The following is a 57,671-nucleotide window of genomic DNA, read 5'->3' as shown; positions in this document are numbered from 1 at the left end:
TTGCTAAAAGACTCGGACTTAAATATATACCATGTATATTAGTTGATTTTAACTCTTCCCTCGTATCTGTAACCTCATGGAAAACAAGAGAAAAACTTTGTAAAAGTATGATCTTAGATAGAGCTTTCACAGGCGACTTATTTGACTATAAAACTACAAAAAATATTTTACATACTAATCTAGATCTTAGGAGTAATATACCTCTCGATATACTTTAAAATAAACGTTCAGCTTTATTTCATTTTGATAATCTCAAAATGAAATAAAAGTTTGAAAATTCATTATCAACTATATGAAATACCGGGACCGGAATTAATGTATATAGATAAAACGCTTATTTTATAATCACTTCAATCACAAGTATAATTTTGAGTATGTACTTTAATGAATGTGACCCCTATTTTTGATCTGTTTTATTATTACCGAGTAACTAGATTTGTCTTTTTTACAAACCACTACAAAGAGCTTTAATTACACTTATACTATAATGGCCTAAAACGTAAGTATAAATATCATGCGTTATTCAAATACGGGTTCACTTTTGTATAATATATATAAATGATCATGAATATCATTTCCAAAAACATATTCTATGTATTTAATATATCTAATACGTTCTTCCTTGTATTTTTCTTTTATTTGTCGTAATTTTTTCATAATATTTCTTATACTTGGAATTTCCTCAAAAATATAACATGGCTTATCTAACAACATACTTGATGTAAATAATTTAGATATGGATTGTGGAACCTGAATATTATTGATATTGACACTAGAATTAAATGTTTGCTTTCGTATTACTGCAAGATATTTTAAATATTTCATAGTTTGGTTACTTATTTCTAATTGCCATTTATGATTATCTAAGTTTTTTAGTTCTAAAATTGAGACAGCTATAGATTCTAATATTCGTTCTTTATAATTAGAATTAAATGTCAAGAAAGATATATTATTTTTTGCTCTATTCATAAATGCATAAAGTTCTTGTTGAATTATATATTTCTTAGCATGAGATACTTGAAGGTGTTCAGTTTTAAATATTCTATCTTTATTAACTGAACGAAAGTTTCTTTGTATAGAGAGTATACTTTTATAAAATTTATCACTATTAATTTCACCATATTTATGTATATATTCATCTTCTTTTTTATGAATGTTGTCAACATATCTAGCATATATATCAAATGATGGCGTTGGTAATTGATCTGCTATAAATCTTAACCCCATCCCCTCTCTCATTCCAATTCTCTCATAAAATGGCGCTGCTGCGAATGTTGCTTTTAACATAAAATGATCATGATGTTTCACTATAAGCATAGAATATGCTGTTAATAAAATACTTCCAATATGATTAGCAAAGGGTTCAAAGTTATATTTTTCTCTGTTTCTCTTATCAATAGAAGAGCAGCTTTCTAAGAATAGAACTTCATTGGCTTTAAATGTTAACTTTCCTAATAGGTACCCTGACTCTTTCTGAGAATCTTTATGTATTGCTATAATTACACTCTCACTATGACTTGCGTAACTATATGGACTATCTTTTAAGATCTTAATATCATTTTTTAGTAACTTCTGATATTGCTCTATTTGTCCATGCATTATATTAAAATTTTGCATTATTTTAGGTTGCTTACCATCATGGCATATATATAAAGATACATTTTTCATTTCTAAATATTTATAGAAATAAAAATCATTATTCATATGAGCAAGAATAGGATTGAGCCACATAATATAACTATGCTATAAATTGATTTGTTTGACCTATAATACCTTAAGGCAACAACAATTTAAAATCATCTACAGGTTTATGGTTACATTTAAAACTCTTATATTAATGGCGTTTTATTTCCCTTTATTATAAGCGGACAAAACCCTAGCCAAAACCTTAGTATGTTTTCCTTTTTTATGGAATCCTAGAAATCATGGTTAGAATTCTTTTACCCTTGTGTAAACCTTGATATTTTTCTTTTTATAGATACGACAAAACCTCAGAAAGTTATTATTATTTTGATTAATTCCCTTTGGAAAACCTTACTATAGTTGCTACCTACATAAAGTTAATAAGATTTCTATTAAACCTAAATATTAATGATCTAATAATAGGGGCGTAACTATCTACCCCATTCTGCTTACACTTGGATCTTAATAAATCTATCTCATGCTTAGGTACTCTTATATGGATAGTTTCTTTCTTCTCATCAAATATAATGTTTCTATTCTCTTCCATTATCTTACTATCCCTAAATGTTGTTCTATTAACTTACCATTAGCTACTTTATATCTAGCTCCAGTTTTTGAGTCTCCAAATACGTAAGTATTGTCATCTGTCTTTACTACATATTTAGACTTCTCAAACCAGTTATATGAAGCTATTCTTTGAGTCTCTGCATTAGTGGGTAATTGATAACCGTTCTCCCAAGCTATTTCTCTTATATTTCTCATGCTATAGCTCCATATAGTCAAATAACTTAATAAGCCTTTGCTTAAGGGCTAATATCTCTTGTGGTTTATCTTTATACTCTCTATCTGCTACATCTCCTAGCTCAAACATTAGAGATACTAACAAATCCAAATCTTTACTTAGTATAGCCAGCAGATGAATGCTTAACATTTCTTTCTGTTTGGTTGTACCATCAGTTGATATTAATTCTAGACCGTTACTATATAACGTTTCGTATATCTCATTTATTGACTCATCAATTAATGTAGTAGGCTTATTCTCAATTTGATCAAAATCTATTCTTTTATCTTCCATATATCCCTCATATTTGCATTACATATAGCTTTACACAACATACAAAATGAATGTTATGTAACTTTATTAGTAATTATATAACGAGGGGGATTGGTGGGATTTTTGGAAGTATTTTTAAGTGATAGTAATCAAAAAAGTGTATTATAATTGCTTTTTATATCTCTATAGAAATTTTCATGTGAGCCTATTTTTAGAAGAGTTAACGTAATAAGCCCTTCATTATAATTGTAGCCTAATAGTATAAGCTGTTTATTTAGTTTAAATTTGTAAACTCTTAAAAAATCTAAATCTCCTTTCTTTTGTTCTCCTATGTAAGGGTCTTTAGCTATTAGCTTGACAGCCTCATCTACTTCTTTTTTATCTATTATAGATAATCTTTTAATATATTTTTTAAATGTACTAGTTTGTTTAATCTTCAAACTCATAATCATCTACCATATTATTATCCATTTCAGCCTTAGCTATTAAACTACCTATAACAAAATCATAAGGTAGATCAGGGTTATCTTCCATAATCTTACCAATCATAGCCCAGTGTTCTATCTGACTGGCACATGAACGATGCATAACCTTAGATATTGCTTTAGCCTGTGTAACTAAATCATCTGATAATCTTACTGATAAAGCCATAATATATATATCCTTAACTTTATTATACTTATGACTTCATTATACCACCTAATGCGATTATTTGCGATTTTAATATATCTCATAGTAATTTTATTCACCAGCCATTAATTCCCTTAACCAACAATTAGCCTTAAACTCTCCAGCATTAGCTTTTTGATGATCGAGTAAGGTTTGGTTATAAGCTTCTAAATATATCTCCTTATATTGCCTTAAAATTGATTCTTGCTTATCTCTAGTTTTATATCTCAGTAAATACTTTATCCATGCTTTAGTACCATTTGATTTATTCCCTCCTGCTAAATTTAAGTCTTGTAAGTAGTCATCTATAGAGAATGGCTTTTGTGGTTGCTGCATGGAATTAACTGCAGCAATTTTATTATTCCTTTTTATAGGCAACTCTTCTATATTTGAGACTTCTATTTTCTCTTTTGGTTTATCTTGATACTTAGTTTTATATTTTTCTAATCTGCTTTCTAATGTGTACATATTAATGATATTCCTATGTGGTTATTAATATTTACCCTAAGCACAAGCAGCACAACAGCACAAACTTGAAACCCTTATGTAGCAACGGTTTAAGCCATATGTAAGCCATACTTGTGCTACTCATGTGCTATAGCTATGTGGCACTTGTAAGCCTTACGTATCAAAGCTTTCAGATAGTTTGCATTGGTTGTGCTGTTTGCACTAAGGATAATATTTATATATTCCATTTATAAACCTTATTCATATAAGTAGATTTATCAGTTAGGTAAATGTAATTATGTTCATCTAATAGTTTTAAACCATCAGATATTAATTCCTTACCTACATTCCTCCACTTAATTCCTGATCTATAAATATCACTAACAGTAAACCCTTTATCATTTGAAAACTTACTCTTCCTAGCTAATACCTCTTTAGCAGTATTAATGGATAAGTCATAAGTATCATCATAAAGATATTTGGCACAATCATTAAAATACAGCATCAACATAATAACCTGCTCTACAGTCTTTACAGATATATACTCTTGGTTACTAGTTTCTGCTAAATGAAAGATTAAAGCTAAAGCATGAAAAGTATTATCAGCCTTACCTAGATACTCAACCATTAGATCGCTTTGATCTCTTCTTTGGATATCACTTTGTAAATGGTTATACCATTCAATATAGTAAGTAAATTTTTATCAACTAATGCATCAAAATACTCTGTTTTATGGCTTTGTAGCTCTATAAGTTTATTAGCCTCTTTGTAATTTCTTGGTACACCTATATAATTTTCTAACTCTTCTATCTTCTCAATAACTTTATATCTAGTTTGTGGATCATATTTAAGAGCTAGTTGCATAGCTCTTTTTTGCCAAAGATATATTGTGGTTGTTCTTTATTTTGTAAACTTATGTATGAGGACAATCCAAATATGGATGGTCCTATTTCTTCTCCTAAAATATCAATTTCGCTTTTAATATCTCTTATAATATGAGAGTGTTGTTTACCAGTAAGCTCAGCTATATCTCTAGAAGTCATAATCACTTTATTATTTAAATTCATTAATTCCATGACTATACCCCCCATATCTCTTTGTATCTTAGAATCTAGCGATGCTTCTACTTCTGTGGCTAAGAAACCAATACTAGTAGCTGATAGCTTGATAGGTTTTATAAAACTGCCTTCTGATACCCATCTATAAATTGTTGACCTTGAAGTACCTGTAAGTTCAATTACTTCTTCGATTCTCATTACTTTTTTATTATCTATTTTTGTTTCCATCCTATTTACCTGTAATTGTATTAAGCTAGCTAGACTTAGTTATTAAATTAATTGTTAACAATCACATTTTAATGGAGTTTCAAGTACTAGGATTTAGCAGCCTGTACTATCTGTCTCGCTAAGGTAAATATAAGGGTGAAAAAAAGGAAAAGCTTATAACGTTTTTAAATTACTGCTTTTGTTTTGTCCTAAAAATAAAAAATACTTGTCTCATCTCTATGTATAAGCCTTTCATATTTGTAGTTTTATGAATAACTCTAAAGCTTTCTTTAAACTGTTTCATTTCTTGACCATCATGAACAACATCACCATTTAAATACAGCATTTTTCTACAAAAAGAATGAAATAAATATTCTTCTCCAGTTGTTGGATTATACGAAGAGTTTTTAACTAAACTTTCCAAACATACTCTTTAAAAAATGAGTGCAGGTCATTTATTGTGGCTCTTCTTTTACTGAGAATATGTTGTTTAGGTGTGGGACGATTTAAAGATGATTTTTCTACTTCATTTAGAATTTTTAAAATGTACTCTAGGCTGTAATCATCCGTAATATTATGTACCAGTTGGTACAAGCTCCTTTAATATTTTTTGGGAATCACTAAGATATTTAATTAATTGCTTTTGATTATTTTTTCTCTCGTTATTTCTTTTTAATCCGTAAATATTATCATCATCTAAACTTATTAGATCTGCATAGTTTGATATATCTGAAATGAAACCAAAATTTATTTTAAGTGAGCCGATCAAACTTTTCTTTTCACAAAGTGACAACCTACTAATAGACAAGATATAACTCAAATCTTTTCTTATTATTTCTGGAACTTTAGCTTTACATATATTTGAATAGAAACTTATTCTAAAAGTAGAATATCCTGACAAACTACGCCCCTCCACAGTGTTCCCAATAACTTAAACACAGCCAAACACTTGGGAATATGTCTTTCGGTAGCAAGCCTAGACTGTGCTTAATTATTTAAAATAAAACTATAGAGTTTTAATTTGTAGAAGAGGGTTTTATTGCTGTAATGAGGTTAAGATATACATTACTATATACGATATTGAACACTCTCCATGCTATTTGAATACGAGCAATAAATTTATATAGAATTGTAGCAATCCCTCTAGTTTTATCGTTCTCACCTGTACAAGTTTTGACAATATTCTCCCTAATTACGGCTAATGGTAGAATGGAAAAAAATAAAAAAGAAAAGAAGCAAAAAAACTCTAGAGTGAAGCTTACTTGATATATGCCGATAACTCTTGTTAATAGCATCATAGACATTGATATACATATAGATAGGAAAAAAGAACATGGACCTCTAGTTCTTAAAAAATTATTTTTGCTTAAATATGAGCTTATTTGAATTACAACCCATATCGTCAACAATACTAAAATAGATTGCTACCTAAATAACTAAAAAAACCTTCTATCAAACAAGGGATTCCTATACCCACTATCACCATATATATATCTTCATACTTAATGCTTCTTTTCATCTTATATCCTCCAGCTTTGTTACATTAGAATTAGCCTTAATATTATCTATATAGTCAGCCCAAGTCTGCATAATATTAATTCTCTCATCTATATACTCATAGCCATTATAAGCATTCTTAACTTTATTATCACTAACATGAGCTAAACAATATTCAGTAGCAAGCTCTCTCCAACCATGCTTACCAGCTAAATGTTCTACTCCTGTTGTAAATATATGTCTAAAGCCATGAGGTGTTTGTTTAGGCTTATTATTTAAACCATTATATCCTAATGTATCTTGAAGCCCTTGTCTTAAAGCATTGTGTGTTATAGGCTTTTTACCATCTATACTAAATATACAACCATCTTCTTTGTAAAACCTCTCTTTTAAATCCATTAAGATTTTATAAGCCTGTTTACTTAATGGTTGTATAAAATCAGGTCCTTTTCTTTTACTATGTTGTGAGCCTTTCATTTTAGCAGCAGGAATAACTAAATGCTTACCATGTTCATTATCATTAATTTCTTTCCACTCAAGACTTAGAACTATACCCGGTCTAAAAGCTAAATAAGGTAATATTTGTAAAGCTCCCTTGGTTATTATATCTCCAGGATAGCTATCAAAATCATTAAGCATTTGGCTAAACCAAGCTTTTTGCTTTATAGGGTCTATATATGCGTAATTATCTCCCCTTTCTCTAGACAATACTCCACTAATATCTTTAACTATATTATGCTCAACAAAGCCTCTAGCTACTGCATACTGATAAATATTTGAGAATAAATCTTTCTTTTTTCTTTGAGCTGATGGAACACTTCCGAATTTTTCAATAAATTTAGCAATTTCATAAGTTTTAATAGTATCAATATATCTACTACCAAATATTGGCTTTATATCTTTATCTAATATTCTTAGCTTCCTTTTCTTACTATCATCACCAATATCTAGTTTATCTATAGCTTTAATAGCTATATTCATAAATAAACGCTCATCTTTAGTTTTAGTAAGCTCTCTATGTATCTTAGGATTTTTATTATTGGCTAATATACTATTATATTTAAATGCTTTCTCTCTTGCTTGTTTTAAAGATACGTCAGGATAAGCCCCCTAAACCCATAGTTTTACGAGCTTTATTTATTTTATATATAAATATCCATCATTTAGTATTAGACTGTATAATCTTTAAATAAAGCCTATTCCCGTCTCCATGAGTAGGTCCATCCTTAAATGTAAGACTTTTAATTTTTGTATCTGTTAAATTTCCAGCCATAATTTAAATTAATAAGCTAGTTTATTAACAGTATATCTCAGTATGTACTCTAGTATGTACTTTTTTATAGGCTTCATTGATACAACTTGATACAAGATAGTACATATAATATTGTGAAAGTATTGATTTCATTAGGTTTGCGATACGAGATGATACGCTATGAAATACCAATATGGTGCCCGGGGCCGGACTCGAACCGGCACGGAGGTTAAGCTCCGAGGGATTTTAAGTCCCTTGTGTCTACCAATTTCACCACCCGGGCATTAAGTGGAGGCTGAGGCCGGAATCGAACCGGCGTCCAAGGCTTTGCAGGCCTCTGCATAACCATTTTGCTACTCAGCCACTCATGCAAGAGTATGGAGCGGGAAACGAGGCTCGAACTCGCGACCCCAACCTTGGCAAGGTTGTGCTCTACCACTGAGCTATTCCCGCTTTATGAGAAGATATCTTACCTTATTTTTATTTATTGTCAATATAATTTAGTAGAAAAATCCCAATTAAACGTTAGTCTTCGAACCGTTCACAAGAAAATTAATATCAAAAATTTTATCCACATTTCCAAAAAACTTTAAAGAAGGTTGCTTCTCACTAACTTTCACACCTTTATCTGAAATATTATTTGCTTCTTGAAGCTTATTTGCATCTTCAAGCATCATTTTAATAGCCACATTTTGGTTAACTGGTTTTTTAGCAGTTGCTTCTATACTAATACTTTGAGGATTTTGCAAAAATATTGCTACAGAAGATAGAACCTTTCTGACAAACTGATCTTTTTGTTGAACGGCTAACAACTGAGCTAAAGCTCCATAAGAAGCTAAAGCTTGACTAGCCGGAGTATTAGGATCTGGATTTAAAAGCTTAGCAACTTCTTGTAAAAGACCTTTATTCTCAAATTTGATTTTAAATGATTTAATACAAAGTCTGTTTTTACAGTTATATAAACTATTCTTCTCTGTCTCTGATATTAATCCCAAATATGGAAGCAGCTCAAGATTACCATCAACAACTCCTACTGAGTTTCCACTCAAACTAGCTAAGCCTTGTCCACTAAAACTTGCGTTTGAATTAAACTTAGAAGAACTATACTCTTGATCACTATGAAGTTTAAATTGAATATTATCTTTTTTAGTAAAATCAAATACTGATTGAACCTTAGAATCTTTTGGAAAATCTTTTCTAGAGAATTCAAAGTTAACATCCACTAATGAGCTTGATTTATCAATATATGCTACTTTTAAAGCATCTACATAATCATCAGGTATCTCTTTTACACTAACATCAGGAAGATTTACGTCTTTTGCAAGAAAATAATATTTTAAGAAATCTTTTCCCGCTAGTTTGCCATTTGCATAAATTTTAAGATCTCTTGAATCTTTATCAAAACTAGCATTAAAAACAAATGACGGATAATTTTTATATTTTCCTAATAACTGTTCTGTAGATCTTTTTATAACATCAGAAAAATCGGCTGTTATTTTAAAATCACCAAGATTTGATTCGCTTATTGCTTTTGGTAATTCATCTCCAAGATCTTTAACCTTAACACCATACAAATCAACATTATCAAAATCAATTTTTGCAGAAATAAATTTATGCTTATTATTAGTAGAATTAATATCTAATGATAAATGTTTCTTATCATAATCATACTTAATAGAAATATTATAAATTCCCTCTCCAAGTATATTCAACAGTGTCCCATTTAGATCATCATTATTTGCAGCTCCAGCGATTGCTTCATCTTTATCATCTACAGGCACTATTTCACTTTCTGCAACTGCTGTTGGTAAATTTGTAATACTTAACCCCTCTATACTAGCCTTGAAATCCCCATCTACTGTGCCATTTGCATCTAAACCTTGGATCTCAAGTTGATTTATAGACATATTTAGCTTTTGTTTATCTTTAGAAATTATCAATAAATTTGAAGCACTAATATTTCTAGAATTATCTACTTTAACGTTCCCTACTGTAACTTGGTTTTGATATGACAAAAGTGAGCTTATATCACTAACAATCAAATCTTTAACATCATCAGCTGCAATATTCTTTTCTACTGCCTGCTTTTGGATGTCATTTTCTTTAATATCATCTGCATAAGCTGTAAATGTTAATGCTGATGATGCCATTAAAAGAGCCAAAGCTTTTCTTTTGAAATTCATTTTAAAATAATCCTTCACTACTCGTTCTAATTTAATTATTACAGTCTCTTTCTTTAAAGAAGTTATTCTTCACCATTTTTGCCGATATATCTTAATTATGAGACTGTTTTAGTATAACATTAATAAATTACTGTGTATCTTCATACAATCAAAATTATAACACTAAAATGAGAGATCTTTCAAAACTAGATATTCCTAAGAAAAAACAGGAAGAAGAAGTACAACAGAAACAAGAAGTTAAAAATACTAAGAAAAAAAAATTAGTAATAGTTATTGTTGTTTTATTATTAGCAGTGGCTGTTGGATCAAAAATAATAAACAAACATCTAAAAAACAAAAAGGCTGAAGAAGCTAAAACAATAGCTGAATCTACAGAAAGTAGTCAACCATCTAAAGAAGTCTCTCAAAAAACAGATGAACAAAATACCGAAAATAGTGATGATAAAGCTAATTTCAATAAAGATCTTGATATTAAAAATGCTGATAAAATGACATTTACTTTTTACAACAAACTAAAAAATGAGACTGTTGAAGTAGATGCTGTTCCTTCTAGTGAAAGAGCCCAATATAAGTATACATATATTTTCCAAGTAGCTTCTTTCAGAAATATGAATGAAACAAAATATTATACTCAAAAAATGGAAAGTGTTGGCTTAAAACCAAAATTTGAAGAAGTTGGCAACTGGATAAGAATGTATATAGGACCATATGACAGTCAAAGAGCTATGGCTCCAGATATTATAAAACTACAAAAAGTTGGCATTAACATGGGCTTCACTAGAGAAATAAACAAGGTCAAAATAGAGCCTGAAGATCAGAAAAAAAATGATGACTCAAAAGAGAATGCCAATAATAAAAAAGACAACAAAGATAAAGCTAACTAAAAATTATTCTTCAAATCTCTCAATTTAATAAACATTTCTTGACCCAACTTATAATTAGGTAAAGCATCACTTAGCTTATTGTCACTTAAAGACCTAATAAATATATTAAATTTACTTTCCTCAGAAAGAGTTACTATGGGTTTGTGGTCTGCCACAAGAGGAACTACTGTTTCTTTGTAATGCAAAAAAGCTTCATCATTAGGCAGAATACTTAATGCAAAGGCTAAGTTTCCTTCCCAATAATCATGTGCTGGATATAGCCTTATATCTCGATCAAGCTTAACTAATTTGGATATGGAGTGATAAAGATCTTTAACATTTGCTGTCGCCGCTTGAACTCCGCCAACTCCAGCATTAAACAATGTGTCTCCACAAAATAAAGCCTTCTCATCATCGAACAAATAACAAACATGATCTGCTATATGTCCAGGTGTATAGAAAACCTTAATTTTACAAAATCCTAAATCAAGATTATCACCTTCTTTCACATAAACATCTGGCTTAAATCTATCATTTTCCTCAAAAGCATAAACCTTAGCTGAAGGAAATTCTTCTAGAAGTTTATTTACTCCAGCTATATGATCACCATGTTTATGAGTTACTAAAATAGCTTTTAATTGTAATTTTTTACTATTTAAAAAATCACTATATATATCAGCTCTTAATGGGTCTACAACAATAGCATTTACATCATCATAAATAACATACTGATAATTTCTTAAACTATTATCTAAGAACCATCTTTTAATTTGCATCATGCTCTTCCTGATCACTATAAACTAATTTTGAAACAGATAAATCTATACCCGATGCGCCACCATTCTTTATAAAGAACTTACATAAGATATGATTATACTTTTCTCTTTGCTGAACGCTCATTTTTTCAGCAAAGTTTTTTTCTATATACTCGTTTGTATCTTTAAAAATATCTTTCTCAGACTTAATCATTGCTAACTCTAACAATACTAACATACTATCTATATTAGTATTTTCATCATTACAAACCTTACTAAATACTCTAGATAAATTAGTACTAAACGCTGTTACATAAATATACAAAGCTGATGGATTAACATTTTCAGATCGTATAAGTTTTTTCAAAACTTTTTCTGCACTTTTAAGTTCATCAAACTTTAATAATTTACTAGCATATGCTATTTCAACATCATCACTTAACTGATCAAAATCATTATATGTTTTTTTAAGATCACTTAAATTTGTAGCCCCAGTTAATGTAAGAATAGCTAAGTCTTTTCTCACTTCATCTTGGATGATATCTGAATATCTATCTAATAGTTTAAAAGCAAATTCCGAATCTTGTTTAGCTATAGCAATTTTCACAGCAAGTGAAACAATCTCTTTTTTAAACTCTTTTCTTTTCTCATTTAAAAGAAGACCATTTATACCCAGTGTTGCTTCGTGATACTGATGTCTTAAAGCTTGCGTATAAATTAAAAAGTACCTATATATAAAACTTTTAGGATCTAATTTAACTACCTCTTTTTCTAAGTCCTCTGCCTTCTCAGCTTCTGCTATTAACTTTAATTTAGCAAAAGTTATATACTCTTGTAGATCTTTAGGAACAGTCTTCTTTAATTTTGAAAGATTTATATTTAAGATCTTATCTTTATTACCTAAAGATACTCCAGAAATTATATCAGCAAACTTTTGCTCCTTATTCGCTGAAAAGAGACCTAAAAACCACTTCCCTAAAGCTATAGGAATATTTACTAAAACACATACCAATCTATATGCAAAGAAAAGTAAAAATATTAAGACCAATATTGATAAGCTGAAAAACACAAGATTCAATTTAATCACTTTTCCAGCAACCACTATCATTACATAGCCATCATATTTTGAAACCAATAAGCCCAAAACAGTCGCTAAAGCTATTATTACTATAAATTTAAAAATCTTTAGCATCTTAATTTTCCTTAATACTATTAGAATTTTGCTTAGCTTCTGATATTAACTGATTTTGTTGTTTTGTTAATTTATCTATCAACTTATCAATTTCATCACTTAAGCTTCCAGACTGTTGAGTATGCAATTTTTCAATCTCAGATATTACCTGCTTTGCTTTATCATCTTGAACAAAATAGGTTTTTAGAATATTTAATAAATTATCTTTTGCCTGTTTAATAAATGTTTCATCATTTATGTATAATGCATTCTGTAAATTTATAAGAGTCATATATAAAGTATCTGATATATATTGCTGAGATTCTTTCGTTGCTATTAATTTCTGATCCTTTGATATATCTTGAATTTCAACCATTGAGCCTAAATAGCCAAGCAATTTACTCTTATCATCACTACTATTCTGAGTTTTAGGTTGAGTTGCATTTTCAGGAGTAACTAAGGTTAAACCTGCAATTTGTCCTTCAATAACTATAAAATTTCTGATCACATCTGTCGATGTAGTATGATTTTTTAAAGCATTTCTCACACTTACTTGCTCTGATGCACTTATTTCTACTGTTGGTACAGATTGAAGCTTTTGAAAAGCTACATTAATTAAACTATTAGCCTTAACTGTATCATTTGAAAATAAAGCTACATCTTTTGCTAAAGTTAAATAATCTATAGCAGATTGTATATTTATTATAGATAAATCTGTATAAACATCTCTAGTCGGTGAAGTTACTTGCGCATTTAAATATTCTATTTGCTTTTGTAATGCTGCAATGCTTTGTGATTGAGCTTGATTTTGATCATTAAGACTAGCTAAAACTTGACCTCTTGAAGACTCTATATCTTCCAAGTTTTTTTGAAAACTCTCAATTTTAGAGCTATTAATCTTAATTTCTTGGCCAACTCCTTGATCTTGAGTTAAGTTAGTATTTTTAAAACTCAAATATGTAAACCCACTCCCAGCCAAAGCCGCTAATGAAATAATTAATGATAAGCTAGGAATAGCTTTACTTCTTTTCTGTTTTATATCTTTATTTGGATTATTAATTTCATTACCTGACATATATTAATTCCTTTCAAAAAACTTCTTAATAACATCACAAATGCTTTGATTATCAACTTTTTCTAAAAATAAAGTCTTTTTAAAGCCCTCTGCTGTTACACATTCTAGCATTTTTGTGCTTGTTATTGTAACTATAGAATTTATAGGTTTTGAATTTATAGGAAAAATTGTATTTAAAGCATTAAACACATCTAGACTTGTCGTAACTATTATTTTAGGAGATTTATTATGAAAATAATGATTATATTTTTCTAATAATTGTTCTGGATTTTGAAAATCTCGCTTATATGTTTTAATTTTTTTGCACTCGACATTTTTTGAAAGAGTTTTCTCTAAAAAGTCATTTCCACCTTCTCCACTAACTAAAGCTATCTTTTTACCATCAAACCCATTTATTGATAAAAGATCATACAGCGCTTCAGAATTATATTTTTCTGGATAGTTAACTAAGAGATTTTTTCCTAAAAGAACTTTTGCTGTACTCTCTCCTATCGCCCATATTTTAATATTATTAAGAACAACTTCATCATATACGTCAAAAAAACCTTGTACCGCATACTTACTAGTAAAAATAATATCCGTAAAGACTCTTTTATCAAAAGAAAAATCTAAATAATCAATTGAAACTGTGGGTAATATTACAGAAGTAATATTATGCTCAATTAAAATATCTCTTAAAACTTTTGCATCTTTTTCTGGACGACAAATCAGTATATCTGCCACTTTGACCATTTTAATTATATTTATTAGCTGTTATATATATAAAGTCTAACATTGATTTAAGTCCATTAGCTCTTGTAGCACTTAAATTATTACTAAAACCTATTTCTGATATAAAGCTAATATTAGACTCTACTATATCTTTAGGCCTAGCATCATTATAGACCCTTAACAAAAGTCCTATAAGTCCTGATACAATCAGAGCATCACTAGTTGCTATAAAATGAAGCCTTCCTTCACTATATTCATAATCAAACCAAACTTGTGATTGGCAACCTTTTACTATATTTTCAGGAATTTTTTTATCTTCTGGAAAAATAGGCAGCTGTTTACCTAAAGAAATAACATAATCATACTTATCTTCCCAGTCTTCAAAAAAAAACAATTCCTCAACAACTTCTTGCTGTCTTATCTCAACGTCATTAGCCATTTTGAAGCACCTAACTTTAGAATTTAATTAATTTAAAATGATAACATAATTAGCTAGAAGTGGAAAATGCTAAAAAATATATTGACTTCATATTTTTGCATAGTTATTATAGCAAATAGAAGTTCCCCGATAGCTCAGTCGGTAGAGCAGTTGACTGTTAATCAATTGGTCGGCGGTTCAAGTCCGTCTCGGGGAGCCAGATAGAAATTTGATATGCATTTATTGATTTCATAAGGGTTTATAACCCTTACAAGTTACACTTAGGACTGCCTTGCAGTTTCACATTTTCTCCTCATTTCTTATCTCATATTGTGGATTGTCAGGTAGCCCTAAGTGTATCTATAGTATTTATAAATTTTTCTTATAAGCCTTATTATTTATTTAAATATTCTTTTAATATTTATTGCTGTAAAATTTTTCTATAAAAAATTCTGGGAGTTAACTTATGATTTTATTAATATTTCTCTTTTCACTTATATGCTTGATTTCTGCTACAACTAAAAAGTATAAATTAGCATTAACATTTTTCATTATTTCACTAACTCTTCTACTTATAGTCTTTATTCCTCACACTATAAGATATATAAACATACAGCTATAAGGAATGAACTCATGGAAGTCAGGAGAAAAATTTTAAATACTTTAGATTCTATAGCAATAATAGGATTAACTATCGTTCTTTGCATGGCCTTTTATTATCAACTTTTTTTAAATGAGTTACCATGTGCTTTATGTGTATTTCAAAGAATTGCTCTTTGTTTATTAACATTTGGACTTACTCTAAATCTTATCCATGGCAATCAATCAAAGCATTATTTTTTTGTAGTACTAGTTGCTGTATTAAATGCGAGTATGGCTCTTACTCAAATACTACTTCATATTGTTCCAGGCACGGGCAATTATGGAGATGCTTTTCTATCTCTACATATGTATACATGGAATTTCATAATAAGCGCTGTATTTATAATATATTCAGCAGTTGCAGGATTATTTAGCCCAAATGAAAAAATAGATATTAAAGTTCCTCTTATATGTAAAATAGCAGTTACCTTAATAATTATATTAACCTTAGCCAATACAATTAGTGTTTTTATTGAGTGCGGACCTCATCTTTGCCCTTCTGATCCTGAAAATTATTGGCTTTTAACAAAAAAATTATAAAAATAACAATATTTATCTCATAAGGTGTTGACTCAATGTCATAATTTGCTACAATACCCGTCACCAGTTCCCCGATAGCTCAGTCGGTAGAGCAGTTGACTGTTAATCAATTGGTCGGCGGTTCAAGTCCGTCTCGGGGAGCCAAAAAATTCTTTCTCATATTTATTCGACTTAAAGAATATGATTCTAGACAGTTTTATACTGAATAACTCCTTAGTTTTTCATAATCTCCTCAACTTCACTGTCTGGAATCATTTTTGTTATTTGATAATATTTTTTTTTGCTATAATTTAGCAACATTAAGAACTATTAGAAATAATTTGATGAAAGCCTCTCAAGCACTTATCGCTACAACCAAAGAACTTCCAAAAGAAGCTGTTCTTATTAGTCATCAATATATGCTAAAAGCTGGTTTAATTAAAAAGCTAGCTTCAGGAGTTTATACGTGGCTGCCTATGGGATTAAAAGTACTACAAAAAGTACAAAATATTGTTCGCGAAGAGATGAATAAATCTGGAGCAAGTGAACTTCTTTTACCAAGTATACTTCCGTCAGAGCTTTTGCAAGAAACTCATAGATGGGATAAATTTGGACCAGAACTACTAAAACTGAAAGATAGACATGATAGAGACTTCTGTTATGGCCCAACTCATGAAGAACCTATTGTTGATATGGCTAGAAGCGTTATAAAGAGCTATAAGCAACTTCCATTAAACCTTTATCAAATACAAACTAAATTTAGAGATGAGATTCGCCCAAGGTTTGGTGTTATGAGAGCAAGAGAATTTATTATGAAGGACTCATACTCTTTCCATGAGAATTCTGAATGTTTGCATAACACATATCAAACAATGTATGAAACTTATTCAAATATCCTTAATAAAATAGGCTTAAAATACCGTCCAGTTAAAGCAGATACTGGTGCTATCGGTGGAGATAATAGCCATGAGTTTCAAGTATTAGCAAATGCTGGTGAAGATATCATATGCTATAGTAATGGAAGTGAGTATGCAGCAAATATTGAGCTTGCTACTTATGCTAGACCAAATTTAAACTCAAGAACCAATTCTAATAATATTATTGAGAAAATTTACACTCCAAATATGAAGACTATCGAAAAGCTTTGTAATGAGATGAAGCTTGATGTCAAAAAATCAATAAAAACGATGGTTATAAAAGATAAGGATAATAATTTCTTTGCTCTAGTCATTCGTGGAGATCATGAATTAAATGAAACAAAGATAAATAAACTTCCACAAATATCTGCCCCATATACAATGGCAACTCGTGAAGAAATTTTTTCACTTTTTAATGCTAATCCAGGTTCACTAGGAATAGTTAACTGCCCTATCCAAATCATAGCTGATTATAGCGCTATGATGATTACTGATATTTGCTGTGGTGCTAATGAAGATGACTATCACTATATGAATGTAAATTGGGATAGGGATGTTAAGGATTATGAAACTTCTGATATTAGAAATGTAGTTGAAGGCGATGTTTCTCCTGATAATAAAGGCTCCTTACAATTAACTAATGGAATAGAAGTTGGACACATCTTTGAACTTGAAGACATATATTCAAAACCTATGAAAGCTGAAATTATAGGACCTGATGGAAAAAGCAAACCAATACTAATGGGATGTTATGGTTTTGGTGTAAGCCGTGTAGTTGCTGCTGCTATTGAACAATCTTATGATGAGAATGGGATAATCTGGCCAGAAGCTATAGCCCCATATCAAGTTGCTATACTACCTATAAACTATACAAAATCTGATGAAGTAAAAAAAGTAGCTGATGAACTGTATGCTGACTTAATATCACAAGGTATAGAAGTGCTATTGGATGATAGAGGTGCTAGACCAGGAGTGATGTTTGCTGATGCAGATTTGATAGGCATATCTCATCACGTGATAATTGGTGACAGATTATTAGAGCAAGGTTTAATTGAATATAAGAACCGCAAGACTCAAGAAAAACAAGAAATAACTATTCAAGAACTTAATAAAATACTAAAATAATCAATTTTTCTTACATAATAAATCTCTGTTTATATTGTCATTAAAAGCAACTGTAATATATAATCAAAATTACCTAATTTTTGAATTATTTTAAAATGATAAAAGCAAAACCATATTTAGATACTACCCCATTTGTATATGGAAAAATGGCTACAATGGCCGCTCAACATAATGCTGTTAGTTTTACTCAAGGTGCTCCTGATTTTGATACTCCTGAATGGTTTATTGATAAAACAACTTATTATATGAAAAAAGGGTTTAACCAATATGCCCCTATTCCTGGCGCTCCTAAGTTACGTCAAGCTATAAAAGAAAAAGTCAAAATCTGTTATGACACTAATGTAGATGTTGACAATATTATAATAACCTCAGGTGCTGGAGAAGCTATATACGCTGTTTTAACTTCATATATTGAAAAAGGAGATGAAGTTATATTCTTTGATCCAACTTATGATCCATATAATAGCGTTACTCTCATGAACCAAGGTATTCCTGTAAGATTAAAACTTCAAGAAAGTGGTAAAATAGATGTAAAAGCTATTGCCAATGCTATTACAGATAAAACTAAGGTAATTATTCTAAACTCGCCTCATAACCCTATGGGTACTGTTATTTCTAAAGAGGAATATCAAGAGATAGCTAAAATTATAAAAGGCAAAGATATCCTACTGTTTGCTGATGAGGTATATGAACATATATATGCTGGTGATGAATTCACTAGTGCTTTAGAAATTCCTGAATTACGTGATCAACTTGTAGTATTCCAGTCTCTTGGTAAAACATTCAATCTGACAGGATGGCGCATTGGAATCTGCATTGCTCCTAAAGCTGTTATTGAATATATTATAGTAGTAAAGCAAGTCAGCTCATTTTCCCCATCACATCCAATGCAGCTAGCTTTAGCTGATGGTATTGTAGAACATCCTGAATACTATTTAAATTTAAATAAAATTTATAAAAAGCAAAATGCTTTACTTAGAGAAAAATTAAAAAACTCTCAATTTAAATTATTGGCGTGGGAAGGCTCTCCTTTCCAGATACTAGATTATAGAGGCATATCAGATGAGAATGATATGGAGTTTTGTACTCGCTTAATTAAAGAGTATGGAGTTGGACTAATTCCTTGCTCTTCTTTTTATGAAAAACCTGAACATGGACTGTTAAGGTTATGCTTTGCTAAAAAGGATGACGCTATCATTAAAGGAGCTGAGATATTATGCAAAATTTAAAAGTAGCCGTAATTCAAAGCGATATCGTTTGGGAAAATAAGCAACAAAACTATAAAAATTTTGCTGAAAAGATTAATTCTTTGGAAAATGATGTTGATTTAATAGTATTACCAGAAATGTTCAGCACTGGATTCATTATGAATCCAACAACATCTCCAAGTAATGAAGAAGATGTAATAGAGTGGATGTACTCTCAAGTTAAAGGTAAAAATACTGCTATCGTTGGTAGTGCTGCTACATTTACCAATTCTTCTAAAATAGCAAATCGCTTATATTTTGTAACTTCAAATAAGGAAGTATTCACTTATGACAAAAACCATTTATTTGTCCATGCTGGAGAAGATAAAAAATATATCGGAGGAAATAAGCGAGAAATCATAGAATATAAAGGTTTTAAAATACTTTTAACTGTATGTTTTGATTTAAGATTTCCCGTATTCAACTGCAATAAAAATGAATACGACATATTAATAAATGTGGCTTGTTGGCCAGAATCCCGTCGTAAGCATTGGCAAGCTCTTTTAACAGCTAGAGCAATAGAAAACCAAACATTTGTTATCGCTTGTAATAGAGTTGGAGAAGACCCAAATCTTAAGTATTCTGGAGATAGTATGATTATTGACTTTAACGGAGATATCTTACGTCACGAAGAGTATAAAGAGTCTATATTAAAATCTACACTAGATAAGGATGCTCAAAAAGAACATAGACAAAAATTCAACTTTTTAGCATCTCAAGATAACTTTACTCTTCACCTCTGATAACTTGAGAAAGCTTCTGTAAAACAGCATTAACAAATAGATACCCTTTCTCAGTTCCCATATTATATGCTAGCTGAACATATTCTTTTATAATAATCTGATATGGATTCTCTAAGCACTCCATAAGTTCTGCAACTCCAACTTTTAAAACAGCTAAATCGACATAATTTATTGAATCAATACCTTCATTCGCACTTTCCTCAATATATTTATCGATATCTAACTCATAATTATTCACTGCATCAATCAATCTATAAAAAAAGTCCCAATCAGTCTCGTGCCTATCTGCATTATCTGAATAAAATTGAACCTTTAACTCATCATATGATGTTTCTGCTATTTTTCTTTGATAAAGTGCTTGAACTGCATATAGTCTCGCATTATTTCTAGCTCTTGCTGTAGTTTTCATTTTGCACCTTTAGATTTTCTACTGAAGTGGCTTTTCCCACTTATTTATTATACTATTAAAATGTTTAGGCTAACATTATACATATAAAAGCTAATTATGCACAGATGGTGGAAAGAAATTGATCTAAAAGACATGAATAATACTCAATGGGAATCTATATGTGATCGTTGTGGATTATGCTGTCTAAATAAACTACAAGATGAAGAAACTGATGAAGTTCATTACACACGTGTTAGCTGCAAATTATTAGATATTTCTAAATGCCAATGCGCTATGTATAGTGAAAGAAAAAAACTAGTAAAAGATTGTATACAACTAACATATAAGCAGCTAAAAAATCACGCTCATAAATGGCTTCCTGAAACTTGTGGATATAAAAGGCTTTTTGAAGGAAAAGATTTACCAGAATGGCACCATTTAATAACTGGCTCTACTGAAAAAATGCATGAATTAAAAAAATCAGCTAAGCATATTGCAATTTCAGAATATGAAGTCGGTGAGGATGAGTATTTGGATGATTTTATTATAAAAATTTAATAACCTATATTTAATATCTAATATATAATCCTATCACTATAACATCACATATATTTTTGATGTATCAGCAGATCAATACTCCTTTAAATCCTTTTTATGAAAAAATGATATCTGAATACTTAGGCAATGGATATTCGATTGTTGAAAACTGGCTAGAAAATGATGAAACAGATTTGTTAAGAAAAGAACTAGCCACCTTAAATAAAGAAGATAAATTTAGAAAATCTGCAGTGGGTAATAGACTTACTGAAACTATAGAAAAGAATATCAGAGGAGACTTTATTTATTGGTTAGATGAAACTAAACATGCCCATGCTTTTTTTCTTAAAATAAATGATTTTGTTAATTATTTAAACAAAACATGCTTTGCTGGAATTATTTCAAAAGAGTTTCATTATGCTATCTACCCTACAGGAACTTTTTATAAAAAACATATAGATACTTTCCAAAATGATGATCGAAGAGTTATATCTATTGTTTGTTATTTAAATAAAACCTGGACAATAAATAATGGTGGCGAACTTAAACTTTATTTAAAAGATGGAACTAAAGAAATTTCTCCTACCAATGGAAAAATAATTATATTTGATAGTAAAACAATAGAACATGAAGTTCTTCCCATATTATCGGGTAAGCGCTTAAGCATTACAGGATGGTTAAAAACTAGTTAAAATACTTTACTGAACTCCTCTGCATATTTAACCGTTTTATTTTCTAATATCTTTAGCTTATTTGTTATATCAAATACCATAAATACTTCTGCAGGAACATCATATTCACTTAGTATTTTATATTCATCTGTAGAGTGAAAGCCAAATTTTGGATAATAGTTATGGTGACCTAATACAAAAATAGCATCTATTTTTGAATCTTTTGCTGATTGTATAACCGATTTGACTAATTTTGTTCCAATTCCTTTATGTTGATACTCTGGCAAAACTGCCATAGGTCCAAGTCCAAATATTTTTATATTATCAACATCGTCACATGACATCTCTGAAAGAATTATATGACCAACCACCCTTCCTCCTAACTCTGCCACTAATGAGATAACTCCATGATGCCTAGCATGTAATAGTCTGACTAACTTTACTTCATCATCACTATCAAAAGCTTGCGCAATAACTTTATATATTTCTTCCTGATCTTTAAGCTTTTCGTTTCTTATTATAATATTCATAGCTCAATCACTCTTTAATAACTAAATCCCTAGTCGAACGCACTTCAATATTTACATGCTCTCCACTAACTTTTATTTTACCAAATACCGCAAATTTAGCTCTAATACCACCATTATATTTTAAATATTTTGCCTTTTGTGGCGCTAAAAAAATAGAAAACCTCGAGTCTTTATTTATCTTAAAAATTATTTTTTTACTATCTTCAATATCAGATATAGAAATACCTGCCGTACCGTATACAACAACATATTTATTTTTTATCTCTTCTAAATATGATCCTAACTCTTCCGCATTGATAGATTGAATATTCTGTTTTTTATATTCTCTTATCCTTTTCTCTGCTAAAAATTGTCTTTTCTTAGGCATCAAATCCAAGATATTTTCATAATTCAAATCTCCATCATTCTCTAGTTTTGATAGTAGATTTATAGACCTTTCTAAATTAGAATTCACAAGAAAGTTTAGTTTACTCATATCTTTTTTTGATTCACTACTCAGAAGACTTTTTATAACATCTTCTTTTATAGCTTGCTCAAAATATGGACACAGTTCATCATGCTCACCCTCTCCATCTACAAACACAAAATATGGATTAGAATTAGCTTTCCGAACTAATTTAACCTTAGCTTTTCCACAGTCCGGACAATAAACATTATTAAAATGTAATTTACTATCATAATCAGATACACTTATAAAACCTTTTTTATATCTTGCGATCTTCAAAATATTTCCTTAAATTCTTTTAAATAAAATATCCGATATAGGATGCTCTAAGTTTTGACCTCTTTTCTCAAATTTTGTCAAAGGACGCCACTCAGGTCTTGGTGCAAATCCTTCATACATATTTTCAAAGCTTGCATCCGCTTCTAAAAGTTTTAACACCTCTTTTGCATATGGTAGCCAGTCACTTGCAAAATGTAAGACTCCCCCTACTTTTATTTTAGAAGCAAACAATTCCAAGTTCACGTTATTCACAAGCCTTCTTTTATTATGTTTAGTCTTATGCCATGGGTCAGGGAAATATATCTGCATTCCAGATAAACAACCATCTTCTAAATTGTTTTTAAATACCTCTACAGCATCATGATTCATAATCAAAAGGTTCGAAATTTTATTCTCTTCAATTTCATGAATAATATTACCTACACCGGCTTTATGAACTTCTATCCCAAAATAATTTTTGTTAGGACTTTCCAAAGCCATTTGTACAAGACTGAATCCCATACCAAAACCAATCTCTAGAATAACATCATTATCATTGTTGAAGATTTGTTTAAAATTAATTTTATTATTTGCATCATAAGGAAGCATATACTTCTCAGAAAAATTATCTATGGCGCTTTGCTGCTTTTTAGTAACTCTTCCAGTTCTTCTAACAAAGCTTTTAACCTGCCTCAAATTCTCTTGCTTTTGCTCAGACATTTATATACATTGAGTACCTAATCTTAATGCTAATATTTTATAGTAATTTCGAACGAGGCTACAGTATAAATATAAAAAATTTGGAGGGACAAATATAATGCTAATTTTTCTATCAATCATAGTTTTGCATATAAGTTGTCTAATATTACCTGGACCGGATTTTTTTGTAACTATTAGCAACTCAATTAAATATGGATATCGCTATGGCACTATTACTGCTTTAGGCATTGGCTTAGGAATTTTATTAAATAGCTTTATCACTTATTGGCTTGGCTCATTTTTACAACATCAGCAACCATGGTTATTTAAAATAATAATTTTAATTGGTGTGAGTTACTTAATATATATTGCGATAAATCTTTTCAAAAATGTATTTTCAAAAGATGATACTAGCTCAAACTCTAAAACCCATGTAAATAATCTTCAAAACTTTAACAACATTACTAAGAAAAAAGTATTCTTGATGGGAGCGTTTACAAACCTAGCTAATGTAAAAGCTATTATATTTTTTAGCTCAATGCTAAGCTTAGTTGAAGAGCTTTCAAACACTGGGGTTTTAGCAATTTGGTTAATGATCGCTTTACTAACTGTACTTTGGTTTATGATAGTAGCTATATTTTTTGGAAATGATAAGTTAAGAGGCACATTCTTTAAGCAGCTTAAAAAAATTGAATTTGTTTCTGGATGCTTTATTTCTATTTTTTCGGTAATTATCTTAGTTGAATTATTTATATCTTAAAGAATTAGAATAAAACTTTACTCCACCCTAATTTATTTCTTAGAGTATCATAATAGTTATATCTTTTAGTATGTAATACTTTCACTTTTTTCTGAGATTTAGTTATTGTAACTTTTTGTCTGGGTTTTAATATTATCTCATTTCGTCCATCTATACTTAAAACAGGCGAAGGATCATTGTATCTAGTGACAATTATGTCAACCCTACTTTCAGATGATATAACTAAAGGTCTACTATTTAATGAGTGTGAACAAATAGGAACTATCACGATGCTATTTTGGTTTGGATTCAATATAGGTCCACCAGCAGACATAGCATGAGCAGTAGAGCCAGTTGGAGTAGCTATAATTAAGCCATCGCCCCTTTGATCAAAGGCAAACCATCCATCTATAAAAACCTTTAAACCGAACATCCTACCACTACCAGCAGTAATAGCTATTTCATTTAAGGCTACAGATTTTTCAGGAGATACATTATGTCTATTATCTACAACACTCTTTAACATAAACATATTAGCACTACTATTTTCACCATTCAAAATAGGTATCAACTCTTTATCTATGCTTTCTTCATCAGAGTTTATTGTAGTTAGAAAACCAAGCTTGCCCTTATTTACGCCTATTACAGGAATGTTATTGTATATAGACATTTTTCTAGAAGCTTGGAGGAAGTTTCCATCGCCTCCTATGATAATTGCAACATCTTTAGTTAGTGCAATTTCTTCTAAAGTCATCACACTTTCTACTTTAATGCTCAGATCTTCTGCAGATTCTTTTTCAATTGTTACAATAAAACCAAGTTTTGTCAGTTTATGATATAGGCTTTCGACCATTTCACTTACTGTCTTTCTATAATGCTTCCCTATTATTGCTACTTTCTTAAACGCTAAAGGTTTAGACATTTTTAAACTTAGTATCAAACAATCTTATGTAATCTATGATTATAACAGTAAAAATTATATTAATGAATTTAAAGATTAGTGGATTTTTTACAGCATAGAATATAAAGTTACTATATTTAGAAATACAAATCCCTTTGTCTTATGGCAGAAAAGAAACTTTTAACAAGCATTATAGTTCCAGTAAAGGAAGAGGCTGAAGGTTTAGATATATTATTCTCAAGACTTCTACCAATACTAAATGAATTACCGACTAACTATGAACTAGTATTTGTAAATGATGGAAGTACTGACAATACTTTGGAGCTACTAATAGAAAAACAAAAATCTATACCTCAAATTAAGATAATTGATTTATCTAGAAACTTTGGTAAAGAGTCAGCTCTATATGCAGGCTTTGCAAACTGTAATGGTGATGCAGCTATATCTATAGATGCGGATCTACAAGATCCTCCAGAGTTAATATTAGAAATGGTAAATTATTGGCTAGAGGGATATGAGGTTGTAACTGCTGTAAGAGAAAATAGAGATACTGATTCTTTAATGAAAAAGAAATCAGCCGGAGCCTTTTATAAATTAATTAACAAAATTAGTGATGATACTAAACTTACTCCAAATGCTGGAGACTATAGATTATTAAATCGTGCTGCTATTAATGCCTTTCTAGAGTTAAAAGAAAAAGTTAGATTTAATAAAGGTCTTCTTAGCTGGATTGGCTTTAAAGAAAAAGTCATCTATCATGCAAGAGAAGAACGTGCTGCTGGAAAAACAAAATGGAACTATTGGAAATTATTTAAATTTTCTATAGATGGAATTACTAGTTTTAGCAAAACCCCTTTAGAAGTATGGTCATACTTAGGTGTTATAATCGCCCTATCAGGTTTTTTATATGGTTCATTTATCATCTTTAAATCTATACTTTTTGGTGTCAATGTCCCAGGGTATCCATCTATAATAACTTTCTTGTTATTCTTTAGTGGTCTACAAATGATAGGCATTGGCATGTTGGGTCAATATATAGGAAGAATATTTATTGAAACTAAACAAAGGCCTCTATATATAATAAGAAAGATCTATGATGCTAGTGATGAGAAATCTAATAATCATCAAAATAATATAGTATAAAACAAATCTTTACTTTACACTTCAAAAGCTACAACTTTTTTAATAACAAAGCAGACAAAACTTAAATATAAAGTTATAATTATCATTAATTCTCTTTTTAATAAAAACTCACTGGAGCTTTTATGAAACAAACGACTCTTTTACTTATTCTAGATGGATGGGGATATAGTGAAAGCGACTATTTCAATGCTATCAAAAATGCCAACACTCCAAACTGGGACAGCATATGGAAGGCTTATCCTAAAACTTTATTAAATGCTTCTAGTCTAGGCGTTGGATTACCAAAAGGACAAATGGGCAACTCTGAGGTTGGACATGTAAATATTGGATCTGGAAGAATAGTTTATCAAGAGCTTACCAAAATAGATAAAGCTATCGAGGATGGCTCTTTTGAGAAAAATGAAGCTCTCTGTAAAGCAATGGATGATGTTGTTAAAAATGGCTCTAACTTACACTTAATGGGTCTACTTTCTCCAGGTGGAGTTCATTCTCATGAAGAACACATTTTTGCAGCAATAAAGATGGCAAAAGATAAAGGAGTTAAAAGAGTTTTTTTGCATGCCTTCTTAGATGGTAGAGACATGCCTCCTAAATCAGCAAAAGAATCTATTGAAAAAGCTGACAAGCTACTTCAAAAATTAGATTTAGGATATATTGCTACAGTATCTGGCAGGTATTATGCTATGGACAGAGATAATCGCTGGTCTCGTGTTGAGATTGCATACGACGCTATAGTAAATAGTAACTCCGAATTTATTTGTGACTCAGCAATCGAAGCTTTAGAACAATCATATTTAAGAGATCAGACTGATGAATTTGTAATTCCAACCTGCATAATGAAAAATGATGAACTAGTAAATATAACTGATGGTGATAGTGTTATATTTATGAATTTCAGAGCCGATAGAGCAAGGGAAATAAGTCATGCTTTTGTAGATCCTGAATTCTCTGGTTTTGATAGAGAAAAGCATCTAAACATAAATTTTACTACTCTCACACAGTATGATGCTAAATTAAATTGTTCCGTAGCGTTTCCTCCAGAGCAACCACAAAATACTCTTGGCGAAATACTTGCTAAAAACCATAAAACTCAATTGAGAATTGCTGAAACTGAAAAATATCCACATGTGACATTCTTCTTTAATGGTGGTAAGGAAAATGAGTTTGAAGGGGAAGATAGAATTTTAATTCCTTCACCTAAAGTAGCAACGTATGATTTACAGCCAGAAATGTCAGCTCCTGAAGTTACAGATAAGTTAATTAATGCTATTAATAGCGGTAAATACGATTGTATAGTTTGTAACTATGCAAACTCTGATATGGTAGGACATACTGGTAATTATGAAGCAACTATTAAAGCTATCGAATATCTAGATAAATGTATAGGGAAGCTTAAAGATGCCATATTAGATAATGATGGAAATATGTTTATCACAGCAGATCATGGAAATGCTGATATGATGGTTAATCCAAAAACTAACAAACCTCATACAGCACATACCACTAATCTTGTACCATTTGTGTATGTAGGTAGTAAAAAAGCTGAAGTAAACTTAGAACATGGGAAGCTTTCTGATATCGCTCCAACAATCTTAACTGTTATGAACTTAGATATTCCTAAGGAAATGACTGGCACTCCAATTTTTAAATTTTCAAAATAGGTATTTTATGTTAGATGCAAAATATGTAAAAGATAACCTGCAAGAGGTTGCAGAAAAATTAGCTACTCGTGGTTATACACTTGATATAAAAAAATTCCAAAAACTTGAAGATAAGAGAAAAGTCCTTCAAGAAAAAACTCAAGAGCTTCAAGAACAAAGAAATGCAATTTCTAAGGAAATTGGTAAAAGAAAAGCTAAAGGCAAAGATGCTAGTGATATTTTCAAAAAAGTTGGACAAATTAATGAAGAATTAAAAACTGTAGAGAAAAAGCTAAAAGAGTTATTAGATTCTATCAATGATCTAATGCTTGAAATGCCTAATTTACCTGCTGATGATGTTGCTATTGGCAAAGATGAAAGTGAAAATGTTGAAGTTAGAAAATGGGGTACTCCTCGTCAATTTCATTCAGAAGCACCCGCTAAAGATCATGCTGACTTAGGTGAAGCTCTAGGAATGATTGATTTTCAGTCTGCTGCAAAAATTACAGGTAGCAGATTTGTTGTTATGAAAAATAAAATAGCTAGATTACATCGTGCGCTAATTCAGTTCATGCTTGATACTCATATAGAAAAACATGGATATGAAGAGCTATATGTACCATATATGGTTAATAATGACAGTTTATATGGAACAGGACAGCTTCCTAAATTTGCTGAAGATTTATTTAAATTACAAGGTGAATTTGAATATAGTTTAATTCCTACGGCTGAAGTTCCTGTGACAAATTTAGTACGAGATGAAATCTTAGAAACAAGCTCTTTACCTTTACATTATACAGCCCATACTCCTTGTTTTAGAAGTGAGGCAGGTTCTTACGGTAGAGATACTAAAGGTATGATAAGGCAACATCAATTTGAAAAAGTTGAGTTAATTCATATTACAACCGCAGAAACCGGAGAAGAATCTTTAGAGCTATTAACAACTCATGCTGAAAGGATATTACAAAAACTAGAGCTTCCATACCGTGTAGTTAAATTATGTACTGGAGATATGGGCTTCAGTGCAAAGAAAACCTATGATTTAGAAGTATGGTTACCATCACAAAATACTTATAGAGAAATTTCTTCTTGTAGTTGGTGTGGAGATTTCCAAGCGCGTAGAATGAAGGCTAGACATAAAAATAAAGATATGAAAAAACCTGAACTAGTCCACACACTAAATGGTTCCGGACTAGCTGTTGGTAGAACCTTATTAGCTATTATGGAAAACTATCAACAAGAAGATGGTTCAATCATGATACCTCAAGCACTTGTAAAATATATGGGAGGAATATCAGTTATAAAATAGACTGATACTTTAAAATGTTTAAATTAATAATATATTTGAAGCAATTCTTATATAGACTAAAAGCAAAACTATGGTTTAAACCTACAGCATATTGTTTACTTGCTATATTAGGAGTTTCCATATGCTACTTTCTTCAAGAGTTTAAGATATTTAATTTATATCCTAAAAGAGTTACTGCAGAAACAGTTACTACCCTTCTTTCAATAATAAATACTAGCATGTTAGTTGTAGTAACTTTTGCTGTTGGCTCTATGATTTCTGCTTATACTTCTGCAAGCAAATCTGGTACACCGCGAGTTCTAACCTTACTACTTCAAGACAATATTTCTAAAAAAGCGACATCTAGCTTTATTGGAGCTTTTATTTTTGGGATAGTCGCAACAATAGGTGTTAAGTCAAATTCCTTCAACCATTCAGGTATCTTCTTAATTTTTGTTTTAACTATTAGTGTTATTGGTTGGGTAATCTTTACATTTATCTTATGGATTGATAGTATCGCTAGACTTGGACAAATTAAAATATTACCGATAATAACTGAAAAGCAAGCCAAATCAGCAATCGATAATTATATTAAAAATCCTTACAAAAGTTGTCATATATTAGTTAAAGACCAAATACCTGAAAATGCTATACCTATATATTCTAAATCTTATGGATTTTTAACCGATATTGATTTTGCTACTTTAAACAATTTTTGTAAAGAAAAAGATACCAATATATATATTGTAAAGCCTATTGGCTCTCACTTAACAATATTAGATAGAGTTGCTTATATCGAAACTACAAAGAACCTAAAAAGTAATGATTTAGATCAAATTTTTGATAGCTTCATCCTATCTGATGAAAGAATCTACTCTGAAGATCCTATCTTTTGCCTTGAGCTTCTAGATGAAATAGCAGGTAAAGCCCTCTCTCCTGGAATCAATGATCCAAGAACAGCTATATCTGTAATTGATTCTTCCACTAGGTTAATTGATTATTTATTAAAAAATAATAAAGAAGATAGCAATGTTATTTATGAAAAAATCTTCATGACCGAGATACCTCTTGAAGAGTTTATTAAAAGTGGTTTTGAGTTTATTAGGACTTATGGAAGTAATAATCTTCTAGTTAGTAAGAAATTACAAGCAAGCCTTTTACACATATATAAACAAGCCTCACTGGAGTCAGATAAAAAAGCTATTCTAGAATATACAGATAATTGCTACAGCCAAGCCTTAAATGAACTTAAACAAGGTTTTGAACAATTAGAGTTTAAAAATTATAGAGATTCTATTACACCAACCAAATAACTATTTTTATTTCCTTTTGCTCGAACACTGTTAAAATACTTCTGAGAGATGAGGAGATTTAATATGTCGTTTTATTCAATTAGAAATGAACTTCTAGAACATTACAAATCAGAAGTTGAACTTAAATATAAAATGCTGAATGGACTTTTTTTAGGATTACCTCTTGATAAAGAACATTATGCGAATTCAAAACTAGAAGCTTTTTCAAATTTTTGTAAAACTGAATTAGCAAATGGTAAAAACTCAATAGAGATTGTTGAAAACTCATTTTCAGAATTATCTGAAGAGGAAAAGCTTAAAATCTTTATCCAATTTATTCGATTTATAGAAAGACAAATAGTTCTAATAGATGCTCTTGAAGAGGCTGCTTATGCAAAAACACATGATTTAAATGGCGAGTACAGCATAACTAGATTAATAAGAGAAGTTGAACAAAACAAAAAACAAAATACCTTTTCAAAAGAGCTTAAAGAATATAAAGCTCGATTAGTACTTACTGCTCACCCAACACAATTCTATGCAAAACTTGTGTTACCTATAATTAATGATCTAAAAAAAGCAATTATAGAGAATGATATAAACAAAGTGCGTGATATCTTCTTACAAATGGGAAAAACCAAGTTTAGTAATAAAGCTAAACCTTCCCCAGAAAATGAAGCTAAATCTATAATCTGGTATTTAAAATATGTTTTTTACAATACCATCCCAAAAATTCAACATAAACTTACAGATGATTATACAAACATTGAGATAGGTTTTTGGCCAGGTGGAGATAGAGATGGAAACCCTTTCGTTACGGCCTTAGTGACAAAGAATGTTTCATCTCACTTAAGAAAAAGTATTTTTGACTGCTACAACAAAGATTTAAAAAAGTTAATCAAAAAGCTTACTTTTGATAAAGTTCATGAAGATCTTTTAAAAATAAGAAAAAGATTAAAGGCTGATAAATATGAAACAGTTCAACAATTTATAAATGCTTTGAGTAAAATTAAAAAAACTGTAGAAACTCAATATGATTCTTTATTTATCGGCAAGCTTAATAACCTTATCTTAAAGGCTAAAATATTTGGTTTTCATTTTGCAAAATTAGATATTCGTCAAAATGCTAAAATTCATAACGAATTCTTCACTGAAATATTTAGAAAGAATTATAAATTAAACTACAACAAATTAACTAATGACGAGAAGACTGAAGCTTTAGTAAAATTGTGTGAAGAAAAAACTCTTAATGAGTTAAAGATAAGCAGTAATTTAGCTAAAGAACTAATTGCAACTATTGAGGCCATCCAATCAATACAAGAGCAAAATAGCTATCAAGCTATTGAAAGATATATTATAAGTAATGCAAACTCTACTATTAGTATCTTAGAAGTAATAACTTTATTTAAATTATTCAATAAAGGCACTAAAAATAAAAAAATAAAAATTGAAGTCGTTCCTTTATTTGAAACAATGGATGATCTAGAAAACTCAACCACTATTATTGATGAGCTGCTTAAAATAAAACTTTATAGAGATAATTTATCTGTTTGGAAAAACACTCAAACAATTATGTTAGGATTTTCTGATGGAACTAAAGATGGTGGTTATTTTATGGCTAACTGGTCTATACTCGAAGCTAAAAAATCGCTTAGTGAATATTTTAAATCCAAAGGAATAAAACCTATCTTCTTTGATGGGAGAGGCGGACCCCCTTCTCGTGGTGGTGGAGATATGTTCTTGTTTTATAAGGGTTTATCAAATGTAGTTTCAAACCATGATGTACAAGTAACTATTCAAGGGCAAAGTATATCCTCGAAATTTGGAAATTCAGACACTGCACAATACAACTTAGAACAAATATTAACTTCTGGGTTATACGGTAAACTTAACTTACATAATGCTCAAAAGTTAAACGCTACAGAAAATAAGCTTATAACTGACATAGGTAAACTTTCCTTTAATGCTTACTCAAAACTAAAAAATCATCAAAAATTTATGGGCTACCTAACAGAGATAACACCTTTAAAATATATTAGTGATATGAATATTGGTTCACGCCCTGCTAAAAGAAATTCTGGAGAAGAAATAAAATTTAATGATTTACGTGCAATCCCTTACGGTACTTCTTGGATGCAGATGAAACAAAATATTTTAGCTTTCTATGGATTAGGAACTGCTATTGATACGCTAGCAAAAGAAGATCAAACAAACCTAGATATTCTAAAAAGAATATATAATCGTTCATTAATTATTAAGGGTATTTTTGATAATGCCCTGCAAAGCATTGGTCAAACCAATTTTGATTTAACTAAACATATAAGCAAAGACAACGAATACAGCGATTTTTGGAAAGAACTACATAATGAATACACTTTAGCCAAAAAATATTTATTTTCTATTACAAATAAAGATGAATCTTTTTTACACCCAAACCCTGTAAAAGAAAAGTCTATTCAAATGAGGGATGATATAACCTTACCTCTTGGAATTTTGCAGCAATATGCTCTTAACTGCTTAAGAAATAATCCAAACCACCGTTTTGCAGAACTACTAAAAACTATAATAAAGAAGTCTCTAGCTGCAAATATTAATGCAAATCAAAACTCTATATAAGCTTTTTATTCTTATATTCACGTAATGTTGATAAAATTATTAAAACTCTAAAATTAAAAAGAAAAATCTTGATTAAACGTATACTAAATAATCATATACTTTCAAAATCTTTACTCACAATGTTTGTCCAAGCATTGGGGCAAGGCTGTGCCTTTATCACTGCTATATTTTTAGCAAGAAGTATATCTATGACAGACTATGGATACTATATATTTGGTATTACTCTTGCAACTATATTAGCAGTAATTGCAACTATGGGGGCTGGCGGTATTTTAGCACGAACTTGGGGAAGATCTGATAAACAAGGCTTTGAAAGAGACCAGGAAACTTTTGAAACGCATAACTGGTATTTTAAAAGAGGTTTTACAATAATAATCATCACTATGGCTCTTGCTATCCTATATGGTTATTTTGAAGATAACTTTAATTATATTGAACTCTATGCTTTAGCCTTTGCTATACCTTTCTTTATGGCAAATATTTTACAGTCCTTTTTTGTAGCCAAGAGATTAGTGGTTTTTGCAAACCTTATTCAATTAGGATTACGAATCTTAATGTTAATATCAATCTCAATCTTTTTAGTGCTAAGCCTTCAGAATGTGACTTCTCTAGTTGCTTCGATGTTTATACTAATGTTTTTTTATATATTCATTATATGGTCAAAACAAATAGTGAAGTTTAACTTTAAGAGCTTGAAACCAATAGGAAGCAATATGTCTTTTGCCTTAATGCAATGGGGACTATTATTACTTTCTCAAGTAGATATATTAATATTAAAGGGTATCTCATCTGCTCAGGATATAGCGATATTTGGTGTCGCATTACAACTAAGTGCTCTAGTAGCTTTTGTTTTAAATGCGGTTAATTCAAACGTACTCTCACATATAGCTGACGATTATAAAAACTGTCCTAGAGAAGAGTTTCAAAAGAGAGTTACATCATATACTAAGATTATATTTTTCTTATCACTAATAGCTATAGTTGGGCTGTTAATATTTGGTTATCCAATAACATTATTATATGGAGCTAAATATATTCCATCATATTATGTTTTCTGTATATTAATGATAGGCCAACTAATAAATATTTTATCTGGATGTGTCGCTACTATTTTAAATATGGCTGGATTTGAGAAAAATACTTGCGTGGCTTTTTATATTGCTCTAACTATAAATGTAATTCTAGGTATAATCCTGACAAATTTTTATGGAATATACGGCTTAGCAGTAGCATCTTCAATTTCTATGGCATATTGGAATATGCATTTATTGATTGAGGTAATGTTAAAAATTAAAGTAAACCCGACTATTATAAAGGGGCTAAATAGATTTATAAAATAAAATTAAAAACCGCCATCATCTACTGTTTGTTTAGTAGACTGTCCAGCCTTTTCTAAAGTGTTACCTGCAGCATTCCCTACATCTTGAGTTTTATTTTCTGCAGCATTCCCTACATCTGTTGCTGTATCTTTAGTCGCATCCCATGCATCTGAAGTTGTATCTTTAGTCGCATCCCACGCATTCGAACTTGTATCTTTTGTAGCATCCCACGCATCTGAGCCTTTATCTTTAGCAACACCCCAAACATTTGATGCTGAGTTTTTAGTAGCTCCCCATGCATTAGATGCTGTATCTTTAGTAGCTCCCCACAAATTTGAGGCAGACTCTTTAGTAGCTCCCCATGTATCACTAGCATCCGCATTTACAAACAATGGCAAACTTATAACACAACAAACACCAGCTAATACTAACTTTTTAGTTTTATTCATACTATATACTCCTATTGCTTATATGCTATATATTTTAACACATTCTTAATAACTGAATTAAGCTTAATTTTTTATATAATACTATCTTTAAACATTTTGTCTTTTGAATGTTATAATTTAGCAGTAATAAAATTAAAACTATATAAGATCAATTTTTGAGAGATAGATGTCTACAGATATATCAAAAGAAAATAAAAAAACTGCTAGTTCATGGTTAAGACATATATCAAAACCAGCTAAAAAATGGATAAATTTAACTGTATTAATAAGTTTTACAAGTGGTTTATTATTAATTGGCCAACTATATTTATTAGCACATATTTCTTATGAAGCTTATATCAAACAATACACACTAAATCAGCTTATTAACTATTTTATAGGAATAATAATAATTGTTATTTTAAGAGCTATACTTAGTTGGGCTAAAGAAGTAGTAAGTTATAAAGCTGCTTCAATAGTGAAAAAGCAACTTAGAGAAGATCTTATAGAACATATAAATAAATTAGGTCCAATAAAAATATCTAAAATGTCTAGTGCTGAGCTTACGAGTACTGTCATGGAACAAGTTGAAGGATTAACAGGATTTTTAACAAAATTTTTACCACAAATAACTCTATCTGGATTAATGCCTTTAGCTATCTTAGTTTTTATTTTTCCTCAAAGTATAGTCTGTGGTGTAATACTGTTAATATGCGCCCCTTTAATTCCTTTATTCATGATAATCGTCGGTTTAGGTGCAGAGTCAGAGAGCCAAAAACATTTTAAAACACTAGCTAGAATGAGTAGTACTTTTCTAGATACTTTGAGAGGATTAACAACTTTAAAACTTTTTGGAAAAAGTAAGTCACAAAGCCAAAAAATATTCGAAGCTTCTGATGTATATCGTATAAGAACCATGAAGGTTTTAAGAATTGCTTTTTTATCTTCAGGTATATTAGAAATGTTTGCCGCAGCCTCTATAGCTATAGTTGCAGTATATCTAGGTATGGGATTCATTAATGCTGGAGAAAATAATAATATTTGGTGGGCTCTAAATAATATGACGCTACAAGGTGCTTTATTTATCTTACTATTAGCACCAGAGTTTTTTATGCCATTAAGAGAGTTAAGTACTCATTATCATGCAAAAGCAGAAGCTATAGGTGCCGCTTTAGAAATAGCAAAAGTCTTTGAAATAACAGCTATGGATAATAATAAAAAAACTCCCTTAGCAGATTCTATTAATAAAATTACCATACAAAATTTAGAAGTTATGTATGATGATAAAACTGCCCTAGACAACGTCAGTATATCAATAAAAGATAAAGAAAAAGTCGCTATCGTTGGTGCAAGTGGTGCTGGTAAAACAACATTAATAAATACAATCCTTGGATTTATAGATTATGAAGGATCGATTAATATTAATGATAAACAAGAGCTAAAAGAGATAGATGAAAAATCTTGGCTAAAAAATATTTCTTGGCTTGGACAAAATGCGACTTTATTTAAAGGTTCTATAAAAGATAACTTACTAATAGCAAATAAAAATGCCTCTGATGAAGACCTAAATAGCGCTTTAGAAAAAGCTAACCTTCTAGCTTTTATAAACTCTTTGCCTTTAGGAATAAATACTGAAATTGGAGAGCAAAATATAGGTTTATCAGGAGGGCAAGCTCAAAGACTAGCCTTAGCCAGAGCATATTTAAAACAACATCAATTACTTATATTAGATGAGCCAACAGCTAGTCTTGATAAAGAAAGTGAAGGAAAAATTATTAACTCTTTAAAAGATTCCTGGCAAGAGAAAACTGTGATAATTCTGACTCATAAATTAAGCTTCTTAAATTGTGTTGATAATATTATCGTGCTTGATGAAGGAAAGATTGTACAACAAGGATCATTTAATGATCTTGTAAATGATCAAAATGGAGCATTTTATGGTTTTTATAAAAATGAGGTGACCGAATGAAAAGTCTCTTACCTTTTATAAAACTTTTTAAAAATCAATCACAGTGGATGTTATTTGGGACCTTACTTGCTTGGTCAGCTATACTAATGGGTATTGGACTGATGTCTCTATCTGGCTGGTTTATTTCATACACAGGCTATTTAGCAACTACAAGTTATGCTGTTGCATCAACATTTAATTTCTTTTATCCTGCTGCTGGGGTCAGAACATTTTCTCTAGGTAGAATTGTCTCTCGTTATGGTGAAAGAGTTTTTACTCATGAAGCAACTTTTAAGATTCTTTCTGACATAAGAGTGTGGTTTTACAAAAAACTCGAGCCATTAGCACCCTCTCACTTACTCAAATATAAAAGTGGAGATCTCTTAGGTAGACTTGTAAATGATGTTGCAGCATTAGACAATCTATATGTAAGGATTATTTCTCCTACTATAGTTTTTATTTTAGCTTGTTTATCTATTTCTATTTTCTTTTGCTTTTTCAGTATTAAACTAGCTTTGACAACTCTAATCCTAAGCCTAATAACTGGCTTTGGGACACCATTCATCAGTGACCTATTAGCTCGTAAGAAATCTCAGCAATTAAATGAAAATAGTTCAGCTCTAAAAACTCAAGTAGTTGAGCATATATCTTCTTTAGCTGAACTTAAAATTTTTGATTTAGATGGTTATCACTTTAATAAAATTAAAGAGCAAAACTCTGAACTTATAAATAGTGAAATAAAGCTAAGTACAGTCTCTGGTACTGGTGCAGCTATTATGACTTTTTGTCTAGGTCTTATAATAATAGTTACTACAATGATAGCTGTATCGCTAGTTGAAAGTGGTCTTTTAAACGGAGCATTTATAGCCTTAATATTTTTGGGGATTCTTGCGTTATTTGAATCAATCATGCCTCTTCCATTAGCATATCAATATTTAGGAAAAACGATATCAGCTGCAAAAAGAATACTTAAAATAACAAACTCCAAACCTGACATCATTTTCGATAATTCAAATTATATTCAATTAGAATCTTATGATATAAGCTTTAAAGATGTAGATTTTGGATACACTAATGACAATTTAATTTTAAAAGATTTTAATTTAGAAATAGAAGATCAACAAAAAATAGCCTTGTTCGCACCTACAGGATCAGGAAAATCTACAATAGTAAATTTACTAGCTAGATTTTGGGATATCAATAAGGGCCTTTTAACTATTGGTGAGCACTCTATAAAAGATTTTAGTGAGAGTCAGCTTAGAGATATAATGACCATAATAAATCAATCTCCTCATATATTTAATGGAAGCATTAGAGAAAATTTACTATTAGCAAATGATAAAGCAACTGATGAACAATTATGGAATGCTTTAGAAAAAGTATATATGAAAGATTATGTCCTATCACTTAAAAATGGTTTAGATACTTGGACTGGTGAATATGGTAAACACCTTTCTGGAGGACAACAAAAGAGGATCGCGTTAGCTAGAGCATTTTTAAGAGAATCTCCAATCTTAATTATGGATGAACCAACAGAGGGCTTAGATAAAGAAACTGAAGTAAAAGTTTTTGAAAATATCAAAACTCTAATGCAAAATAAGACTGTTATATTTATAACTCATAATAAAAAGTTAACTTCAGCTTTTGATAGAATTTTTTACTTTTAAGGTCAAAATATGCTAAAAAAAATACTATGTATTATTTCTTTAATATTCTTTTTATCGGCAACTAGTTTTGCTCAAGAAAATAAGTTTTTAAGAGAAAGCCCTATAAATAATCCTACTGACGATACTCCACCTAAAGAAAATAGCATAGGCACTATTCTAATGACACCAATAACAATTGCTGGTATCGCTGTTGCATCTGTAATAATGATACCCGTTGGTTCTCTTACTGGTTTTGTTGGTGGTGCTATTATGTCACCTATGATTTTTGATAATGGAGACTATATAAGTCATAGAGCAATAGTAAGAGCTTTTGAGATCCCAGCTGCTGCTGGAGGATTAGCTATCGGAGGAGCAGCTTATATGACTGGTAAGCTTCCTATTGAAACAGCAAAAACTCTTAGTCAATCTGCTCAAGAAAATGGATATATGGTGTCATAATGCAATTAGCTGATAATAAGATACGTTGCCAATGGTGCAATAAATCTCAACTATATCAAGACTACCATGATGATGAGTGGGGAATCCCTAATTATGATGATAACTACTTATTTGAAATTCTAATTTTAGAAACTATGCAAGCTGGATTAAGCTGGTATACTGTGCTTCAGAAAAGAGAAAATTACCGTAAACACATTTTTTCATATTCAATTAAGCAAATATCTAATTTTGATAATGATAAGAAAGCTGAGCTCTTGCAAAATGAAGGGTTAATAAGACATAAACTTAAAATTGAATCGATAATTAATAATGCCCAAGCATTTTTAGAAATACAAAAAAATTATGGAAGTTTCTCTAACTATATATGGAGCTTCACAGATGAAAAAATTATAAAAAATGAGTTAAATACAATTAAAGAAATTGCCAATAAAACAGAGCTATCCAATCAAATCTCAAAAGACTTAAAAAAGAAAGGTTTTAAATTTGTTGGAAGTGTTACTATTTATGCGTATCTTCAAGCTATTGGCATAGTAAATGATCATATAAAAAGCTGCTGGAAATATTAAATTTATAATTAATATTTTTATACTGTATTATTTATACATACATTAAACTATCATTTATCAAATATGACTGAAAAACAAAAAGGCGTACTACGTGGGATGGTAATAGGTTCATCTATCTCTATTGCTATTATATTAGTAGGAGTATATGCAAATATACTTTCAAATATTGATAATTCATTAACAATCGCTTTTAAAGCTCTCTTATTACCTGCTTTATTTTTGATGATTTCTATAGGTAGACTTGCTGGTCATCGTTTCTTTACACCAGAAGATATAGATGGTGGGGGGTTATCTGTAGGTTCTGAAAAAGCAAAAGTTCTTCAATCATTATTACAAAATACTCTAGAGCAGTTTTGTTTAGCATTAGCAGCTTATACTGCTTGGGCTGTAATTATGCCTAGTGATACTCTATCTGTGATTATTTATGCTGCAATTGTATTTGCTGTTGGAAGAATCTTATTCTTTCATGGATATGATAAAGGCGCTCCGTCTAGAGCATTAGGATTTACCTTAACTTTTTATCCATCAGTTTTTATGTTATTAGGAACTGTTTTTTATAGTATAGTTAGTATTTCTATGTAAAAACTACATATCTTTTTTTACTTCTTCCGAAAGTATTTTGTGAACATTTCCTGTTGGATGTAAATTATCAAAAAATACATATTTAGTTAGATTTTTCTTACAGTCGCTAGTTTTATCATATTCCAATACAAAATTTAATTTATCAGCAGATAATGGAATATCTATACAAGGCTTATCAGAAATATAACTCTTATCATCAATCAAGTTATTTAAAAAAGTATAAAAATCAACTAGCTTAATATCTATTCCTTGATCTGAATATTTTTCAATAACCTTTTCTAACTGCTTATTAAGTTTTACTACTTTTTCATGTATCTTTTGTTTTTTTTCTTTGTCAGCTTGGTTAAACATTGGAGCCCTACTGATATCAGGAATATTTAGATATATGATATGTTTGGCATTTTTTTCTTTTATTAAGGTATCGATAGCCTTATCTACATTTTCTGGAACATCAACATATTTCTTTTTGCGCTCCATAATATCATTTCCACCTATACTCATTACATATAGCGTCTTATCAGGATCATATTTTTTATCTTTTTTAACGAAGTTATCTATTTGTTGTAAAAAATTAGTTGTAAGCTTATATATTACTTCATCATTAACTTTTACATTTTGATAACCATCAGAACTATAAGCGCCACCATAAGCATAATCTAAAAATTTACAATCCTTATCGGAGCTATATGAGCACAAATATTCTGCCCATGTGCGACTATTAGAAAATCTTCCTTTATACCAAGTATCTTCATTAGGAATAGTTTCTAAAGATTTTTTATAAACATTACCATTATCTGTAAGACTGTCGCCAAATGCTACTATAGTTGAATAATTTGGTTCTCCAAATGCATAGCTCCCACTATAGCAACAGCACACAAGTACTAAGGCTAAAATCAGCTTAATTTGCTTTAACATATAATTAGAGACTTGCTAATGCTACAACTTCAATTTCAATTTTTACATCTTTTGGTAATCTTGCGACCTCAACACAAGATCTAGCTGGAAAATTTCCATCAAAAAAAGATTTATAAACTTCATCAATAATAGCAAACTCTGTCATATCCTTTATAAAAATAGTAGTTTTTATAACATCTTGTAAACTTGAGCCTGCTGCTTTTAATACAGCCTTTAAATTCTCCATGACCTGTTTAGTTTGTTCTTTTATACATTCTCCTGCCAAAGTTCCATCCGGTTTAAGACCTATCTGTCCAGATGTATAAACAAAGTTACCAACTTTTATAGCTTGCTCATAAGCTCCTAAAGCCTTAGGTGCATTTTCTGTACTTATTTTTTGTTTTTTCATTATATATTCCTCGCAATTTTATAAGTTGGATCTGTTTCTTCAAATTCACAGTAAGGTCCAGCATTCTTTAATACTTGACGGCAATCTTCACTCAAGTGTCTTAAAGTCACCTTCTTACCTAAATCTAAATATTTTTTTGTAACGTCGTCAATAGCTTCTGCACCAGATATATCCATAACTCTAGAGTTTGCAAAATCTAGTATTATATTTTCAGGATCATACTTAGTATCAAACAAATTTTTAAATGATGACGTTGATCCGAAAAAAAGTGGTCCAAAAAACTCATAAACCTTAGTATTATCATCCTCTCTATGAGTTCTACTCTTAACTTGTGAACTTTTCCATGCAAAAACTAAAGCAGAAATTATGACTCCAGAAATAACAGCTATAGCTAAATCGGCAAATACTGTAATTATAGTAACTGCAACGAGTACAAACTTATCTGAATTAGGCATATAACGAATACGATTCATACTTTCCCATTCAAAAGTATTAATACACACCATAAACATAATACCTGCTAAAACTGCTACTGGAATTAATGATATATATTTTGAAAGCACTACTACAAATGTTATTAATAAAATAGCTGCTGTTGCTGATGATAATCTTCCTCTACCACCATTTGTAAAATTAATGATTGATTGCCCAATCATTGTACAACCTGCCATACCACCAAAGAAACCACAGAAAATATTTCCTGTTCCTTGAGCTATACATTCTTGATTACCACTTCCTCTTTTACCATCCATTTCATCTAAAACTGATAATGTAAGCAGAGATTCTATTAATCCGACTAATGCCACAATAATTGAATATGGTAAAACAGTAATAATAGAATTCCATGTCAAATGTATATGTGGAATAGCAAATGAAGGTAACGAGCCAGATATATCAGCTAAATCACCAACATTCTTTGTAGGTAATTTAAATGCTAAAACCACTACTGTTATCATAATTATCGCAACAAGTCCTGCTGGTATCTTATCTGTGAATTTCGGAAAGAAATACACAATAAGCATAGTTATCAACACTAAAACATACATATATGGACCTTCATTATAAAACAAAGGAATCTGTGCTAAAGCAATCACTATTGCTAGACCATTTACAAAACCATACATTGCTGGCTGAGGAACTAAGCGTATTAACTTACCAAGTTTAAACACTCCTATAGTGATTTGAATAATTCCAGCCAATATAGTACACAGTAAAATGTATTGTAAAACATATGAACTTAGTTGATCTGAGGCTGTTAAACTTTGTAACATTTCTGGTGATAAGCTATTTTTTATGCTAACCCCCAGCCCTATTAAAACTACTGCCACTGCACCAGTAGCTCCAGAAATCATCCCAGCTTTACCACCGATTAAAGCTGTAACTAAGCCTAATATAAAAGCTGTATATAAACCAACTGTTGGTGAAACACCAGCCATAATAGAGAATGCTATAGCCTCAGGTATCAAAGCAATAGCTACAACAATTCCAGATAAAACATCACTTTTAATATTTCTTCCAATAAAAGTATTTTTATAATCGAGCACGATTATTTTCCTTAATACACAAATTTGAGATATAGGTTAGCACAAAAGCCTTTCTATTTAATAGAGCAAAAACAAATTGAGATATAGCTTAAACTAAATTAAACTTTAGCAAAACACATTGATACTATTTATCTTTATGCTTAGAAATCTATTAAAGCCTGCTCAGGCTATAGCTCCCCTAGAACATAGTGAAATTATCAAAAAGTATCCTCGTTGGCGCTTAAGAATGTTTTTAGTTGCTTATATTGGTTACTTTACTTACTATTTTGGTCGCAGTAGCTTTGATGTTTCAAAGCAGTATATAACTACCCTCACCCCAGATCAACTAGGTCTAATAGGTGCAGCTTTAGGAGTTGCATATGGTCTTAGTAAATTTTTTATGGGTAATGTTTCCGATAGAAGTAATGCTAAATATTTCTTGGCTTTAGGTTTATTTATTACCGGTTTACTAAACTTACTTATACCGTCATTTCTAAGTGCTGGTGTACTTGTAATGTTTGTAATAATGCTACTAAATGGCTGGGCTCAAGGAATGGGCTGGCCAGCATGTGCTAGGATTATGACTCACTGGTTCTGTGATAATGAACGTGGAACAAAAATGGGTATATGGAATACAGCACATAATGTTGGTGCTGGTTTTCTAGCTATCGCAGTCGTCCCTGTTGGACTTTTCTTATTCAGTGGTGACTGGCATGGACTTTTTTATGTGGCTGGTACTTTCTGTATTATTATTGCTATTTTAATCATAATATTTGGAGCAGACACTCCTCAATCAGTTGGTTTACCTTCAATTGAGAAATATAGATCAAATGATCTTCACTCTGACTATCATGAAAAAGATTTTAGTGCTAAAGAAATATTCTTTGAACATGTACTAAATAACAAGTGGATTTGGACTATAGCGATAGCTAATGCTTTTGTATATTGCGCAAGATATGGCTTACTTAGCTGGTCAACATATTACCTAGTACAAGTAAAACACATGTCTACAGCTACTGGTTTATGGGGGTTTGCTTTATTTGAACTGCCTGCAATTCCTGGAACAATATTAATCGGTTGGATAACTGATAGATTTTTTAATAGCCGCAGAGCACCTGTTGGTGTTATTTGTATGATTTTATTTATTGCTGTTTTATTTGTTTACTGGCAAAGTGATACAGCATGGTTATCATTAGTATGTCTATCTCTTATGGGTGTATTTATATATGGTCCTGTGGCCTTAATTGGGATATTAGCTTTAGACTTAGTGCCTAAAAAAGCAGCCGGAACAGCCGCTGGATTCACAGGCTTATTTGGCTACTTCCTTGGCACAGTAGGTGCTCAAGCAGTTATTGGCATAATAGCTACATATATGGGATGGAATGCGGTATTTATTTTCTTAATCTCATCAAGTGTGATAGCTACTATACTGTTAATTTTTTGTTGGAACTTAAACCATAAAGACAAAAAATAATGAAAAAAAACATCCTTATTACAGGTGCTAATGGCGGTATAGGCGCTGCTACTGCACTAGCTGCATCTAAAAATGGATATGATATCTGCCTGCATTACCATAATAACGATAATGTTGTTAAACAAATACATAAAGAAATTATAAATAATGGCAATAACTCTATTTTAATTAAAGCGGATATCTCTAAAGAGTCAGACATCATAAACATGTTTCAAAAAATTAACATAGAGTTTGGAAAGTTAGATGCTTTAATTAATAATGCTGGAATAATATTTCCTAGTTCAAAACTCGAAAACTTTGATGCTGAAAGACTTAATAAAGTTTTTAGTGTGAATGCTATAGGCTACATCCTTTGTTGTAAACACGCTATAAAACTTATGTCTACCAAACATGGTCATAATGGTGGAAAAATCATAAATATTTCTTCTGCCGCTTCTAGAATTGGTTCTCCTAACGAATATATTGATTATGCTTGTACTAAAGGTGCCATAGATACATTAACAAAAGGATTAGCTCTTGAATTAGCAGATGAAAAGATACTTGTAAATTGTATAAGGCCTGGTTTTATACATACAAATATACATGCACTCTCTGGAGATCCAAATAGGATTGAAAAACTCAAAGACAAAATCCCTCTAAAAAGAGGAGGCCTCCCTGAAGAAGTGGCTAGTGCAGTAATGTGGCTATTATCAGAAGGAGCAAATTACACAACTGGCTCTTTCATAGACATTGCTGGAGGCAAATAAACATAAGTTTTATAAAATGAATGAGATGAGGAGAAAATATGTTAAAAAAATCCATAATTACAATCTTACTTGCAGGGAGCGTATCAAGCTCTTTTGCTGATGTAATAGATATTTATGCACACCGTGGATTACGTCCATTAGCACCAGAAAATAGCTTACCCGCTTATACTCAAGCAATGCGTATTGGAGTAGATGTGATAGATATGGATGTAAATATGACTAAAGATAAAGTTTTAGTTGTGACACATGATTTAACACTAAATCCAGATCTTACTAAAGACAAAGATGGGAATTGGATAACTGAAAAAACTCCTATCAAAGATTTAACTCTAGCAGAACTACAGCAATATACTGTTGGATATATTAAGCCTGATACAGCTACAGCTGAAATGTATCCCAACCATACTGGTATGGATAACGTCCACATGCCAACTTTGGAATCAGTTATCAACTATGTTAAATCACACGTGGGTAGTCGTGTACGCTTACAAATTGAAATAAAAACTAACCCATATGATCTAACAACTAGCTGGTCAGCAGAAGAAATGGCTGAAGCTCTAAACAAACTACTAATTAAAACTGACTCTACAGATATGGTTGAGGTTCAATCATTTGAGTGGCAAGCTTTAGTTGATTTACAAAAATTAAATCCAAGAGTAAAAACTGCCTATCTTACTGATCATACAACCGAACCTATGAATGCTGAAAGTGATAAAAAAATGTCTAACTATGCAAAATGGACTGCTCCTTTAAATCCAGCTGATTATAATTATGACTACCCTACTATGGTGAAAAAATTAGGTGGAACATTCTGGGAACCTTATGAAAAAGATTTAACGAAAGAAGATGTAGAACATGCACATGAGCTAGGCATAAAAGTCGTAACCTGGGGTTGGACAGAGGATGCTGGAACAGATTTTGATTATAAAACAATCAGTAATCTAATTGATTGGAAAGTTGATGGAATAATTACAGATAGACCAGCTATTCTTAGAGGTATGGAAGCATCTAAAGGATTAGATCTGCCACCTGCTTACCCTACTTTGCCTTATCCGGAAAAATATTAATTATTACAAATTTAAAATCATACTTGTCTAAGTTCATATTAGTTTTAAATTTATAGTCTAGTATTTTGACAAATAGATCTTTTTACATTAAATTCTATTAATCATTTTAAAGCTTATAGATTGCTAATTTTAGCACTCCATAAAAATTACTTTTATTTTACTATGAAAAGAAATGAAGATTTCATGTGGTCACTTAGCCTATATGGCACAGCTATTGGTGCTGGCGTGCTATTTTTACCTATTCAAACAGGAATTTCAGGAATCGTTCCAATACTTGTGGTATTAATTTTTATTTTCCCAATGGTGTTCTTATCACATAGAGCTTTGTGTAGATTTGTCATATCTAATCCAAATACTAATTCTGATATTACCGTAGTTGCAGATGATTATTTTGGTAAAATTGGTGGAATAATTTTCAATATTTTATATTTGTTTGCTATCTTACCAATACTATTGGTATATAGCGTTGGTATAACAAATACTTTAGAAAGTTTTTTTGAATATCAATTACATTACAATATAGAAAATAGGTTCCTTCTAAGTTTTTTCACCATATTATCATTAGTATTTATTATTAACTTTGGTCAAAAACTTATTATTCGCGTTATGAGTTTTTTAGTCTTTCCTTTTATCATTGCTTTGCTAATACTTTCATTATGGATGATTCCTTATTGGAATACGGAAATACTATATAATAGTTTTGAGTATAATCACACTTTCTCTGGAGTTTTATTAGCTATATGGATAATTATGCCAATACTAATATTTTCATTTAATCACTCTCCAATCATTTCATCTTTAGCTGTTTATGCAAAAAAAAGGTATAAACAAGATGCTGATAAAAAGGCCTCTAGGATAATAGCTTTTAGTAATATTTTAATGATTATCACAGTAGTTATTTTTGTAATTAGCTCTATGTTGACTCTATCACCTGATGACCTAATGAAAGCAAAAGAAGAAAATATCTCTATCTTATCTTACCTTGCTAGTCATTTTGATAATTACTCTTTAGACTATATAGCTCCATTAGTTGCATTAGTTGCCATGAGCAAGTCTTTCTTTGGTCATTATTTAGGCTCAAAAGAAGGAATAGATGGGATAGTCTGTAAAATTTCAAAAAATTCAATTAGTCAAAAGACTATAAAACCAATTACCCTATCAATAGTGTTTCTATCATGTTGGCTCGTCGCTTATTTAAATCCAAACATATTGGATATGATATCTAGTATTGGAGGTCTTGTTTTAGCCATAATTCTTTTTATTATGCCTATTTATAGTATCTATAAAATCAAGTATTTGAAACAATATAAAAAACCATTAGCTGATGCCTTTATCCTCTTTGTTGGTATTGTTGCACTGTCATCTGCAATCTATGTTTTACTATAGTTGCCAAAGGTATAAATCCATTATCTTGTTTTAAGCTTGTATCTACCCATAATTACCAATATTATTACTAATGTGTCAGTTAGATTTAATTAAGCAATGGCTATTAATTTATATTCGGAAAATGACTTTCTTAGACAAAACCAAAAGATTTCTCATAAAGAATACTTTTCAAATTTCAGAAGAGACTATGCTCGTGTAGTACATTCATCATCATTTAGAAGACTACAAGCAAAAACCCAAATCTTCCCAAATTTTGAAAGTGACTTTTTTAGAAATCGTTTAACACATTCTTTAGAAGTAGCACAAATTGCTAAGTCTATAGCTGTACGATTAAATGCTGAACATGGATTAAATATTGATTATGATCTTATTGAAACCGCTGCTCTTTGTCATGATATCGGTCATCCTCCTTTTGGACATAATGGAGAAGTTGCTCTTAACAAAAAAATGCAAAATTATGGAGGCTTTGAAAGTAATGCCCAAACACTTAGACTAATATCGCATACTGCAAAAAAAGATTTGTTAAACAAACAAAACTTTGGTCTTAATCTAACTTATCGTACTCTTGCAGCAACTATAAAATATGATTCACTCATTCCAGATAATGAGCCAGTTGTTAAAGTCACAAAAGGATACTATCAAGAAGAAGCTAGGCTAGTAACTGATATTAAACAAAAACTGTTAGAGCCACATAATATAGATCCTAAAGAAATAAAAACTTTCAAAACAATTGAGTGTTATATTATGGATGTGGCTGATGACATAGCTTACTCAACTTATGATGTGGAAGATGCTTTAAAAGGTGGATTTGTTGATCCATTATCAATGGCTAGTATTGATGATCAATTAATAAAAAGAATACAAAAAGCTACAGAATCTAAATTATCCTTATCAAAAGAAGAAATCAGAAATATCCTAAAAAACATATTTACTGGATATATGGATTTTGATAAAGATCCTAGAGAAATTTATCAAGATTCAAAAAAGATAGCTAATAATAGCTACTTGAGAACTAAAGTAACTTCAAAGCTTGTAAATGATTGTATTTCAAATATAAAAATTGATATTAATCAAAAAGCTCCTTTACTATCCCGCGTGTATCTAAGTGATGAAACTGAAAAACAAGTTGAGGTGCTAAAAAAATATATCCTTTTCAAAGTTATAACATCACCTAAACTTAATATTTTAAGGTATAGAGGACGTGAAATAATTTCTGAAATATTTGATATTTTGATAACTTCAGAACCACATTCAAGTCTTCTACCAGATGATATTGGTGCTATTTTCCACGCTGCCGATACAGATCAACAAAAAGCCCGGATCATAAGTGACTATATCTCAAGTATGACAGACAGATATATTATAGAGCTATACAATCAATTTAAATCTGATCCTTCAGCAATGATTTTTAAACCATTCTCTTAAGATTTTTTATTATAAACTCTATCTAAATAAACTGCTGCTGCACCAAAAACCTGAAAATCTCCATCTGAACTAGACCACTCTAGCTTAAGTTTCTTAGGCGATTGAGTATATGCAAAAGATCTAATTTCTTCCCACATTTCATTTTCAAAATACTCTCTTGCGGATATTATCGATCCAGCTAATATAATTGCCTCTGGATCTATAGTATACATAATAGACTTTATAGCATTACCTAAATGCTTGCCAAATTGCTTATATATTTCTATAGCATCTATATCATTATTTTTAGCTCTATTAAAAAGTTCAGCTCCATCAACACCTATTTTTTTTATAAAGAATTGACCACTACAATAATCTTCTAAGATTCCATCTAAATACGGTAACATCCCAAACTCTCCTGAGCCACAGTTAGAGTCTTGTAGTAGAGTACCATTATTAATGATTCCTCCACCAATACCTGTTCCTATAGTGATACCCACAAAGTTCTGATATTTTTTACCTTTACCATACAATCTTTCGCCTATAGCAAAACAGTTTGCATCATTATCTATATAAACAGGAACTTTAAACTCTTCTTCTAAAATCTTTTTTAGATGAACTTCTTTCCAAGATTTTATATTTTGAACATCATATATAGTGCCAGTTTTTCTATCTACTACACTAGGTATTCCTATGCCAATGCCTTCGACATCATCAGAAAAAACATTAGCTATAGTTTCTTTAATAACTTCAATAACTGATTGAGCATCATATTCACCTGCTGCAGGAATTTTATTTAAAGATGTTTTAAGTAGATTTGTACCGATAACTTTTCCAGCATTTATTTTGGTTCCACCAATATCAACACCTATTATTACCTTATTTTGGATTTCAGCTTGCTCAAATATATTCATATTACCTACTTATTAAATAATTCTCTTAGCTTAACGGTCTTATTATTTACTAATGGTTTTGCAGTTATCACTACATATAATAGAAATATTATTGTCAAATAGACAAAGCAAATACCTATTCTCAAGCCAAAAATATCTCCCATGCTACCCACAACTAATGGAACTATTGCTCCACCAATAATTCCAGTACAAAATATTCCTGAGATTGTTCCATGATGAGATTTTAGAGAATTCATACCTAGTGAAAAAACTCCTCCATACATAACAGAGGTTAAAAATCCGCATATAGGGAAAAATACTAATGCAAAGGTTGCTGATCCAAATAATGCAAGTCCTAAAGATATCAATTGCAGAGTTAAAAATACTTTGAGGATATTTCTAACATCATATAGCTTCAATAAAACTATACCTAGAATACCTCCAACACATTGCATAATCCAGAATAATGCTACAGTCGTATTACCATATGTTTCCGTATTTAACCCATGATAATCACTTAAAAATTTAGAAATCCAGACACTAATACCTTGCTCTTGGCCAACATATGCAAATATAGCTAAGAAATATATTAAAACTACCTTATTTTTCAAAAGGCTTAATACTGTTGAAAATCCTTCAAGCTTTTCATCATCTTTAAGCTTAACTTCAGGGAATTTTATAAAGCCAATAAATATTACCAATAAAAACATTACTATTGCATTAAACCAATATATAGACACCCAACTAAAATTTGTTCCTATTAGTTTAGTGAAGAATAATAAGAAATAATTACTATCGCCATTATATGGTAGGTTTATAACTAAATACGATAACACGAATGGACTTACAAAAGATGCACTACCAAAGAACACTTGTTGTAATACTGAGAAAAATGAATAATTTTCCTCTCCACCAGCAACTCTTAATAAAGGCCAAAAAGCTACTTGTAATATTGCCGCAGCAGTGCCCACTGTAAATAAACTTATTAAATAAGTCATATAGCTAACTTTAAGACAAAATAATATAGAACCTAAAGAGCCTAAAAAGAATGCAAATAGAATCATCTTCTTACTACCATATCTTTCTAGCATATACCCCGCTGGAATAGAAATAATATAAGCTATAAAAAATGCAAAAGGTAAAACCCCTGCTTGGGAAAGTGTTAGATGAAGATCTTGCGTAGCATCAGGGATTATAGGTCCTAAAATATTTGTAACGAATGATACTGCAAAAAAGCCAAGCATCACCACCCATACTATAAGATAATTCTTTTTCATAAGCGCTCTTAATTGTTATATAGTAGCTTTTCTACTAACTACTAAACCAAACATGGATATAACAATTGTAGCAACAATTAACAACATTGGGATAAAAATTGAGCCTGTCATGTTAATTAATAACATTGACACTAAAGGTATAGGTGAAGAAAAAATAAGATATCCAAAGTTATATGAAATACCTAGACCTCTACATTTATAGCTAGGTTTAAACATATTAACAATAATGACATTATACGTAGGAGCTATGAACCCTAAAATTATTGAGATAGCAATAAATGGTCCAAATACATTATTTGCTTCTAATAAGTTTTTATAAAATATAGGAATTATTGCTAATGTAATTATCAGTAATAAAGCCATCATCTTTTTCTTTGATACATAGTCACTTATAAACCCTCCAATAATACAGCTTACTGTCATTATTATAGAACCTATTAAAAGTAACTCAGATATATCTACACTTGCATTAACATATTCCTTATAGAAAGCTGGAAGAAACATATATAACTGGGTCATGATCATTGCAACAGATGAAACTAGAGCAATACCTACAAATATTCTTTTGAAAAATGTTTTAAGATCCTCCTTTACTCCTGAATCTTTATCTACTAAGAAGTCATAATTATCTGTAACACCTTTTCTTAAGAAATATATAAAAAATGTAAAAACTGCTCCTAGAAGAAATGCAACTCTCCAGCCATATTCTGATATAAATTCAGAAGAAGTAAATTTAGTCATCATAAAAAAAACTAGAGTTGTCATCATAATACCTAAACTAAGACAACTAAAAACAATACCCGTAACTAGTCCCTGTCTATTTGGAAAACTTTCCGTAGAATAAGTAACTGCAATAGGAATTTCAGCACCTATGGCAATACCTTGTATACACCGGAAAATTACGAAAAGTATTGTTGCCCAAATACCTATTTGATTAATATCTGGTAATAATGCCATTCCTAATGTAGATATAAATAATAAGATTATTGTCACTCTTAGAACAGCAATTCGGCTATATTTATCCCCAAAATATCCAAAGAAAATAGCTCCAAAAGGTTTAACAAAATAACTACCAGCAAACACTAAGAAAACCATTAGAGTATTAGTCGCAGAATTAGAAAAATCAAAAAATCTAGAGCCTATAACACTTGCAAATATTGCATATATTGCAAAATCATAATACTCAAATGCTCCACCAAGGCTAGCAAAGAGAACTTTTTTATAGTTATTCATTAACTTGATTCTAAAAAAATAGTTTACATTCAATAATAATTAAAAAACTAATATTTTCCAAGAAAAACAATTCTGAAATAAGCTAGCTTTAATTTACGTATGCTTGCGATAATTCTAATATTTCGACCGTATAAGAATATTTTTCAATTTTTATCTTATTAGAAATTAGAATTTTTCTCACTTCTTCTTTAATGTCTAAAGCTATTTCTTTCAACAAATCTTCTGTCCGTCCAGATAGTACTTTAATTGTTAAACCAATTAATTCTTTTTCTTGAGAGTTTGCTACTAAACAATAGTCATATTTATAATATCTATTTTTAAAAGTCTCTATTTTTGTCGGTAATTTTTCTAACAGAATAGACTGGCTACGATTTAATATATCCTTTGCAATATTAGTATCAAAAGAACTTGGTATTTCTAATATAATATGAGGCATTATAACTCCTATCTTAAATATCTTTTTAATGGTATCGCTAAAGAAATAGTCCTAATAATATAAAAACCCAATATAGCTAACCATAACCCATAATTTCCTAAAAATAAAAATATATAAACTAAAATCATATAGAAGAACATTGATATAATAATAGCATTTCGCATAGCTCTAGTCTTCAACATCCCTACAAACACACCATCTATCCAAAAACTAAACGCTGCAAATATAGGAAGTAATATTGAAAAAATAATATATTTATGGATCTCACTTATTACAGCTGGAATCGATGTAAACATGCCTATAATTATATTACTAAATATTGCATAACTTATAGAGAAAATAATACTTATAACCATACACTGAACTAAAGTTTTTACTATGATCTCTTTCAATCTATCTCTGTCTCGTCTTATATAAGCTTCTCCTACCATGGTTTCTGTTGTATTGGCTAAAGCATCTAAAATCATTGCAATAAAAACTGCTATCTCAACCAAAATAGCATTTGCTGCTAATGTATTTTTACCATAGTAACTAGAAAATATATAAAAAGAATTAAAGCTTACTAAAAGACAAAATGAACGGATAAAAATATTACTATTTACTTTTAAAAATGGAAGATAGCTTTCGATATTTAAAAACTCAAATTTCCTAAATATTAATATAAGTCCTATACTTTTTGATTTCAAAAAACATATAGCTGAAATTAATAGTATTAATAACAATAAGCCCTGTGAAATCAGCATTGAATAAGCTATTCCTTTTAATCCTATTGCTAGGATATTTATAAAGAAACAACTTAATGAAATACCTAGCATAGTACTCAAAAGTGATGAGACAAAAACTATTTTTGTTTTTTGAATACCTATAAAAAAACCTAAAAGTACATAATTTAATAATGCAAAAACAATACTATATATCGCCACATCATAAAACTCTTTTAATAAGAGTAAAACACTAGCATCTGTATTTATTATTGAGATTGCTATTTTATAGATTAAACTCTTAAATATAAGTATTACAAGGGCTAATGATAAAGCTACAATAATTGCTCTAATTAGCAATTCGGCTATTAGCTCAAAATTTCTTTTACCTAAACTTTGAGCAATTAAACCTGTCATACTCATTCTAAAAAAAGTAAAAAGCAAGCATATGAAATTTACTATTGCTACTCCTAATGCAACAGCTGCAAGATAATCACTATTATTTAAATGTCCTATCAACGCCGTATTCACGATTCCGAATAATGGTACTGTAATGTTGGAAATTACTAAAGGAATTGATAAAAAGAGTATTTTTTTATGCATTTGTATAAACTTTAAGCTAATGCATAACTAAGAAATGGAGATATAGCCAACATAACTCCTACAAATAATATAAAATATAAACTCTTAGATTTATAACAATGAAGTGCTGGCACTTTATAAACTAAATAAACAGGTATAAAGCAACCTACTAAACAATAAATAGGCCCAGTTAAAGGAACTAAGAAATACACATTAAATTTGAAAACAACTGATAGCCAAATCATCATAAACATTATAATATTAGCTATAAAGTTTGTGTGTGTATAATTACTCTCAACTTTAACTAGCTTGAATATCTTATAAAGAATTCCTCTCAAAGATTCACTCATTCCCGCTAAGATACTAAGAAAAGAAGTTAGTATTGCACATATATTTATAATAATTCCACATATATAAAGCATAAGATTAGAGTTATGAGTTTTATCTAAAATAACAAATACAGATTGATTTGTCTTAGAAGCTTCTACAGCTAAACCATGTGGTAAAACTAAAGCAAAAGAGAATATAAAAAAGCCTACAATAGCTAATAAAATATAAAAGCTAAATTTCATTGTTGAAACAGCTTTTTGTTTAGCTAGCTCAGGGTTGTTTTTATATTTTAATCTATAACTAATAACCATAGGACTTATAGATCCCATAAATAATATAGCTGTTAAAGCAAATGGAATCATGACTATAGTTTTAGGCATTATTTGCTTACTTTTTGGAATATACGTAATATTTTCTAGGCTCCATAAAGGTATCATTACTAAGCTAGTCACAACTATTGCTAATAATAAAACCATTACTAAAAAGCTTGAAACCCTAACAAGCAGTTTTTGGCTTTTAATACCTATATAAACCATTATTAATATTAAGAAAAAACTATAGATTATATTACTATCTAGATTTGGATTTGACGTTAGTCCAAAGATATGAAGATATGAGGCTAAGGATTCTGTTACAACCTCAGCATATATAATCGTCCAAACTACCATCATTAGAAAATAAACTATACTTAAGAAGCTTCCCCATTTAGCGCCTAAATAGTCCGTTATAACTTCACTATAGACTTTAGGTTCTTTATTTGCACATAGTGTTTCGATATAAATCTTTTGAACCAAATAAGTACCTGGAAAAGCTATAATCGCAGCAAGTAAAAAGATAAAGAACCCCACTACTCCTATACTAACCGGAGTGAGTACAATTCCAGCTCCAACAGCCATACCAAAACTGATAACTATCCAGCCGAAATCAAATTTATCTATTTTTTTTAATATTTGAACCATGAAACTAGTATTTAAAAAACTTTGAAACTAACTATAACAAAAATAAGTTTAAGGAGATAGATATGTACTTATTAATACATATCTATTTTAGAATAAAGGAAGAATATTATATTTTTGTCCAGACTTGGCCAGAACCACTATTTTGTGCAGGGTTATTACCTTGAGTCCACCAATTTGCTTTATACTTTTGGCCATTATAAGTTACTGTATCTCCAGTATTATACACTTGGCCACTACTCCATGCTCCGCCAGCTACTAGAGGAGTTTCCCATGGTCCACCATTTGCTGGGTTATCACCTTGAGTCCACCATTTAGCAGTATACTCTTTACCATTATAAGTTACCTTATCTCCACCATAGTAAACTGTATTAGAATCCCATGTCCCATTGCTAGGTGTTGGAGCTGGCGCAGGTGTCGGAGCTGAACCTACATTTTGCCATGCATATTGGCCATATATTCCAACTGGGTTATAAGCTGCACTAGAACACCATCCACCTTCTGTACATTTGTAATGACTACCATCAGAAGCTCTAACAATATCACCTGTAGCGTATGTATTTCCTGCAACATAATCAGGGTGATCACCACTAGGAGCCGGTGTCGGAGCCGGTGTCGGAGCCGGAGTTGGAGCCGGAGTTGGAGCAGGCGTTGGAGCCGGAGTTGGAGTTGGTGTTGGAGTTGGTGTTGGAGTTGGTGTTGGCTCTTCTTCATCGCCTGCATTAGCAGTTGGAAGATTAGCATTACAATTATAAAGAGAATTATTATCCAATTTGAAAGCTTTACATGTTGCTTGTAAAACTTCACTAGGTGTTGGCCAATTGTTATCCCAATAGCCCATATAATCTCTATCATATCTTTGATCTTTATAAAGATCCCACATGATCATACCTACTGATCTACCAGACTGAGCTTCAGAATTTAGAATCTTAGTCATTTGATCATTTGAAAGTGGTAAGTCATTACCAGATCCTTTAACAGGATACGCTGGTTGACCAACTTCAAAACCAAACTGAATCTTTCTATTAAGGCTAAATGTTCCTGGAGTAATACTTTGGTTTTGTAGCTTAGTAGGAGTATCAGAAGATGCGCCTAAGTAATGATAATACTCATCCATATAGTATTTAACTTGAGCCGCTAATGTATAAGATCCATTTAAATACTGTCCATCATTTTTAGATAAATCATAACTCATAACAGATAATGCATCTAAATCTTGTGCCACACTCTTATCTTTTGCAGCAACATTATATACAAGACCCTTTAAGTTACCATAATACCAAGGTCCGCCATCTTTAAGATGATCCTTAGCACTCCAAGATAAAACATTTGTAGGTACTGCACCAACAGCAGGTAAAGCAGCAGAAAGTTTAAGATTTGGGTTAATTTTTTCAATCTTATCATGAACAACTTTGATTATAGCCGCAAATTTATCTACTGTTTCTGGCATTGCTCCAGGATTTCCAGTATCAATAGCACCTTGAACTTGACCATTTACATTTTTAAGCTGATTAGAAATACCTACTTCAGCCATTAAATCCTGATAGTCCTGATATGAAAAATTGTTAGTATTCATATTTTTGTCTTTGACAATACTATCTATTTGCCACTTATTATTTAAAAGTTTTGATAAAGAATAACTATTCAAATCAGCATGCCAGAACTCTTCATAGTCAAGATCGACACCCGTAGCACCTAAATCATTTGTTAATTTAACTAAATTTTCATAAGCAAGATCAGCCTGTTTTGAAGATGCAGGATCCTCAAACTCACCTCTCTTATAGTTCTCAAAAGCTGTTCCTTGAGTATTTTCAGGAATAGGGTTAGGGAAAGTATCATATAATCCATCATCTGGACCACACATATTTGCTCTAGGAGTTTGCTGACCTAAAGCTTTTAAAGATTGTGTATATAATCCCGGATCACAACTAAAGTTCCAACCACCAACTGCCAAATACACATGAACACCAGCTGTTTCTAATTGAGAAATAATAGCTTTAAGCTTTTGGAAATCTTCTTTTGCTTTTGG

60 protein-coding genes and 5 tRNA genes (2 of these 65 running past the window's edge) are annotated in these 57,671 nt (G+C 30.5%); 27 read left to right on the top strand and 38 right to left on the bottom strand.

What is annotated here, in order from left to right:
- Nucleotides 1-218, top strand: the 3' portion of a protein-coding gene (locus tag KX01_RS04575) for a ParB N-terminal domain-containing protein (RefSeq protein WP_071663862.1). The gene continues 172 nt to the left of window position 1, outside the view; only the last 218 of its 390 coding nucleotides appear in the window; its start codon lies beyond the left edge, outside the window; it ends in the stop codon at nt 216-218.
- A 301-nt stretch (nt 219-519) separates the two neighbouring features.
- Here the strand turns inward: KX01_RS04575 and KX01_RS04570 are convergent, their stop codons facing one another.
- The 17 genes from KX01_RS04570 to KX01_RS04490 form a co-directional block, all read right to left on the bottom strand.
- The gene (locus KX01_RS04570; RefSeq protein WP_071663861.1) at nt 520-1,731 is read right to left on the bottom strand and encodes a hypothetical protein; all 1,212 of its coding nucleotides are present in this window, start codon (nt 1,729-1,731) and stop codon (nt 520-522) included.
- 319 nt (nt 1,732-2,050) lie between these two features.
- The gene (locus KX01_RS04565; protein WP_083578899.1) at nt 2,051-2,230 is read right to left on the bottom strand and encodes a hypothetical protein; all 180 of its coding nucleotides are present in this window, start codon (nt 2,228-2,230) and stop codon (nt 2,051-2,053) included.
- A complete protein-coding gene (locus KX01_RS04560; protein WP_071663859.1) occupies nt 2,230-2,445 on the bottom strand; it encodes a hypothetical protein in 216 nt (71 codons plus the stop codon). The genes KX01_RS04565 and KX01_RS04560 overlap by 1 nt, the downstream gene beginning before the upstream one ends.
- A 1-nt stretch (nt 2,446) precedes the next feature.
- Nucleotides 2,447-2,758: a hypothetical protein gene (locus KX01_RS04555; RefSeq protein ID WP_071663858.1), complete on the bottom strand. Its 312-nt coding sequence runs from the start codon at nt 2,756-2,758 to the stop codon at nt 2,447-2,449.
- A 128-nt stretch (nt 2,759-2,886) separates the two neighbouring features.
- Nucleotides 2,887-3,183: a type II toxin-antitoxin system RelE/ParE family toxin gene (locus tag KX01_RS04550; RefSeq protein WP_232223356.1), complete on the bottom strand. Its 297-nt coding sequence runs from the start codon at nt 3,181-3,183 to the stop codon at nt 2,887-2,889.
- Nucleotides 3,167-3,388: a ParD-like family protein gene (locus KX01_RS04545; protein ID WP_071663856.1), complete on the bottom strand. Its 222-nt coding sequence runs from the start codon at nt 3,386-3,388 to the stop codon at nt 3,167-3,169. The genes KX01_RS04550 and KX01_RS04545 overlap by 17 nt, the downstream gene beginning before the upstream one ends.
- A gap of 90 nt (nt 3,389-3,478) precedes the next feature.
- The gene (locus KX01_RS04540) at nt 3,479-3,874 is read right to left on the bottom strand and encodes a hypothetical protein (protein ID WP_071663855.1); all 396 of its coding nucleotides are present in this window, start codon (nt 3,872-3,874) and stop codon (nt 3,479-3,481) included.
- Nucleotides 3,875-4,088: 214 nt separating this feature from the next.
- Nucleotides 4,089-4,481: a hypothetical protein gene (locus KX01_RS04535; RefSeq protein ID WP_071663854.1), complete on the bottom strand. Its 393-nt coding sequence runs from the start codon at nt 4,479-4,481 to the stop codon at nt 4,089-4,091.
- Complete coding sequence (locus KX01_RS09445) at nt 4,481-4,717, bottom strand: hypothetical protein (RefSeq protein WP_071663853.1); 237 nt, start codon at nt 4,715-4,717, stop codon at nt 4,481-4,483. The genes KX01_RS04535 and KX01_RS09445 overlap by 1 nt, the downstream gene beginning before the upstream one ends.
- A complete protein-coding gene (locus tag KX01_RS09440; RefSeq protein ID WP_071663852.1) occupies nt 4,708-5,139 on the bottom strand; it encodes an AlpA family phage regulatory protein in 432 nt (143 codons plus the stop codon). Before KX01_RS09440 ends, KX01_RS09445 begins: the two co-directional genes overlap by 10 nt.
- 169 nt (nt 5,140-5,308) lie before the next feature.
- Complete coding sequence (locus KX01_RS04520) at nt 5,309-5,542, bottom strand: hypothetical protein (protein WP_071663851.1); 234 nt, start codon at nt 5,540-5,542, stop codon at nt 5,309-5,311.
- Nucleotides 5,543-5,692: 150 nt separating this feature from the next.
- Complete coding sequence (locus tag KX01_RS04515; protein ID WP_071663850.1) at nt 5,693-6,019, bottom strand: hypothetical protein; 327 nt, start codon at nt 6,017-6,019, stop codon at nt 5,693-5,695.
- A gap of 614 nt (nt 6,020-6,633) precedes the next feature.
- Complete coding sequence (locus KX01_RS04510; protein WP_071663849.1) at nt 6,634-7,596, bottom strand: tyrosine-type recombinase/integrase; 963 nt, start codon at nt 7,594-7,596, stop codon at nt 6,634-6,636.
- 465 nt (nt 7,597-8,061) lie between these two features.
- A tRNA-Leu gene (locus KX01_RS04505) sits at nt 8,062-8,150 on the bottom strand.
- A gap of 6 nt (nt 8,151-8,156) precedes the next feature.
- A tRNA-Cys gene (locus KX01_RS04500) sits at nt 8,157-8,230 on the bottom strand.
- A 15-nt stretch (nt 8,231-8,245) separates the two neighbouring features.
- Nucleotides 8,246-8,320: transfer RNA gene (locus KX01_RS04495), tRNA-Gly, on the bottom strand.
- 65 nt (nt 8,321-8,385) lie between these two features.
- A complete protein-coding gene (locus KX01_RS04490) occupies nt 8,386-10,050 on the bottom strand; it encodes a hypothetical protein (protein WP_071663848.1) in 1,665 nt (554 codons plus the stop codon).
- Between the two features lie 167 nt (nt 10,051-10,217).
- Here KX01_RS04490 and KX01_RS04485 point away from each other — a divergent pair, with 167 nt between their 5' ends.
- Nucleotides 10,218-10,934, top strand: a complete 717-nt coding sequence (locus tag KX01_RS04485; protein WP_071663847.1) for an SPOR domain-containing protein — start codon at nt 10,218-10,220, stop codon at nt 10,932-10,934.
- On the opposite strand, the gene KX01_RS04480 is transcribed toward KX01_RS04485, so the two are convergent.
- The 5 genes from KX01_RS04480 to KX01_RS04460 are packed head-to-tail and all read right to left on the bottom strand — an operon-like array spanning nt 10,931 to nt 15,064.
- On the bottom strand, nt 10,931-11,689 hold the full coding sequence (locus tag KX01_RS04480) for an MBL fold metallo-hydrolase (protein WP_071663846.1): 759 nt from the start codon (nt 11,687-11,689) through the stop codon (nt 10,931-10,933). The two genes, KX01_RS04485 and KX01_RS04480, sit on opposite strands and share 4 nt — an antisense overlap.
- Complete coding sequence (locus tag KX01_RS04475; RefSeq protein ID WP_071663845.1) at nt 11,679-12,860, bottom strand: heme biosynthesis protein HemY; 1,182 nt, start codon at nt 12,858-12,860, stop codon at nt 11,679-11,681. Before KX01_RS04475 ends, KX01_RS04480 begins: the two co-directional genes overlap by 11 nt.
- Nucleotide 12,861: 1 nt before the next feature.
- Nucleotides 12,862-13,914: a hypothetical protein gene (locus tag KX01_RS04470; RefSeq protein WP_071663844.1), complete on the bottom strand. Its 1,053-nt coding sequence runs from the start codon at nt 13,912-13,914 to the stop codon at nt 12,862-12,864.
- A gap of 3 nt (nt 13,915-13,917) precedes the next feature.
- The gene (locus tag KX01_RS04465) at nt 13,918-14,646 is read right to left on the bottom strand and encodes a uroporphyrinogen-III synthase (RefSeq protein WP_071663843.1); all 729 of its coding nucleotides are present in this window, start codon (nt 14,644-14,646) and stop codon (nt 13,918-13,920) included.
- Nucleotide 14,647: 1 nt separating this feature from the next.
- A complete protein-coding gene (locus KX01_RS04460) occupies nt 14,648-15,064 on the bottom strand; it encodes a SufE family protein (protein ID WP_071663842.1) in 417 nt (138 codons plus the stop codon).
- Nucleotides 15,065-15,187: 123 nt separating this feature from the next.
- Here KX01_RS04460 and KX01_RS04455 point away from each other — a divergent pair.
- The 6 genes from KX01_RS04455 to KX01_RS04430 all read left to right on the top strand — a co-directional run bounded on the left by KX01_RS04455 (nt 15,188) and on the right by KX01_RS04430 (nt 20,236).
- A tRNA-Asn gene (locus tag KX01_RS04455) sits at nt 15,188-15,263 on the top strand.
- Between the two features lie 413 nt (nt 15,264-15,676).
- Nucleotides 15,677-16,225, top strand: coding sequence for a disulfide bond formation protein B (locus KX01_RS04450; protein ID WP_071663841.1), 549 nt, complete (start codon nt 15,677-15,679; stop codon nt 16,223-16,225).
- 68 nt (nt 16,226-16,293) lie between these two features.
- Nucleotides 16,294-16,369: transfer RNA gene (locus KX01_RS04445), tRNA-Asn, on the top strand.
- Nucleotides 16,370-16,548: 179 nt separating this feature from the next.
- Nucleotides 16,549-18,246, top strand: a complete 1,698-nt coding sequence (locus tag KX01_RS04440; protein ID WP_071663840.1) for a proline--tRNA ligase — start codon at nt 16,549-16,551, stop codon at nt 18,244-18,246.
- Nucleotides 18,247-18,341: 95 nt separating this feature from the next.
- A complete protein-coding gene (locus tag KX01_RS04435; RefSeq protein WP_071663839.1) occupies nt 18,342-19,475 on the top strand; it encodes an aminotransferase class I/II-fold pyridoxal phosphate-dependent enzyme in 1,134 nt (377 codons plus the stop codon).
- Nucleotides 19,463-20,236 carry an amidohydrolase gene (locus tag KX01_RS04430; RefSeq protein WP_071663838.1) on the top strand — a complete coding sequence of 258 codons (774 nt, stop codon included), beginning with the start codon at nt 19,463-19,465 and terminating at the stop codon, nt 20,234-20,236. Before KX01_RS04435 ends, KX01_RS04430 begins: the two co-directional genes overlap by 13 nt.
- On the opposite strand, the gene nusB is transcribed toward KX01_RS04430, so the two are convergent.
- On the bottom strand, nt 20,220-20,645 hold the full coding sequence (nusB, locus tag KX01_RS04425; RefSeq protein ID WP_071663837.1) for a transcription antitermination factor NusB: 426 nt from the start codon (nt 20,643-20,645) through the stop codon (nt 20,220-20,222). The two genes, KX01_RS04430 and nusB, sit on opposite strands and share 17 nt — an antisense overlap.
- Before the next feature lie 96 nt (nt 20,646-20,741).
- Here nusB and KX01_RS04420 point away from each other — a divergent pair, with 96 nt between their 5' ends.
- Together KX01_RS04420 and KX01_RS04415 are read left to right on the top strand one after the other, a co-directional pair.
- Entirely contained in the window at nt 20,742-21,182 is a 441-nt protein-coding gene (locus KX01_RS04420; RefSeq protein ID WP_071663836.1) for a YcgN family cysteine cluster protein, read from the top strand.
- Between the two features lie 59 nt (nt 21,183-21,241).
- Complete coding sequence (locus KX01_RS04415) at nt 21,242-21,853, top strand: 2OG-Fe(II) oxygenase (RefSeq protein ID WP_071663835.1); 612 nt, start codon at nt 21,242-21,244, stop codon at nt 21,851-21,853.
- Here the strand turns inward: KX01_RS04415 and KX01_RS04410 are convergent.
- From KX01_RS04410 to trmB, 3 genes are read right to left on the bottom strand one after another with little or no spacing between them, the layout of a single operon-like run.
- Complete coding sequence (locus KX01_RS04410) at nt 21,850-22,362, bottom strand: GNAT family N-acetyltransferase (protein ID WP_071663834.1); 513 nt, start codon at nt 22,360-22,362, stop codon at nt 21,850-21,852. The genes KX01_RS04415 and KX01_RS04410 overlap by 4 nt on opposite strands.
- A 7-nt stretch (nt 22,363-22,369) precedes the next feature.
- Nucleotides 22,370-23,086 (bottom strand): hypothetical protein, encoded by a 717-nt coding sequence (locus KX01_RS04405; RefSeq protein WP_071663833.1) that lies wholly within the window; start codon nt 23,084-23,086, stop codon nt 22,370-22,372.
- Nucleotides 23,087-23,095: 9 nt separating this feature from the next.
- Nucleotides 23,096-23,785: a tRNA (guanosine(46)-N7)-methyltransferase TrmB gene (gene trmB, locus KX01_RS04400; RefSeq protein WP_071663832.1), complete on the bottom strand. Its 690-nt coding sequence runs from the start codon at nt 23,783-23,785 to the stop codon at nt 23,096-23,098.
- 97 nt (nt 23,786-23,882) lie between these two features.
- Between trmB and KX01_RS04395 the strand changes: the two genes are divergently transcribed.
- Nucleotides 23,883-24,524: a LysE family translocator gene (locus KX01_RS04395; RefSeq protein ID WP_071663831.1), complete on the top strand. Its 642-nt coding sequence runs from the start codon at nt 23,883-23,885 to the stop codon at nt 24,522-24,524.
- Nucleotides 24,525-24,528: 4 nt separating this feature from the next.
- On the opposite strand, the gene KX01_RS04390 is transcribed toward KX01_RS04395, so the two are convergent.
- Nucleotides 24,529-25,425: an NAD(+)/NADH kinase gene (locus tag KX01_RS04390; protein WP_071663830.1), complete on the bottom strand. Its 897-nt coding sequence runs from the start codon at nt 25,423-25,425 to the stop codon at nt 24,529-24,531.
- 141 nt (nt 25,426-25,566) lie between these two features.
- Here KX01_RS04390 and KX01_RS04385 point away from each other — a divergent pair, with 141 nt between their 5' ends.
- The 6 genes from KX01_RS04385 to KX01_RS04360 all read left to right on the top strand — a co-directional run bounded on the left by KX01_RS04385 (nt 25,567) and on the right by KX01_RS04360 (nt 34,723).
- On the top strand, nt 25,567-26,547 hold the full coding sequence (locus tag KX01_RS04385) for a glycosyltransferase family 2 protein (protein WP_071663829.1): 981 nt from the start codon (nt 25,567-25,569) through the stop codon (nt 26,545-26,547).
- A 122-nt stretch (nt 26,548-26,669) separates the two neighbouring features.
- On the top strand, nt 26,670-28,208 hold the full coding sequence (gene gpmI / locus KX01_RS04380; protein WP_071663828.1) for a 2,3-bisphosphoglycerate-independent phosphoglycerate mutase: 1,539 nt from the start codon (nt 26,670-26,672) through the stop codon (nt 28,206-28,208).
- A gap of 7 nt (nt 28,209-28,215) precedes the next feature.
- Entirely contained in the window at nt 28,216-29,496 is a 1,281-nt protein-coding gene (gene serS, locus KX01_RS04375; RefSeq protein WP_083578898.1) for a serine--tRNA ligase, read from the top strand.
- 14 nt (nt 29,497-29,510) lie between these two features.
- Nucleotides 29,511-30,788, top strand: a complete 1,278-nt coding sequence (locus tag KX01_RS04370) for a DUF2254 domain-containing protein (RefSeq protein WP_071663826.1) — start codon at nt 29,511-29,513, stop codon at nt 30,786-30,788.
- Between the two features lie 63 nt (nt 30,789-30,851).
- Entirely contained in the window at nt 30,852-33,383 is a 2,532-nt protein-coding gene (locus KX01_RS04365; RefSeq protein WP_071663825.1) for a phosphoenolpyruvate carboxylase, read from the top strand.
- Nucleotides 33,384-33,451: 68 nt separating this feature from the next.
- Nucleotides 33,452-34,723 (top strand): lipopolysaccharide biosynthesis protein, encoded by a 1,272-nt coding sequence (locus tag KX01_RS04360; RefSeq protein ID WP_071663824.1) that lies wholly within the window; start codon nt 33,452-33,454, stop codon nt 34,721-34,723.
- Nucleotides 34,724-34,725: 2 nt separating this feature from the next.
- Here the strand turns inward: KX01_RS04360 and KX01_RS04355 are convergent, their stop codons facing one another.
- A complete protein-coding gene (locus tag KX01_RS04355; RefSeq protein WP_071663823.1) occupies nt 34,726-35,151 on the bottom strand; it encodes a hypothetical protein in 426 nt (141 codons plus the stop codon).
- Nucleotides 35,152-35,317: 166 nt separating this feature from the next.
- Here KX01_RS04355 and cydD point away from each other — a divergent pair, with 166 nt between their 5' ends.
- From cydD to KX01_RS04330, 5 genes are all read left to right on the top strand, one after another.
- A complete protein-coding gene (gene cydD, locus KX01_RS04350; protein ID WP_071663822.1) occupies nt 35,318-37,099 on the top strand; it encodes a heme ABC transporter permease/ATP-binding protein CydD in 1,782 nt (593 codons plus the stop codon).
- Entirely contained in the window at nt 37,096-38,745 is a 1,650-nt protein-coding gene (gene cydC, locus KX01_RS04345; RefSeq protein WP_071663821.1) for a heme ABC transporter ATP-binding protein/permease CydC, read from the top strand. The genes cydD and cydC overlap by 4 nt, the downstream gene beginning before the upstream one ends.
- A gap of 9 nt (nt 38,746-38,754) precedes the next feature.
- Nucleotides 38,755-39,183 carry a hypothetical protein gene (locus KX01_RS04340; protein WP_071663820.1) on the top strand — a complete coding sequence of 143 codons (429 nt, stop codon included), beginning with the start codon at nt 38,755-38,757 and terminating at the stop codon, nt 39,181-39,183.
- Nucleotides 39,183-39,749 (top strand): DNA-3-methyladenine glycosylase I, encoded by a 567-nt coding sequence (locus KX01_RS04335; RefSeq protein WP_071663819.1) that lies wholly within the window; start codon nt 39,183-39,185, stop codon nt 39,747-39,749. The genes KX01_RS04340 and KX01_RS04335 overlap by 1 nt, the downstream gene beginning before the upstream one ends.
- A 63-nt stretch (nt 39,750-39,812) precedes the next feature.
- The gene (locus KX01_RS04330; protein ID WP_071663818.1) at nt 39,813-40,331 is read left to right on the top strand and encodes an MAPEG family protein; all 519 of its coding nucleotides are present in this window, start codon (nt 39,813-39,815) and stop codon (nt 40,329-40,331) included.
- A 3-nt stretch (nt 40,332-40,334) separates the two neighbouring features.
- Here the strand turns inward: KX01_RS04330 and KX01_RS04325 are convergent, their stop codons facing one another.
- From KX01_RS04325 to KX01_RS04315, 3 genes are read right to left on the bottom strand one after another with little or no spacing between them, the layout of a single operon-like run.
- Complete coding sequence (locus KX01_RS04325; RefSeq protein WP_071663817.1) at nt 40,335-41,246, bottom strand: SGNH/GDSL hydrolase family protein; 912 nt, start codon at nt 41,244-41,246, stop codon at nt 40,335-40,337.
- 4 nt (nt 41,247-41,250) lie between these two features.
- Nucleotides 41,251-41,634, bottom strand: coding sequence for a RidA family protein (locus tag KX01_RS04320; protein WP_071663816.1), 384 nt, complete (start codon nt 41,632-41,634; stop codon nt 41,251-41,253).
- On the bottom strand, nt 41,634-43,178 hold the full coding sequence (locus tag KX01_RS04315; RefSeq protein ID WP_071663815.1) for a SulP family inorganic anion transporter: 1,545 nt from the start codon (nt 43,176-43,178) through the stop codon (nt 41,634-41,636). Before KX01_RS04315 ends, KX01_RS04320 begins: the two co-directional genes overlap by 1 nt.
- 136 nt (nt 43,179-43,314) lie before the next feature.
- Between KX01_RS04315 and KX01_RS04310 the strand changes: the two genes are divergently transcribed.
- The 5 genes from KX01_RS04310 to dgt all read left to right on the top strand — a co-directional run bounded on the left by KX01_RS04310 (nt 43,315) and on the right by dgt (nt 49,255).
- On the top strand, nt 43,315-44,631 hold the full coding sequence (locus KX01_RS04310; protein WP_071663814.1) for an MFS transporter: 1,317 nt from the start codon (nt 43,315-43,317) through the stop codon (nt 44,629-44,631).
- A complete protein-coding gene (locus KX01_RS04305; protein ID WP_071663813.1) occupies nt 44,631-45,377 on the top strand; it encodes an SDR family oxidoreductase in 747 nt (248 codons plus the stop codon). Before KX01_RS04310 ends, KX01_RS04305 begins: the two co-directional genes overlap by 1 nt.
- Before the next feature lie 38 nt (nt 45,378-45,415).
- Nucleotides 45,416-46,444 carry a glycerophosphodiester phosphodiesterase gene (locus tag KX01_RS04300; RefSeq protein ID WP_071663812.1) on the top strand — a complete coding sequence of 343 codons (1,029 nt, stop codon included), beginning with the start codon at nt 45,416-45,418 and terminating at the stop codon, nt 46,442-46,444.
- 162 nt (nt 46,445-46,606) lie between these two features.
- Nucleotides 46,607-47,830: an aromatic amino acid transport family protein gene (locus KX01_RS04295; RefSeq protein ID WP_071663811.1), complete on the top strand. Its 1,224-nt coding sequence runs from the start codon at nt 46,607-46,609 to the stop codon at nt 47,828-47,830.
- Between the two features lie 96 nt (nt 47,831-47,926).
- On the top strand, nt 47,927-49,255 hold the full coding sequence (gene dgt / locus KX01_RS04290) for a dGTP triphosphohydrolase (protein ID WP_071663810.1): 1,329 nt from the start codon (nt 47,927-47,929) through the stop codon (nt 49,253-49,255).
- Here dgt and KX01_RS04285 read toward each other — a convergent pair.
- The 7 genes from KX01_RS04285 to KX01_RS09540 all read right to left on the bottom strand — a co-directional run.
- On the bottom strand, nt 49,252-50,148 hold the full coding sequence (locus KX01_RS04285) for an ROK family protein (protein WP_198021103.1): 897 nt from the start codon (nt 50,146-50,148) through the stop codon (nt 49,252-49,254). The two genes, dgt and KX01_RS04285, sit on opposite strands and share 4 nt — an antisense overlap.
- Nucleotides 50,149-50,153: 5 nt before the next feature.
- Nucleotides 50,154-51,404, bottom strand: a complete 1,251-nt coding sequence (locus tag KX01_RS04280; protein WP_071663809.1) for a sugar MFS transporter — start codon at nt 51,402-51,404, stop codon at nt 50,154-50,156.
- Between the two features lie 15 nt (nt 51,405-51,419).
- Nucleotides 51,420-52,637 (bottom strand): MFS transporter, encoded by a 1,218-nt coding sequence (locus KX01_RS04275; protein ID WP_071663808.1) that lies wholly within the window; start codon nt 52,635-52,637, stop codon nt 51,420-51,422.
- 88 nt (nt 52,638-52,725) lie between these two features.
- Nucleotides 52,726-53,073 carry a tautomerase family protein gene (locus KX01_RS04270; RefSeq protein WP_071663807.1) on the bottom strand — a complete coding sequence of 116 codons (348 nt, stop codon included), beginning with the start codon at nt 53,071-53,073 and terminating at the stop codon, nt 52,726-52,728.
- A gap of 8 nt (nt 53,074-53,081) precedes the next feature.
- Nucleotides 53,082-54,377: an MATE family efflux transporter gene (locus tag KX01_RS04265; protein ID WP_071663806.1), complete on the bottom strand. Its 1,296-nt coding sequence runs from the start codon at nt 54,375-54,377 to the stop codon at nt 53,082-53,084.
- Nucleotides 54,378-54,388: 11 nt separating this feature from the next.
- Nucleotides 54,389-55,645, bottom strand: a complete 1,257-nt coding sequence (locus KX01_RS04260) for an amino acid permease (RefSeq protein WP_071663805.1) — start codon at nt 55,643-55,645, stop codon at nt 54,389-54,391.
- 106 nt (nt 55,646-55,751) lie between these two features.
- Nucleotides 55,752-57,671 carry the 3' portion of a carbohydrate-binding protein gene (locus KX01_RS09540; RefSeq protein ID WP_071663804.1) on the bottom strand. The gene runs 348 nt beyond the window's last position, so 1,920 of the gene's 2,268 nt are visible here — the last part of the coding sequence; its start codon lies beyond the right edge, outside the window — the gene reads right to left on this strand; its stop codon occupies nt 55,752-55,754.

The sequence above is a fragment of the Francisella frigiditurris genome (assembly GCF_001880225.1).
In the GTDB taxonomy this organism is placed as follows: Bacteria; Pseudomonadota; Gammaproteobacteria; order Francisellales; family Francisellaceae; genus Francisella; species Francisella frigiditurris.
The sequence above is the reverse complement of the archived record's forward strand: the minus strand, read 5'-3'. Positions and strand labels throughout refer to the sequence as shown.

Excerpts from the sequence above, each read along its gene's own strand:
- KX01_RS04385 (WP_071663829.1), top strand. The coding sequence starts at position 25,567 with ATGGCAGAAAAGAAACTTTTAACAAGCATTATAGTTCCAGTAAAGGAA.
- KX01_RS04370 (WP_071663826.1), top strand. The coding sequence starts at position 29,511 with ATGTTTAAATTAATAATATATTTGAAGCAATTCTTATATAGACTAAAA.
- KX01_RS04480 (WP_071663846.1), bottom strand. The coding sequence starts at position 11,689 with ATGCAAATTAAAAGATGGTTCTTAGATAATAGTTTAAGAAATTATCAG.
- KX01_RS04560 (WP_071663859.1), bottom strand. The coding sequence starts at position 2,445 with ATGAGAAATATAAGAGAAATAGCTTGGGAGAACGGTTATCAATTACCC.
- KX01_RS04415 (WP_071663835.1), top strand. The coding sequence starts at position 21,242 with ATGTATCAGCAGATCAATACTCCTTTAAATCCTTTTTATGAAAAAATG.
- KX01_RS04570 (WP_071663861.1), bottom strand. The coding sequence starts at position 1,731 with ATGTGGCTCAATCCTATTCTTGCTCATATGAATAATGATTTTTATTTC.
- KX01_RS04545 (WP_071663856.1), bottom strand. The coding sequence starts at position 3,388 with ATGGCTTTATCAGTAAGATTATCAGATGATTTAGTTACACAGGCTAAA.
- KX01_RS04555 (WP_071663858.1), bottom strand. The coding sequence starts at position 2,758 with ATGGAAGATAAAAGAATAGATTTTGATCAAATTGAGAATAAGCCTACT.
- KX01_RS04285 (WP_198021103.1), bottom strand. The coding sequence starts at position 50,148 with ATGAATATATTTGAGCAAGCTGAAATCCAAAATAAGGTAATAATAGGT.
- KX01_RS04470 (WP_071663844.1), bottom strand. The coding sequence starts at position 13,914 with ATGTCAGGTAATGAAATTAATAATCCAAATAAAGATATAAAACAGAAA.
- KX01_RS04395 (WP_071663831.1), top strand. The coding sequence starts at position 23,883 with ATGCTAATTTTTCTATCAATCATAGTTTTGCATATAAGTTGTCTAATA.
- cydC (WP_071663821.1), top strand. The coding sequence starts at position 37,096 with ATGAAAAGTCTCTTACCTTTTATAAAACTTTTTAAAAATCAATCACAG.
- gpmI (WP_071663828.1), top strand. The coding sequence starts at position 26,670 with ATGAAACAAACGACTCTTTTACTTATTCTAGATGGATGGGGATATAGT.
- KX01_RS09445 (WP_071663853.1), bottom strand. The coding sequence starts at position 4,717 with ATGCAACTAGCTCTTAAATATGATCCACAAACTAGATATAAAGTTATT.
- KX01_RS04275 (WP_071663808.1), bottom strand. The coding sequence starts at position 52,637 with ATGAATAACTATAAAAAAGTTCTCTTTGCTAGCCTTGGTGGAGCATTT.
- KX01_RS04390 (WP_071663830.1), bottom strand. The coding sequence starts at position 25,425 with ATGTCTAAACCTTTAGCGTTTAAGAAAGTAGCAATAATAGGGAAGCAT.
- serS (WP_083578898.1), top strand. The coding sequence starts at position 28,216 with ATGTTAGATGCAAAATATGTAAAAGATAACCTGCAAGAGGTTGCAGAA.
- KX01_RS04490 (WP_071663848.1), bottom strand. The coding sequence starts at position 10,050 with ATGAATTTCAAAAGAAAAGCTTTGGCTCTTTTAATGGCATCATCAGCA.
- KX01_RS04310 (WP_071663814.1), top strand. The coding sequence starts at position 43,315 with ATGCTTAGAAATCTATTAAAGCCTGCTCAGGCTATAGCTCCCCTAGAA.
- KX01_RS04485 (WP_071663847.1), top strand. The coding sequence starts at position 10,218 with ATGAGAGATCTTTCAAAACTAGATATTCCTAAGAAAAAACAGGAAGAA.
- KX01_RS04465 (WP_071663843.1), bottom strand. The coding sequence starts at position 14,646 with ATGGTCAAAGTGGCAGATATACTGATTTGTCGTCCAGAAAAAGATGCA.
- nusB (WP_071663837.1), bottom strand. The coding sequence starts at position 20,645 with ATGAAAACTACAGCAAGAGCTAGAAATAATGCGAGACTATATGCAGTT.
- KX01_RS04305 (WP_071663813.1), top strand. The coding sequence starts at position 44,631 with ATGAAAAAAAACATCCTTATTACAGGTGCTAATGGCGGTATAGGCGCT.
- KX01_RS04270 (WP_071663807.1), bottom strand. The coding sequence starts at position 53,073 with ATGCCTCATATTATATTAGAAATACCAAGTTCTTTTGATACTAATATT.
- KX01_RS04340 (WP_071663820.1), top strand. The coding sequence starts at position 38,755 with ATGCTAAAAAAAATACTATGTATTATTTCTTTAATATTCTTTTTATCG.
- KX01_RS04320 (WP_071663816.1), bottom strand. The coding sequence starts at position 41,634 with ATGAAAAAACAAAAAATAAGTACAGAAAATGCACCTAAGGCTTTAGGA.
- KX01_RS04280 (WP_071663809.1), bottom strand. The coding sequence starts at position 51,404 with ATGAAAAAGAATTATCTTATAGTATGGGTGGTGATGCTTGGCTTTTTT.
- KX01_RS04410 (WP_071663834.1), bottom strand. The coding sequence starts at position 22,362 with ATGAATATTATAATAAGAAACGAAAAGCTTAAAGATCAGGAAGAAATA.
- KX01_RS04435 (WP_071663839.1), top strand. The coding sequence starts at position 18,342 with ATGATAAAAGCAAAACCATATTTAGATACTACCCCATTTGTATATGGA.
- KX01_RS04565 (WP_083578899.1), bottom strand. The coding sequence starts at position 2,230 with ATGGAAGAGAATAGAAACATTATATTTGATGAGAAGAAAGAAACTATC.
- KX01_RS04335 (WP_071663819.1), top strand. The coding sequence starts at position 39,183 with ATGCAATTAGCTGATAATAAGATACGTTGCCAATGGTGCAATAAATCT.
- KX01_RS04365 (WP_071663825.1), top strand. The coding sequence starts at position 30,852 with ATGTCGTTTTATTCAATTAGAAATGAACTTCTAGAACATTACAAATCA.
- KX01_RS04330 (WP_071663818.1), top strand. The coding sequence starts at position 39,813 with ATGACTGAAAAACAAAAAGGCGTACTACGTGGGATGGTAATAGGTTCA.
- KX01_RS04430 (WP_071663838.1), top strand. The coding sequence starts at position 19,463 with ATGCAAAATTTAAAAGTAGCCGTAATTCAAAGCGATATCGTTTGGGAA.
- trmB (WP_071663832.1), bottom strand. The coding sequence starts at position 23,785 with ATGTCTGAGCAAAAGCAAGAGAATTTGAGGCAGGTTAAAAGCTTTGTT.
- cydD (WP_071663822.1), top strand. The coding sequence starts at position 35,318 with ATGTCTACAGATATATCAAAAGAAAATAAAAAAACTGCTAGTTCATGG.
- KX01_RS04300 (WP_071663812.1), top strand. The coding sequence starts at position 45,416 with ATGTTAAAAAAATCCATAATTACAATCTTACTTGCAGGGAGCGTATCA.
- KX01_RS04325 (WP_071663817.1), bottom strand. The coding sequence starts at position 41,246 with ATGTTAAAGCAAATTAAGCTGATTTTAGCCTTAGTACTTGTGTGCTGT.
- dgt (WP_071663810.1), top strand. The coding sequence starts at position 47,927 with ATGGCTATTAATTTATATTCGGAAAATGACTTTCTTAGACAAAACCAA.
- KX01_RS04535 (WP_071663854.1), bottom strand. The coding sequence starts at position 4,481 with ATGGTTGAGTATCTAGGTAAGGCTGATAATACTTTTCATGCTTTAGCT.
- KX01_RS04550 (WP_232223356.1), bottom strand. The coding sequence starts at position 3,183 with ATGAGTTTGAAGATTAAACAAACTAGTACATTTAAAAAATATATTAAA.
- KX01_RS04355 (WP_071663823.1), bottom strand. The coding sequence starts at position 35,151 with ATGAATAAAACTAAAAAGTTAGTATTAGCTGGTGTTTGTTGTGTTATA.
- KX01_RS04295 (WP_071663811.1), top strand. The coding sequence starts at position 46,607 with ATGAAAAGAAATGAAGATTTCATGTGGTCACTTAGCCTATATGGCACA.
- KX01_RS04460 (WP_071663842.1), bottom strand. The coding sequence starts at position 15,064 with ATGGCTAATGACGTTGAGATAAGACAGCAAGAAGTTGTTGAGGAATTG.
- KX01_RS04440 (WP_071663840.1), top strand. The coding sequence starts at position 16,549 with ATGAAAGCCTCTCAAGCACTTATCGCTACAACCAAAGAACTTCCAAAA.
- KX01_RS04420 (WP_071663836.1), top strand. The coding sequence starts at position 20,742 with ATGCACAGATGGTGGAAAGAAATTGATCTAAAAGACATGAATAATACT.
- KX01_RS04540 (WP_071663855.1), bottom strand. The coding sequence starts at position 3,874 with ATGTACACATTAGAAAGCAGATTAGAAAAATATAAAACTAAGTATCAA.
- KX01_RS04260 (WP_071663805.1), bottom strand. The coding sequence starts at position 55,645 with ATGGTTCAAATATTAAAAAAAATAGATAAATTTGATTTCGGCTGGATA.
- KX01_RS04265 (WP_071663806.1), bottom strand. The coding sequence starts at position 54,377 with ATGCATAAAAAAATACTCTTTTTATCAATTCCTTTAGTAATTTCCAAC.
- KX01_RS04475 (WP_071663845.1), bottom strand. The coding sequence starts at position 12,860 with ATGCTAAAGATTTTTAAATTTATAGTAATAATAGCTTTAGCGACTGTT.
- KX01_RS04450 (WP_071663841.1), top strand. The coding sequence starts at position 15,677 with ATGGAAGTCAGGAGAAAAATTTTAAATACTTTAGATTCTATAGCAATA.
- KX01_RS04510 (WP_071663849.1), bottom strand. The coding sequence starts at position 7,596 with ATGAATATAGCTATTAAAGCTATAGATAAACTAGATATTGGTGATGAT.
- KX01_RS09440 (WP_071663852.1), bottom strand. The coding sequence starts at position 5,139 with ATGGAAACAAAAATAGATAATAAAAAAGTAATGAGAATCGAAGAAGTA.